General features: G+C 30.3%; 50 protein-coding genes. 19 read left to right on the forward strand and 31 right to left on the reverse strand.

Annotated elements, in window-relative coordinates:
• The 3 genes from CLRAG_RS20920 to CLRAG_RS19425 all read left to right on the forward strand — a co-directional run.
• Positions 1-425: hypothetical protein (locus tag CLRAG_RS20920; protein ID WP_065079918.1), on the forward strand; the 425-nt coding region annotated here is incomplete at its 5' end.
• Between the two features lie 201 nt (positions 426-626).
• The gene (locus CLRAG_RS19420) at positions 627-1,163 is read left to right on the forward strand and encodes a nitroreductase family protein (protein WP_065079919.1); all 537 of its coding nucleotides are present in this window, start codon (positions 627-629) and stop codon (positions 1,161-1,163) included.
• Positions 1,164-1,381: 218 nt separating this feature from the next.
• Positions 1,382-2,707: a hypothetical protein gene (locus CLRAG_RS19425; RefSeq protein ID WP_065079920.1), complete on the forward strand. Its 1,326-nt coding sequence runs from the start codon at positions 1,382-1,384 to the stop codon at positions 2,705-2,707.
• Between the two features lie 223 nt (positions 2,708-2,930).
• Here the strand turns inward: CLRAG_RS19425 and CLRAG_RS19430 are convergent, their stop codons facing one another.
• From CLRAG_RS19430 to CLRAG_RS19460, 7 genes are all read right to left on the reverse strand, one after another.
• A complete protein-coding gene (locus CLRAG_RS19430) occupies positions 2,931-4,121 on the reverse strand; it encodes an MFS transporter (protein ID WP_065079921.1) in 1,191 nt (396 codons plus the stop codon).
• An 80-nt stretch (positions 4,122-4,201) separates the two neighbouring features.
• Positions 4,202-5,620 carry a M20 family metallopeptidase gene (locus CLRAG_RS19435; protein WP_065079922.1) on the reverse strand — a complete coding sequence of 473 codons (1,419 nt, stop codon included), beginning with the start codon at positions 5,618-5,620 and terminating at the stop codon, positions 4,202-4,204.
• Positions 5,621-5,990: 370 nt separating this feature from the next.
• Positions 5,991-6,857: an SDR family oxidoreductase gene (locus CLRAG_RS19440; protein WP_065079923.1), complete on the reverse strand. Its 867-nt coding sequence runs from the start codon at positions 6,855-6,857 to the stop codon at positions 5,991-5,993.
• A 67-nt stretch (positions 6,858-6,924) separates the two neighbouring features.
• Complete coding sequence (locus CLRAG_RS19445; protein ID WP_065079924.1) at positions 6,925-7,809, reverse strand: ADP-ribosylglycohydrolase family protein; 885 nt, start codon at positions 7,807-7,809, stop codon at positions 6,925-6,927.
• A gap of 11 nt (positions 7,810-7,820) precedes the next feature.
• Positions 7,821-9,827 (reverse strand): methyl-accepting chemotaxis protein, encoded by a 2,007-nt coding sequence (locus tag CLRAG_RS19450; RefSeq protein ID WP_083985811.1) that lies wholly within the window; start codon positions 9,825-9,827, stop codon positions 7,821-7,823.
• Positions 9,828-10,094: 267 nt separating this feature from the next.
• Positions 10,095-10,754, reverse strand: a complete 660-nt coding sequence (locus tag CLRAG_RS19455) for a GTP pyrophosphokinase (RefSeq protein ID WP_065079926.1) — start codon at positions 10,752-10,754, stop codon at positions 10,095-10,097.
• A gap of 304 nt (positions 10,755-11,058) precedes the next feature.
• The gene (locus tag CLRAG_RS19460; protein WP_083985812.1) at positions 11,059-11,946 is read right to left on the reverse strand and encodes a DUF2225 domain-containing protein; all 888 of its coding nucleotides are present in this window, start codon (positions 11,944-11,946) and stop codon (positions 11,059-11,061) included.
• 225 nt (positions 11,947-12,171) lie between these two features.
• On the opposite strand from CLRAG_RS19460, the gene CLRAG_RS19465 reads away from it, so the two are divergent.
• Positions 12,172-12,750 (forward strand): TetR/AcrR family transcriptional regulator, encoded by a 579-nt coding sequence (locus CLRAG_RS19465; protein WP_065079927.1) that lies wholly within the window; start codon positions 12,172-12,174, stop codon positions 12,748-12,750.
• A gap of 255 nt (positions 12,751-13,005) precedes the next feature.
• Positions 13,006-14,448 carry an MDR family MFS transporter gene (locus CLRAG_RS19470; RefSeq protein WP_065079928.1) on the forward strand — a complete coding sequence of 481 codons (1,443 nt, stop codon included), beginning with the start codon at positions 13,006-13,008 and terminating at the stop codon, positions 14,446-14,448.
• A gap of 52 nt (positions 14,449-14,500) precedes the next feature.
• Here CLRAG_RS19470 and CLRAG_RS19475 read toward each other — a convergent pair whose 3' ends face one another.
• Genes CLRAG_RS19475 through CLRAG_RS19495 form a run of 5 tightly spaced genes read right to left on the reverse strand, consistent with a single transcriptional unit; the run spans position 14,501 to position 20,877 of the window.
• On the reverse strand, positions 14,501-15,520 hold the full coding sequence (locus CLRAG_RS19475) for a sensor histidine kinase (RefSeq protein WP_065079929.1): 1,020 nt from the start codon (positions 15,518-15,520) through the stop codon (positions 14,501-14,503).
• Complete coding sequence (locus CLRAG_RS19480; protein WP_065079930.1) at positions 15,517-16,191, reverse strand: response regulator transcription factor; 675 nt, start codon at positions 16,189-16,191, stop codon at positions 15,517-15,519. The genes CLRAG_RS19475 and CLRAG_RS19480 overlap by 4 nt, the downstream gene beginning before the upstream one ends.
• A 26-nt stretch (positions 16,192-16,217) precedes the next feature.
• Complete coding sequence (locus CLRAG_RS19485; protein ID WP_065079931.1) at positions 16,218-18,113, reverse strand: FtsX-like permease family protein; 1,896 nt, start codon at positions 18,111-18,113, stop codon at positions 16,218-16,220.
• Positions 18,100-18,867, reverse strand: coding sequence for an ABC transporter ATP-binding protein (locus CLRAG_RS19490; protein ID WP_065079932.1), 768 nt, complete (start codon positions 18,865-18,867; stop codon positions 18,100-18,102). The genes CLRAG_RS19485 and CLRAG_RS19490 overlap by 14 nt, the downstream gene beginning before the upstream one ends.
• Before the next feature lie 30 nt (positions 18,868-18,897).
• Positions 18,898-20,877, reverse strand: a complete 1,980-nt coding sequence (locus CLRAG_RS19495) for a serine hydrolase domain-containing protein (RefSeq protein WP_065079933.1) — start codon at positions 20,875-20,877, stop codon at positions 18,898-18,900.
• Positions 20,878-21,307: 430 nt separating this feature from the next.
• On the opposite strand from CLRAG_RS19495, the gene CLRAG_RS19500 reads away from it, so the two are divergent.
• Entirely contained in the window at positions 21,308-22,501 is a 1,194-nt protein-coding gene (locus CLRAG_RS19500) for an alpha/beta fold hydrolase (protein ID WP_065079934.1), read from the forward strand.
• Positions 22,502-22,604: 103 nt separating this feature from the next.
• Here CLRAG_RS19500 and CLRAG_RS19505 read toward each other — a convergent pair whose 3' ends face one another.
• From CLRAG_RS19505 to CLRAG_RS19515, 3 genes are all read right to left on the reverse strand, one after another.
• Complete coding sequence (locus CLRAG_RS19505; protein ID WP_065079935.1) at positions 22,605-23,399, reverse strand: TPM domain-containing protein; 795 nt, start codon at positions 23,397-23,399, stop codon at positions 22,605-22,607.
• Between the two features lie 84 nt (positions 23,400-23,483).
• A complete protein-coding gene (locus CLRAG_RS19510; RefSeq protein ID WP_065079936.1) occupies positions 23,484-24,053 on the reverse strand; it encodes a LemA family protein in 570 nt (189 codons plus the stop codon).
• Positions 24,054-24,264: 211 nt separating this feature from the next.
• Positions 24,265-24,912, reverse strand: coding sequence for a GntR family transcriptional regulator (locus tag CLRAG_RS19515; RefSeq protein WP_065079937.1), 648 nt, complete (start codon positions 24,910-24,912; stop codon positions 24,265-24,267).
• Between the two features lie 344 nt (positions 24,913-25,256).
• On the opposite strand from CLRAG_RS19515, the gene CLRAG_RS19520 reads away from it, so the two are divergent.
• Together CLRAG_RS19520 and CLRAG_RS19525 are read left to right on the forward strand one after the other, a co-directional pair.
• Positions 25,257-26,522 carry an L-cysteine desulfidase family protein gene (locus CLRAG_RS19520; RefSeq protein ID WP_065079938.1) on the forward strand — a complete coding sequence of 422 codons (1,266 nt, stop codon included), beginning with the start codon at positions 25,257-25,259 and terminating at the stop codon, positions 26,520-26,522.
• Positions 26,523-26,878: 356 nt separating this feature from the next.
• Positions 26,879-28,207, forward strand: a complete 1,329-nt coding sequence (locus CLRAG_RS19525) for a glycosyl hydrolase family 18 protein (protein ID WP_065079939.1) — start codon at positions 26,879-26,881, stop codon at positions 28,205-28,207.
• Positions 28,208-28,559: 352 nt separating this feature from the next.
• Here the strand turns inward: CLRAG_RS19525 and CLRAG_RS19530 are convergent, their stop codons facing one another.
• The 6 genes from CLRAG_RS19530 to CLRAG_RS19555 all read right to left on the reverse strand — a co-directional run bounded on the left by CLRAG_RS19530 (position 28,560) and on the right by CLRAG_RS19555 (position 33,628).
• Positions 28,560-29,027 carry a VOC family protein gene (locus CLRAG_RS19530; RefSeq protein WP_065079940.1) on the reverse strand — a complete coding sequence of 156 codons (468 nt, stop codon included), beginning with the start codon at positions 29,025-29,027 and terminating at the stop codon, positions 28,560-28,562.
• A 48-nt stretch (positions 29,028-29,075) separates the two neighbouring features.
• Positions 29,076-29,927, reverse strand: a complete 852-nt coding sequence (locus CLRAG_RS19535; RefSeq protein ID WP_065079941.1) for a helix-turn-helix domain-containing protein — start codon at positions 29,925-29,927, stop codon at positions 29,076-29,078.
• Between the two features lie 21 nt (positions 29,928-29,948).
• A complete protein-coding gene (locus CLRAG_RS19540) occupies positions 29,949-30,506 on the reverse strand; it encodes a prolyl-tRNA synthetase associated domain-containing protein (protein WP_065079942.1) in 558 nt (185 codons plus the stop codon).
• A 77-nt stretch (positions 30,507-30,583) separates the two neighbouring features.
• Complete coding sequence (locus CLRAG_RS19545; RefSeq protein ID WP_065079943.1) at positions 30,584-32,005, reverse strand: sensor histidine kinase; 1,422 nt, start codon at positions 32,003-32,005, stop codon at positions 30,584-30,586.
• Positions 32,006-32,659 carry a response regulator transcription factor gene (locus CLRAG_RS19550; protein ID WP_065079944.1) on the reverse strand — a complete coding sequence of 218 codons (654 nt, stop codon included), beginning with the start codon at positions 32,657-32,659 and terminating at the stop codon, positions 32,006-32,008.
• A 147-nt stretch (positions 32,660-32,806) separates the two neighbouring features.
• Positions 32,807-33,628, reverse strand: coding sequence for a hypothetical protein (locus tag CLRAG_RS19555; RefSeq protein WP_242872187.1), 822 nt, complete (start codon positions 33,626-33,628; stop codon positions 32,807-32,809).
• Between the two features lie 278 nt (positions 33,629-33,906).
• On the opposite strand from CLRAG_RS19555, the gene CLRAG_RS19560 reads away from it, so the two are divergent.
• The 5 genes from CLRAG_RS19560 (at position 33,907) to CLRAG_RS19580 (ending at position 38,153) form a co-directional block, all read left to right on the forward strand.
• A complete protein-coding gene (locus CLRAG_RS19560; RefSeq protein ID WP_065079946.1) occupies positions 33,907-34,602 on the forward strand; it encodes a response regulator transcription factor in 696 nt (231 codons plus the stop codon).
• Positions 34,603-34,605: 3 nt separating this feature from the next.
• Positions 34,606-35,538 carry a sensor histidine kinase gene (locus CLRAG_RS19565; protein ID WP_065079947.1) on the forward strand — a complete coding sequence of 311 codons (933 nt, stop codon included), beginning with the start codon at positions 34,606-34,608 and terminating at the stop codon, positions 35,536-35,538.
• Between the two features lie 128 nt (positions 35,539-35,666).
• Positions 35,667-36,590 (forward strand): ABC transporter ATP-binding protein, encoded by a 924-nt coding sequence (locus CLRAG_RS19570; RefSeq protein ID WP_065079948.1) that lies wholly within the window; start codon positions 35,667-35,669, stop codon positions 36,588-36,590.
• A complete protein-coding gene (locus tag CLRAG_RS19575; protein WP_476695876.1) occupies positions 36,574-37,365 on the forward strand; it encodes an ABC transporter permease in 792 nt (263 codons plus the stop codon). The genes CLRAG_RS19570 and CLRAG_RS19575 overlap by 17 nt, the downstream gene beginning before the upstream one ends.
• Before the next feature lie 5 nt (positions 37,366-37,370).
• Positions 37,371-38,153: an ABC transporter permease gene (locus tag CLRAG_RS19580; protein WP_065079950.1), complete on the forward strand. Its 783-nt coding sequence runs from the start codon at positions 37,371-37,373 to the stop codon at positions 38,151-38,153.
• Positions 38,154-38,220: 67 nt separating this feature from the next.
• Here CLRAG_RS19580 and CLRAG_RS19585 read toward each other — a convergent pair whose 3' ends face one another.
• Complete coding sequence (locus CLRAG_RS19585) at positions 38,221-39,096, reverse strand: LysR family transcriptional regulator (RefSeq protein WP_065079951.1); 876 nt, start codon at positions 39,094-39,096, stop codon at positions 38,221-38,223.
• 214 nt (positions 39,097-39,310) lie between these two features.
• Here CLRAG_RS19585 and CLRAG_RS19590 point away from each other — a divergent pair, with 214 nt between their 5' ends.
• Both CLRAG_RS19590 and CLRAG_RS19595 read left to right on the forward strand, forming a co-directional pair.
• Positions 39,311-39,979 carry an epoxyqueuosine reductase gene (locus CLRAG_RS19590; RefSeq protein WP_065079952.1) on the forward strand — a complete coding sequence of 223 codons (669 nt, stop codon included), beginning with the start codon at positions 39,311-39,313 and terminating at the stop codon, positions 39,977-39,979.
• Positions 39,980-40,064: 85 nt separating this feature from the next.
• Complete coding sequence (locus CLRAG_RS19595) at positions 40,065-41,309, forward strand: APC family permease (RefSeq protein ID WP_065079953.1); 1,245 nt, start codon at positions 40,065-40,067, stop codon at positions 41,307-41,309.
• A 317-nt stretch (positions 41,310-41,626) separates the two neighbouring features.
• On the opposite strand, the gene htpG is transcribed toward CLRAG_RS19595, so the two are convergent.
• The 4 genes from htpG to CLRAG_RS19615 all read right to left on the reverse strand — a co-directional run bounded on the left by htpG (position 41,627) and on the right by CLRAG_RS19615 (position 48,315).
• Positions 41,627-43,501, reverse strand: coding sequence for a molecular chaperone HtpG (htpG, locus tag CLRAG_RS19600; RefSeq protein ID WP_065079954.1), 1,875 nt, complete (start codon positions 43,499-43,501; stop codon positions 41,627-41,629).
• 288 nt (positions 43,502-43,789) lie between these two features.
• Positions 43,790-45,547 (reverse strand): ATP-binding protein, encoded by a 1,758-nt coding sequence (locus tag CLRAG_RS19605; protein WP_065080028.1) that lies wholly within the window; start codon positions 45,545-45,547, stop codon positions 43,790-43,792.
• Positions 45,548-45,619: 72 nt separating this feature from the next.
• The gene (locus CLRAG_RS19610; protein ID WP_065079955.1) at positions 45,620-46,966 is read right to left on the reverse strand and encodes an FIST signal transduction protein; all 1,347 of its coding nucleotides are present in this window, start codon (positions 46,964-46,966) and stop codon (positions 45,620-45,622) included.
• Between the two features lie 110 nt (positions 46,967-47,076).
• Complete coding sequence (locus CLRAG_RS19615; RefSeq protein WP_065079956.1) at positions 47,077-48,315, reverse strand: MFS transporter; 1,239 nt, start codon at positions 48,313-48,315, stop codon at positions 47,077-47,079.
• A gap of 389 nt (positions 48,316-48,704) precedes the next feature.
• Here CLRAG_RS19615 and CLRAG_RS19620 point away from each other — a divergent pair, with 389 nt between their 5' ends.
• From CLRAG_RS19620 to CLRAG_RS19630, 3 genes are all read left to right on the forward strand, one after another.
• Complete coding sequence (locus CLRAG_RS19620; protein WP_065079957.1) at positions 48,705-49,799, forward strand: DUF5667 domain-containing protein; 1,095 nt, start codon at positions 48,705-48,707, stop codon at positions 49,797-49,799.
• Between the two features lie 224 nt (positions 49,800-50,023).
• The gene (gene motA / locus CLRAG_RS19625) at positions 50,024-50,815 is read left to right on the forward strand and encodes a flagellar motor stator protein MotA (RefSeq protein ID WP_065079958.1); all 792 of its coding nucleotides are present in this window, start codon (positions 50,024-50,026) and stop codon (positions 50,813-50,815) included.
• A 2-nt stretch (positions 50,816-50,817) separates the two neighbouring features.
• Positions 50,818-51,567, forward strand: coding sequence for a flagellar motor protein MotB (locus CLRAG_RS19630; RefSeq protein WP_065079959.1), 750 nt, complete (start codon positions 50,818-50,820; stop codon positions 51,565-51,567).
• Positions 51,568-51,639: 72 nt separating this feature from the next.
• Here CLRAG_RS19630 and CLRAG_RS19635 read toward each other — a convergent pair whose 3' ends face one another.
• The gene (locus tag CLRAG_RS19635) at positions 51,640-52,164 is read right to left on the reverse strand and encodes a ferritin-like domain-containing protein (protein WP_065079960.1); all 525 of its coding nucleotides are present in this window, start codon (positions 52,162-52,164) and stop codon (positions 51,640-51,642) included.
• A gap of 161 nt (positions 52,165-52,325) precedes the next feature.
• Here CLRAG_RS19635 and CLRAG_RS19640 point away from each other — a divergent pair, with 161 nt between their 5' ends.
• Complete coding sequence (locus CLRAG_RS19640) at positions 52,326-53,498, forward strand: glycosyltransferase family 4 protein (protein WP_065079961.1); 1,173 nt, start codon at positions 52,326-52,328, stop codon at positions 53,496-53,498.
• Here CLRAG_RS19640 and CLRAG_RS19645 read toward each other — a convergent pair.
• The 4 genes from CLRAG_RS19645 to CLRAG_RS19660 all read right to left on the reverse strand — a co-directional run bounded on the left by CLRAG_RS19645 (position 53,485) and on the right by CLRAG_RS19660 (position 57,593).
• On the reverse strand, positions 53,485-54,510 hold the full coding sequence (locus CLRAG_RS19645; RefSeq protein ID WP_065079962.1) for a lysylphosphatidylglycerol synthase transmembrane domain-containing protein: 1,026 nt from the start codon (positions 54,508-54,510) through the stop codon (positions 53,485-53,487). The genes CLRAG_RS19640 and CLRAG_RS19645 overlap by 14 nt on opposite strands.
• Positions 54,500-55,564, reverse strand: a complete 1,065-nt coding sequence (locus tag CLRAG_RS19650) for a glycosyltransferase family 4 protein (protein WP_065079963.1) — start codon at positions 55,562-55,564, stop codon at positions 54,500-54,502. Before CLRAG_RS19650 ends, CLRAG_RS19645 begins: the two co-directional genes overlap by 11 nt.
• Positions 55,565-55,699: 135 nt before the next feature.
• Entirely contained in the window at positions 55,700-56,878 is a 1,179-nt protein-coding gene (locus tag CLRAG_RS19655) for an ABC transporter permease subunit (RefSeq protein ID WP_083985814.1), read from the reverse strand.
• Positions 56,859-57,593, reverse strand: a complete 735-nt coding sequence (locus tag CLRAG_RS19660) for an ABC transporter ATP-binding protein (protein WP_242872188.1) — start codon at positions 57,591-57,593, stop codon at positions 56,859-56,861. Before CLRAG_RS19660 ends, CLRAG_RS19655 begins: the two co-directional genes overlap by 20 nt.
• Positions 57,594-57,671: the final 78 nt, after the last annotated feature.

The following is a 57,671-nucleotide window of genomic DNA, read 5'->3' on the forward strand; positions in this document are numbered from 1 at the left end:
CAACTATTCAAGAGAAAAACGGAAAATGCATTCACGGAGGAGAAGGCTGCGGGGTATGTTCAAATTTGAAAGGAAATTTTGAGATAACGGAGGAATTAAATGCAGCTAATAATAAAGATACTTCTCTATTATTAGCTGCGGGAGCAGAAAAAGTTTACTGGTTAAAAACATTAAAAAATAATATGTCCGAAGGATTTAATGCGTTTATTACCCAAATACCTGAAAATTCTCTTATAGTATGTGAATCAAATAGCTTACGAAAAGTTGTTAATCCAGGTGTTTTCGTTATGATCAAAAATACCAAAGACAGTCAAATGAGAAAGTCAGCAAGTGAAGTTATAAATCAAGCTAACATAATTATAGAAAATAATTTTAATGATAATTTTGAAAAAGTAATAAAAGAAATAGCTAATATAATTAAATGATACTATAATTTTAAATTTACTAAAGCTGTAAACAATGCTTAAGATAAAGGAGTTTGTAATAAAAATTCTGTAAAATATAGCTTTCTATGATAAAATCAAAATATCATAGGAGGCTATTTTGTTATGTAAATATATCTTGACAAATGTAAACTATATTATTATAAAGGACTTAAATGAACAAATTACGAAAGGGATGTATTTATGACTGATTATTTTGATTTAATCAAGCAACGTGAAAGCTGCAGAAACTATAAAGAAAAAGAAGTAGAAAAGGAAAAGTTAGTTGCCTGTATAGAAGCAGCTAGAATTGCACCCTCAGCTTGCAATGGTCAACCCTGGAGATTTATTATTGTAAATAATAAAGACCTGTCACCTAAGGTTTCTAAATGTCTTCAAGATCTAGGAATGAATAAATTTACAGATAATTGTCCTTCATTTATTATTGTACTTCAGGAAAAAACAGATATTAAAGCTAGAATTGGTGGTAAAATTAAAGATCAGGATTATGCCCCCATAGATATAGGAATTGCAACTGCTCACATATGTCTAGCAGCTACGCAGCAAGGACTATCTACCTGTATAATGGGCTGGTTTAATGAAAAAAAGCTTAAGGATTTACTCAACATACCAAATTCTAAAAGAATTAGACTTGTCATAAGTGTAGGATATTCTGCAGATACAACTCTCCGCAATAAGGTACGTAAAAGCCTAGATGAAATTGCTCAATTTATAGACTAAGCCTTATATGAAATTCTATATTGAAGGTTGGCTTAAGTCAACCTCTGAATATCTCACTCAGCTGCAAACTTATATTACTTACCACCTTTAAAATGGTAACAAATAATTTTAAATTGTTTATTTTATAAGATATAATAGTAAATATAAAAACTTGTATAATTAACTTATACATCTAATTACATAGGCTGTGTACATGCTTAGAATAGAGAGGTGCTTTCATGTCTGTATCCATTGGAATTTTAGCTTCTGTACCATTAATAAGTAGAATAAAAACTTATCAGCATATATTAAAAAATGAGAATAACATAGTACTAATACCTTACGAAAATTTAAACGATGTTGAAAATTTATTTATAAAAAACATGCCACTAGTAGATGCATTTTTATTAGGTGGAGAACTTATTTTTTCAAAAATAAGTGATGATTTAAAATCTACAGTACCCTGTTTTTATTTAACTGTATCAAATGAAGATTTATATAAGCTATTCCTAAAATTAATTATAGAAAATAATAAATTTGACTTTTCAAGAACTTATATTGATTTCTTAAATGAAACAAATGATTATATGGGAATTAAAGAAATTTTACCTAAAGATAATTTCCCATATACATATTATTTTAAAAATGATAATACAATTTATGAAAAAGTATTGGATAAACATATAGAATTGTGGAAAAATGGATTAATAGATATATCTATTACGCGAGTTGGAAATCTTGAAAAACCACTGAAAGATATGGGAATAAAAACTTTTTATATTTCCCCATCCTCTAAAAATGTAATGAATGCTTTAGCTAAAGCTGTGAATTATGTAAAAATAAAAAATTTTGAAGATAGCCAGATTACTATAGGACATATCTCTATTTGCGATATTAAACCACACAATACTACCTTTAATTATGAAGAAGAAGTACGCCTACTAGCATTAAATAAATCTTTAATTGACTTTCAGCATGAACACAATCTGCCAAATTCTATAGTAAGAAATGATATTAACTTTGAAATTATAATTTCAAAGAAAATTCTTAAAGAATTAACTGGTAATTATAAATATTGCTCGCTTCTTAATTATATAAAAACTTCAAATACATTCAATTTAAATATAGGTTGGGGTATTGGCAGTACAATTATGGAAGCAAGAAAAAGATCAATAAGTGCAAATATCGAAGCTAATAGATATGATAAAAATTGCAGCTTTATTCTAAATGAACAAGACCAAATTATTGGACCATTATCAGAAAATATTTGTATCCATTTTATAGAACATAACAATTCAGATATAGAACTAATTAGCAGTAAAACAAAACTATCTTCCGTTACAATACTAAAATTAATTGGAATCACTAAGAAGTTAAATACTAATGAAGTTTCATCAGACGATTTATCCTTTTATATGGGTATCACAATTCGAAGTGCCAATAGAATACTGAATAAACTGTGCAAAAGCGGTTTTGCAAAATCTATAAATAAAAAATCAGATAAGTTAGTAGGACGTCCAAAGAAAATTTATTTGCTTTATTTCGATTATAATTCCAAATTTTAATGGTCTGTAAATAATTTTTTCTAAATGCTTTTTATTTTTCATGAATGTCCATGTTATATCTTTGTAATTTATCAACAAAATAAAGTACTTACAAAAGCTGCCATATTAAAGATGTAACTTTATAGTGCAGAGATCACAGGATAAAAATTATCCATGCGATCCTGCACAGATCATTGGGCCATCATTCTTTTTATTAAAATATCAAGCATAATTTGTAAAAACTTTATTCACTTTCTGAAACATTACCAATTTTCAGCTTTGTAAAAGCTATCACTAGTGACATAACTACACAGGCGCTTAAAAGACATACTGAAGCTACAACCCAATCAGCTTTTGGACCCTTAAGAGCAAATATACTAGTTATTGATCCTAAAATAATAGGAGATACAAATTGTCCCAATCCCTGTAAGGCAACAGATACTGAAAAAGTACGTGCAGAAATAGATTTATCAGAAGAAACTACTAACTTAGCTGCATAGTCTGGATTATATGTACCAAATCCTAATCCAAAAATAATTCCTGCTAACAAATACATTGAATATGTATTTACATTGAGTAAAATCAAGAATGAAATTCCAAGCAGCCCAACAGAAATTGCTATGGTAAACCTTTTAAATATATTAAATATCCTTCCGTATAAAAGACCTGCAGCAAATGCACCTCCGGTAAATGCAGTGAGCACCATGCCAGCTTTAGCTGCATTTCCCACTTTTCCTGCAGCCATTACTATTGCGATATTTGTCATAAATGTAAATTGAAGAATGTTTAGTAATAAATTTAAAATTGAAAGAATATAAGTTTTCGAAGTCAATTTACTCTTTGAAGTATCATTTTTATCTCCAGAAACTTTTTTATCTCCGATGTCAGGTAATTTTAATATGATCAATAAACAAATTGGTATCATAAGAAGGAATCCTAAAAATGAGTATCTCCAGTTTATCGCTGCTAAAAATCCTCCTAGCATCTGAAATACTACTCCGGCAATAGCCCCTATTGAAGCTTTATAGCCTAGTAGTCTTTTAAACTCATCTCCCTGGAACATATCTGCAAGAAGTGGGGTAGAAAGTGGAAACAGCAGTCCATAACCTACTCCGAAAATTACCCTTGTAACCAAAATGAAAGTAATGCTATTTGCAAATATAGGCAGCATGCCTCCAACAAATTGAAATAACATGGCAATACATAATATTTTTTTCTTACTCATGAAACGCTCAAGTTGACCTGCTACTAATGAAAATGCTACCATCATCAAAGATGGCAAAGAAGCGATTTGTTTTACCAATTCAGAACTGGCATTAGGAAATGCTTTGGATATTTCTCCAAGTGCAGGTGTAGTCATACTTGTCGTATACATTAATAATGCTACCGATAATACTGCTACTTTTTCTATAAAACCATACTTCTTTTCTATCATATTTTTCCTCCATATTTAAATTTTATATCAGATAAATTCAATATTTACCCTTGATATTTTTCTTATTTAAGCCTCAAATTTTAAGCTTTTTTAGGCGTAGGTGCTTTTATGTCCCTTGGTATAGGGCAAATATAACTTTCTCCACCTAAGCGTTCTTTTAGTTCGGCTTTTGCATTTTGAATTAATTCAGGATTTTTCAAAAGTTCTACTGCAGTTGAAGCAATCAGCTTTCCTGCATGTAACATTCCTGTATGAGCAATGGATGTATTTCCCTGTGAAACAAATGCCCATGAATGTATCGGAGTTCCTAAAGCTGCACAAGCTACATTAAATATTCCCGTTGGTACAATCCAGCTCACATCACCTACATCAGTAGACACAGGTACTGTTTTTTCTTGTTTTATAAAAGGATTAATGACATCTGAAATATCTTTGCCTTTCAGTTCCCCAACTGTTAATACATTTATATCGTTTCTCTTATTATCCTCTGGCAGCACATCTCTAATTTTTTTAGCAAATTGTCTATCATTTTCATTATATTTAGGTATTCCTAACTTTTTTAAATTTTCATATAGCATTGTTTCTAGTATTTTATTTGGGATAAAATTTGAAAGAGCAGATTGTATAGATCCTTCAACCTTAGTACCGGTCATCAATGCCGCCCCCTTAGCAATATTACAAATTCTTTCATAAATGTCTTTTACTTGAGATACTTTTGGTGCCCGGATAGAAAAGTTATCCTCAGCCTGTGCTTGTACAACATTTGGAGATTGTCCTCCAGCATCCGTTATAGCATAATGAATCCTTGCCTCTTGAATGACGTGTTCTCTTAAATAATTTACACCTACATTCATAAGTTCTACTGCATCCAATGCACTCCTGCCTAAATGTGGTGCCATAGCTGCATGAGCACTTTTTCCTTTAAACTTGAAACATGCATCATAAACCGCAAGAGTAGAATTTAAACCAACCCCATTGCCTGTATCAGGATGCCATGTTAAAGCACAGTCCACGTCGTTGAATACTCCTTCTCTGCTCATAAATACTTTACCTGCCCCACCTTCTTCAGCAGGACATCCATAATATCTGATTGTTCCCGGTAAATTATTCTCTTCCATATAATAACGAATAGCTATAGCTCCAGCAAAAGCACCTGTGCCAAGAAGATTATGTCCACATCCATGACCGCTTCCACCAGGTATAATTGGCTTTTGCTCCGCAATTCCACCCTCCTGGCTTAACCCATGAAGTGCATCATATTCCCCAAGAACGGCAATTATCGGTTCTCCCTTACCATAACTTCCAATAAAAGCAGTTTTGATTCCGGCTGCTCCCCTTTTAACTGTAAATCCCTCTTCTTCTAAAGCTTTACATAATATTTCTGCAGATCTAAATTCTTCAAATTTAGTTTCTGCACATTTCCATATTTCATCACTAACTTTAACTAATAAATCTTTCTTTAACTCAACAATTTCTGAAACTCTTTGAAAACACTCCATACTTTGCTTTCCTTTCTACTTTTACTTCTCTGCTATTTTTTAATTTCAATACGAACTAAAATCTCACTATTTTAACTTCCATTTCATTGCCACCACCAGTGACACAAATAGTTGTAAAAAAATAGTTGTAATTTTACCACACTATTAATAATATGATTAATACACATTTAATTTTAGTCGTATTAAAGACATGTCTTTAATTTAAGAATACTACTTTGCTTTTATAGTGTCAATAAAATTGTCAGATTATTTTCAATAATATTAATTTCATGTAAAAAATCAGAGCTGTAGTTTTGCTCTCAGCTCTGATTTTGTTTAATATTTAATCAATCTAATTTTTGACTTAAATTAAATTTTGTTAAAGTTCTATTCAACCGTTCACTACTTCTCCTCCATTTACACGGATAGTCTGACCCGTAATATAAGAGGCGTTTTCAGAAGCTAAAAATACATAAGTTCCTGCACATTCCACAGGCTGCCCTGCTCTTGCCATTGGAGTATCCCCTCCAAACTGGGAAGTTTTTGTTTCATCAAAACAAGATGGTATAAGAGGTGTCCAAATTGGCCCTGGTGCAACTGCATTTACCCTTATTCCAGTCTTCCCTTTTGCAAGTGCAGTAGATAATGATCTAGTAAAAGCTACTATTGCACCTTTTGTCATGGAATAATCTATGAGCGTAGCACTTCCTTTAAAAGCTACTATAGAAGCTGTATTTATTATGCATGCTCCTGATTTTAAGTGATTCATTGCTGCCCTTGTCATATAGAAAGTTCCGTATGCATTGGTTTTAAAAGTTCTGTCAAATTGTTCATCTGATAACTGCTTTATATCAGTACATTCATATTGGACAGCAGCATTATTAACTAGTATGTCTATTTTTCCATATTCGCTTATAGTTTTTTCTACAACGCTATTGCAAAAATTTACATCACTAATATTCCCTGCTATAAGTGTGCACTTTGTTCCCTTACTTTCTACAAGTCTTTTAGCTTCCTCAGCATCTTTTTGTTCATTTAAGTATACAATTACTACATCTGCACCTTGGTTCGCATAAGCTATAGAAACAGCTCTACCTATACCGCTGTCACCACCTGTAATTATGGCAGTTTTTCCTTTTAAAAGGTCTCCTTTTCTATTATACACAGCATCATCACATATAGGCATAGGATTCATTTCATACTGAAATCCCGGATGATGATTCTGATGCTGCTTTGGAAAAGATGTTGGAAAATTCATATTTGCTCCTCCTTCGATTTACTATTTATATAAACTAGTATTTTCAATTGAGGAGAAAATATTTATATCAATTATGTGTGCTATTTATTTTTTCTCCAATGCTCATTAATTTATCTTTTACCTCTATCTTATTTTTCCATCTTTCAGGAATACTGTCATATCCATAATAGGTACCTGCAAGTCCCCCTGCAACTGCAGCCACAGTATCAGCATCTCCACACAAATTTGCAGCCTCACATACTGTATCTCCTAAATTTGAATTATTCATAAAACACCAGAGTGCACACCTTAAAGTGTCAACTACATATCCTGAAGGTATAAGTTCTTCTTTTTTCATATTCATTACATCTTTATAGTCTTCACTACTGTAAATTGTCTCTGTAATAGCCCTTTCCTTAGTTTCTCCATTTAAATATTTATAAATAACGGTATTATATATTACACAGGCGTCTGCTGCTTTTTCATCATAATGTGTCATTTTAGATTGCAGCCTGGTTATATCTATCATTTTGCTGTAATCTCTATAATATAATGCAACTGGTATACATCTCATAATGGTCCCATTTCCAGCCGTCCTGCCATTAGATATATGATGGACATAAAATGAAGCCTCTTTCCAATTGCCAGTTTCAATGTACTTTTTTATAGCTAGCTCACAAGTCATTCCAATATCCTTAGGATCACTATTGTACCATTTCACAAATCTATTACCTATAGATTCAATAGGGCATTCAGGATTCTCAAGTATTCCTCCTGCTACACATAAAGTCATCATGGTATCATCTGTAACCTGTCCAGGCTTCAACTTCCAATGACCTCTGCCTATAATATCTTTTAGATACCCATAAGTTTTACGTCCTTCTTCTTGAGATAAGAATTCCAAAGTTGCCCCTAATGCATCTCCACAGGCTACTCCAAATAATCCTCCCAAAAGTTTATTTAATCTTTTCATAATCAACACCTCTATACTTTAAATCTTGAAACTATGCCCACTAATGAGTCAGATTTTTCTTTTGCTTTTTCAGTTAATTCTACAACATGTCCTGCCATTTTAGTTATGTAAGAGGTTTCACCTGCAATATTTTGAGCACCACTTGCCTGTTCATTTCCACTGTCTGATATCTCTTGCATTAGTTTTGATACATTTTGAACTGATACAAGAAGTTCATGAGAAGTAGTACTAAACTCTGTTACTATATTATTTACGTCTAAGAAATTCTTACTAGATTCTTCATGAGATTCTACAATTTCATTGTAATCAGGTAAAATCTTTTTATCTATAAATTCCAATATTTCATAAGCACTAGATGATAAATTATCTACCACTTCTAAGATAGTTTTTGTAACCTGCTGTATTCTATTAACAGTATCTTTAGAATCATCAGAAAGAGTTCTTATTTCATTTGCTACAACTGCAAAACCCCTACCTGCTTCTCCTGCTCTAGCAGCTTCAATAGATGCATTTAGCGCTAATAAATTAGTATCTTCCATAATATCAAGAATTGCTGAGGACAGTTCATTAATCTTAGAAACCTCTTCTGATTTCTCAATGGCATCTTCCAAACTTTCTTTTGTGTTTTTGTATATGCTCATTATGCTTTCTCTGGATTTCATTGCTTTTTGTTTCATTTTCTGTGATGTACTGCTTGCATTTGAAACACTTTCAGAACTATATTGCGCCTTTTTCGATATAGATTCTGCATCCTTTTCAATTTCCCTTGATATTGCACTTATTTCTTCAGTAGATGCTGCAGTTTCCTCAGTAGTATCTGACAACTGTTCTGTAGTTGCAGATATCTCCTCTATGCTTTTATTAAGATTCTCCATTTCCACATTAATTTGTTTCATATTTTCAGTTACATTAGAAGATTCTTCTATTATATTCTTAATTATATTTCCCTGACTTTCCTGCATATTCTTTACCGCAACCGCAAGCATACCTGATTCATCTTTCATTTTTAACAACTTTTCAGGTATTGGCATTGTAAAATCACCAGATGCCACTATTTTTAAATGCTTTGTAATTACATTTATAGGTTTTGATATAAGTGAAGTAATGAAAAATGCTATTAATACACCTATTAATACAAAAATAATAGTTGTAATTACCTGAAAGATTTCATTTTTTGTGAGGCTTTCCATAACTTCAGATTTGGGTACAGATATTCCCAAGGACCAGTTAGTACCTTTTACAGGTGCATATCCTATATATTTTTTTGTTCCATCTCTGTAAGTATACCCATCTGCGCCACTCTTTCCCTCCATCATATAAGTTTCAAATTTCATTAGTTCCTGCAAGCTTGGATCTTTTTTACTTTTCTCAATTACATTTTCCATTTTACGTACAAGGGATGTATCTTTATTTGCTACTGTATGTCCAGTTTTACTTATCATAAAAGTTGTTCCAGTTTTACCATACTTGATATTATTAGTTATTTTACTCAATTCACTTCCATCACGTGTGGCAATTAAAACTCCCTTAACTTTACTACCGTCTTTAATAGGAACAGCATAAGACATAACAAGCCTATTATCTGCCTTTCCTAAAATTGGATCTGAAACTGAACTTTTTCCTTGAAGTGCTTCTTTATAATTCTCTCTATCATATAAATTTGCCTTTACTCCATCTGTAAATGTAACATTACCATTAGCATCTCCTATACCCATACTTATATGTCCACTTCTTTGTACCTCATCTTTTAAAATATTTAATTTTTGATCTGTAGATAATACATCACTTTTTATATAATAGTTTCCTGCAAGCCCTTTCATTACATCTAATTGTCCTTCAATTTTAGTTTGAACAAATTTTGCAGATTGCTGAGCCATTTGAAGCAAGGATTCAGTAGCATTTGAAGCTAACGTATCATAAGATTCTATAAAAGATACTGTACCAAGTCCTATGCACATAATTAGAATCAAAATTCCAAAGGATATAGCCATTTTTGTCTTAATACTCTTAAAGTACAAATTAATTCCTCCCATTCCTAGTAAAGTAATTTTGCTTAAATTGTATATTAATTAATAATTATTGTTACTTACATTGTACTACAAATTAATAATTTTTCAACAATATATTTAAAATGGGTAGGAATTCACCTTTACAAAAAGTCTTAAATCTATCTTCTGGTAGTTAGTAACCTTTATTATGCTTATATTTAAGTAATAAATAATATAGTGTTAATCAACATAAGATGGAGCTTAAACCCCCATCTTATGCTAAGATTCTATTTAAAATTAATTTAATCTCTCCAATTCCTGTTGTATATTCTGCATCTTAATATCTGTTCTTGATATAACATCTGCACATTCCTTTAAATCACTCTTTATATGTACTGGAGCCTTCCCTGCTGTTTTATAATATAATTTATGTTCCAAGCTTGCCCAAAAATCCATAGCAATAGTCCTTATCTGTACTTCTATTCTCACTGGTTCTACATGGTTTGAAAAGAATATAGGAATTTCCAGAACCATATGAAAACTTCTATATCCATTTGGTTTTGGATTTTTAATATAATCTTTTTCTTTAATCAAAGTTATATCATCCTGTCTTTTGAGCATATCTGCAATTTCATATATATCACTTACAAATGAGCAAATAACTCTTATGCCTGCTATATCATTCAAATTTTTCTTTGCCGATTCAAGTGTTAGTTCTAAACCTTTTCGCTTAAGTTTTCCTATTATGCTTCTAGGTTCCTTAACCCTAGATTTAATATATTCTATGGGATTTCTTTTCCTCTTTACTTTAAATTCTTTATCTAATATTTCAAGTTTAGTCCTAACTTCTTTTATAGCAGAACTATAACTCATCATAAAAGATTGAAATTTTTCTATTCCCTCATCAATATCCACCGATACGTCCAAAGGTAGTTCGATAATTTCTGTGGATTCCATTATAAATATTTCCCCTTTCAAAAACTCACTTTAAGTTCAATTCATTCACATAATACTACAGTTTATGAAATCATAAAAGTATTTTAGTCATTTTTCACTTTATGTTAATATTTATCCGATGACTACCTGCTCTAATACCCCCCTTCTTCAAGGGGAGTAAAGAGCAGCTACGTCCCTGGATAACGATTTCTAAGCATCAGGTGGAGTCAAAACTCCACCTGATACCAAGAACTCTGTTTATATATCTAATAGGTGGACTAATTTACAAATTTATGAGTTAAACGGATGGTTTAGTACCATCCGTTTAACTAAAAAATCTTGAAAAAAATCCCTTTTTAGGTTTTTGATCTTCTTTTGAAATAACCTCATCGTTATTTAATTCATCAACACCTTTTTCCAATTGTTCAGCTTCTTTTATTAAATCTCTTTGCTCTCTAGTTCGATCCTTAAGCTTTGAAGGAACTCCATGGGTTGTTATTATCTGGCTAAACCATTTTAAACTTTCATCATTATTTCCCAATCTTCTATTCAATTCACCAATAATATACATAGAAGTGAACTTATCCATGTTATATAAGGGAAACGCTTCATTAAAATAAGCATAGTTAAACCCTTCTAAAGCCTGTCTTAAAAATACAGCTTCATTTTCAGAGTCCTCTAATATTCGATACATCCAGGCTAATTTTAAACAATTCATTGCCTTTTTACTAGCTTTTGCACCTATCACATAATAATTTAATAAAGAAAGTTTAAACCTTTCTATAGCTACATTTACGTCATATACCTCCGGGTAAGATCTAGGCTGCCATTTTGGTCTGATTTTTTCTTTTACTAGATCAATTTCAGAATCTCTAATTTTATTAAAGTCCCTTTTCATTGCGGCATATCCACATTTATCACAAACCCATACATCATAAAAATAAGGATTTATAACATCAAATATAATAAATGAATCAGAATCTCTTTTTAAAATTCTTGCAGCTGAAGTTTTAACTGCTCTAGCTTTAAAATCATTATCACAAACCGGACATGTAATTTCACAATCATATAATAATTTTTTTTGTTTTTCTTCATCCGTTAATTGAATCGATTCCTCTTTTTCTATTTTTTCTTTTTTGCTATGGTACAAATCTATTTCATCTATATCATCAAACCCTAAATCTTCTAAACCAGAAAATATATTTTTTGGCACTAGAACATCACCTTCATCATCTAAAAATTTTTATATAAGTATTATATCAAAAAAAGCAATTAAATTAAATTATATCAACCTGTGCTATAAAGATTAATGTCAAGGAGTTTTATAAATAATGGTAACCAATTCAAAAAGCTGAAAAATTACCTTGACATCCTTAAAATTGTATCTATAATGTATATGTAGACCAGTCGTTATATTATAAGAAAGGACATTACTTTAATGAAAAATAAAACTTACTCAAGAGAAAAAATACTTACAGCAGCATCAATGCTTTTTCAAGTTAAGGGATATAACGCTGCAGGATTAAATGAAATTTTAAAGGAAAGTGGTTCACCTAAAGGTTCTCTATATTACTATTTTCCAGGTGGAAAAGAAGAATTAGCTTTAGAATCTATAAAACTTGCCAATGAAGCTATTCAAAATAAATTGCAAACTACATTAAATGAACACTCAAATCCAATTGAAGCTATTCAATCCGTAATTAAAAACATAATAGAAGATTTAAAAAGGGATGGAAAACTAAAAGATATTTCTTTAAGTCTTATAGCTCTAGAAACTTATTTATCAATTGAACCTTTAAGAAAAGCCTGTGAGTTAGCTTTTCTAGATATACAAAACACATATACTAAAAAGTTAATTGAAGGTGGGTTTTCTAAAGAAACTGCACAGGAATTAGGCATTTTTATTCAAGTTATAGTTGAAGGAGCCATTACAGCCTCAGTTACTGAAAAAAACCCTATTGCTCTTTTAACGGTTAGTAAACAAATCGGTATTTTATTGAATTCATACATAAATTAAAAATATTGCGAAGCAAAGCTTTTGAAAATAACAAAGTTCAAATAACAAAGAACAGATAAAGATGATTTCCATCGTACCTCAGGAAATCTATAATTTTAATATTTTCTGACGTTAGGAAGAAATTTATCCTTATTTGATATTTGAACTTTGAACTTTGTTCTTTAAAAATATTACTTTGCAATATTTTCAAAGTGTTCGTTTACGCCCTTAATATATAGACCGGTCTACAAAATAAATTTAAGGAGATTATAATTTATGGAAGCAAAAAAAATTTATACAGAAAAAAGACCTAAGTACAATGCAAAAGCAATTATGTTTGTATTATTACTTGGAAGTTTCATAGCACTATTTAATGAAACCATATTGAATGTAGCATTTCCTAAATTAATGGTAGAAATGCACATTACAGCTACTACAGCACAGTGGCTTACTACTGGTTATGTACTAGTAGTTGGAATTCTTGTGCCAGTTACAGCTTTTCTTATTCACACTTTTACTACAAAGCAACTATTTTTAAGTGCAATGGTATTATTTCTAATTGGGACTCTATGTGCTGTATTTTCTAGCACTTTTACAGCACTATTAATTTCAAGAATAATTCAAGCATTAGGCACTGGTATGCTCATACCTATTATGATGAATTCAGCTTTAGTAGTAACACCACCAGAAAAACGTGGTTCAATAATGGGGTTATGTGTTTGTATAATCACATTAGGACCTGCACTTGGTCCAGCGGTTTCTGGTTTACTTCTGCAGCATTTTAGCTGGCATTCATTATTCGTGCTCTTAATTCCAATTTTATTGATTTGTATTATTGGAGGTTATTTTTATTTAGAAAATATCTCTGTGATAACAAAACCTAAAATTGATTACTTATCCATACTGCTGTCAACTATAGGATTTGCAGGTATTATATATTCAGTAAGTTCAGCTGGTAATTCAAGTTTATTATCTACTGCTGTTGTTTTTGTAATTGGATTTATAGCATTAATTTTCTTTTGTAAACGCCAGTTATCTTTAAAACAGCCAATACTTGAAATACGATCATTTAGGCACCCTATATTTGCAATAGGTGTACTATTAATTATATTAATGCAAATGTTTAACTTTTCAATAAATGTCATATTACCTTTGCTGCTTCAAAATGGCTTAAAAACATCTTCTTTTACGTCAGCAATGGCTATATTACCACCAATTCTTGTGGGATGTGTATTAACTCCATTTGTTGGTAAGATTTATGATAAAATAGGCGGAAGTATACTGATTCCATTAGGTTTTCTAGTAGCATGTATTTTTACTTTTATGCTATCACGTATTTCACCGTCAACTCCTATAAGGACAATTACTCTTATCTATTGTGCTATAATGGTGGGAACATCTATGTCTATGTCAACTACCCAAACAACTTCACTTAGTGAATTATCAGGTAAAAACCAAGCAGATGGTGTTGCTATAGTAAATACTGGAATGCAAATAGCTGGTGCTTTAGGTTCAGCTCTATTTGTGGGTGTTATGACAGCTTATCAAAATATCTACTTAAAAAATATGAATAGTGGGGCAGATCCAAGCAGTCAAGTAAAAGCAATATACATCGGCTTTAGTCGTTCTGTAACAGTTGCTGCTGTGCTAATTGGAATAGGTTTTATATTATCTCTAATTCTTAGTAAAAAAAGTAGAACTAAGGATAGTGTAAAATAGTTACATTTTTACCTGACAAGAAAATTACAAATAAAACCTGTAATTTTCTTGCCTATGAAATATATTTATTTAACTTTGGAAAATGAATTGAAACTTCAGTGCCTTTTCCATATTCAGATTCTATAGCTATATAATGCCCTAACTTTCCTGCAAGTTTTTGGCTTATATAAAGCCCCATTCCAGTTGAATGCTGCTTTACCCTCCCATTATAACCTGTAAAACTTTTTTCAAAGACTCTTCTAATATCTTCTTTCTTTATACCTATTCCATTGTCTTTTATATATAAAACTTTTTCCTTTTCTTGTGCTTTTGTATATATATTTATAACCCCATCTTTAGAAGTATATTTTATGGCATTATCTAAAATTTGTTTTATTATAAATTGAAGCCATTTATAATCTGTATCAACCTCTACATCTAGATCTTCTATCTTCAATTTTATGTTCTTATTTATAAACCAGGATGCCTCACTTTTTATACTTTCCTTTACTGCAGTTTCAATTTTAACATTATCTATTCTGTAATCTTTAGAAAAATCATTTATTCTGGAATAAAACAAAGCTTTTTGAACATAATCTTCTACTTTTTCTATCTCCATCTCTATTCCATATAATGTCTTTTCATTTTCTCTACTTAAATTATTTTCAATAATTAGTTTAGATGCAGCAATAGGCGTTTTTATTTCATGAACCCAGGTAGTTAAAAATTCAACACTTTCATTGTTATTATTATTAAGACTTTCTATTTGTATATTAGCATTTTCATACAGATTATTAATTACATCAAGATAAAATTTTTGTTCATAATTCCTTGGACAAGGTAAACTGTGAATCCACTCCAGCCCTTCTTTAGGCAATTTTTTAATTTTATTCATATTGAATTTAATTAAGCTATAATCAGCTCCAAGATATATTATAAAAAGCAAAATGGAAACTGTAACTACATATTCCGCATTGGATTTTAACATTCTTATAGAACTATCAAATAAAATCATTCCACTTATAAATATCATAAGTATAATAAAAAAAATAACTAAATTTCTTCTGTCTTTTAAATATTCTCTTAAGCTCATACTATATACCCCATACTTTTTTGGGTCTCAATGTAATTAGGAAGGCCAATATTCTTAATTTTTTTTCTAAGTCTTGCAATATTTACAGTTAAAGTATTGTCATCAACAAAACTCTCATCCTGCCATAACTCTCTTATAATCCTATCACGACTTACTATAGTACCTTTATTTTTCATAAGTATGTGTAGAATTTTAAATTCATTTCTAGTAAGCTGAATATTGTTACCATCATACATAACTGTATCATCTTTTAAATTTAATATTAATCCTTTATGAGTAATTACATCTGATTCTAAATCATTGAAATAGGAATAGGTTCTTCTGAGTAATGCATTTACCTTAGTTAGTAATATGTTTATTGAAAATGGTTTTGTAACATAATCGTCTCCTCCCATATTTGTTGCTATTATTATGTCCATTTCTTCGGTCCTGGAAGATATAAAAATTATAGGAACTTTTGAAAGCATTCTTATTTTTCCGCACCAATAAAAGCCATCATAAGCTGGCAGGTTTATATCTAAAAGCACCAGATCTGGTTTATATTTAACAAATTCTTCTATGACCTTATTAAAATCTTCAATTCTTTTTCCCTCATATCCATGCTTTCTCACAGCATTAAGTATTTCTTCTCCTATAACTTCATCATCTTCAATTACAAGTATTTTAAACATAGCACACCCCAGTCTTTAAATATCCCTTATTCTTTTTTACAAACAATATTTGTATAGGAATTTACAGTTACTATATAATATAGAAAATACATAAGTATATATCCTAGCATTATTATTACACAGTAGTTCATTATTCCCTCATTCATCAATCTTTGAAATACTATTAAAGCTGCTGTGCTGTGACAAATAGCAACTACTAAAGGCATTCCAAATGTTACTGATAATTGTTTCGCTATGGACTTCTTTATTTCCTGCCTGTTCATGCCTATTTTTCTTAAAGTTGAATACCTTCTTTCATCATCAGATGCCTCCATCAATTGTTTAAAAGATATTATACTACCTGTTGCTAAGAAGAATAATATTCCTAAGAACATTCCAATAAAAATTAAAACAGCTCCACCTTTATAAAATCCCTGATAAGAGTCATAATAAGAATCTACATATATGTCTTTAGATACTTCTTCATTCAACTTTTTTGTAAGTTCCTTTGATTTTTCTGGATTTTGTACTATATATCCATTCATATTAGTAATTTTATTTTGAGAACTTATACCTTTAAAGGCTTTGTCTGAAACAACAATTGTGCTTGCTGCTACAGCAGGACTTACTACTTGTACATCTGTAGATTTTATAATTGTAAAATTCATTATTGAATTTTCTAGCTTAACTAAAACCGGATTACGTAAATAGGTATACTTTTTACTGCTTCCCTTACTTGTTTGAATAAATAAGCATTCATTGCCTTTTAAGTTCACCTTGTTTCCCCTATTTTTTATTGTAATCACACTGTTATAATCACTTTGTGATATTATTTTTCCCTCAAAATCATCTTTATTCAAAATAGGTAGATTTACTTTTGCACTTATGAGTTTTAAATTATTTCGTGAGATCAGTTTATTATCATATTTATTTATCGTATCTTCAATTTTTTTATTTAAAGAGCTATCTGCATTAACAAATTCATAAGAAAAGACCATATCCTTTCCCATATCTTTTTCTGTAGTTTTATAAAATGAATACGATGCTGCAACAGAAGTTAAGGTTACTGCACTTAAGAGTGCAATAACAGAAAGAGTTTTTGCATTACTTTTTATCCTATAGAGTATTTGTGATACAGATATCATATTTTCTCCCCTATAGTAAACACTTCTATTTCTCTTAATAGTTCTTATAAAGATTATAATGAAGCTGCTAAAAAGAAAATAAGTTCCTATAGACACTAAAATAACTATTGGTATTCCAATCTTCACTAACTGCATTGTAGTTTTATCATATGTCATAATATATCCTGCTGCAATAAATACCAAAGATAATATTGATGTAATTAATGAAGTATTAGGCTGCTTTTCTCCTTCTTTTTGTGCTGACAAAAGTTCTATTAGCTTGTATCTATATATTATGCTGTAACTATGAAAGGAATTTAATAGGAAAAGTATGCAAAATACTACAATAGTTATTTCAAAAGCTTTAAGTGAAATGATAAATTTTATATTCAAGGTTTCCTTCATAAGATAAATTAGCATAAGTGAGAAGTATTTAGAAAACATTGTGCCTAGTACTATTCCACATAGTATCGCTAGAACTCCTATAATTAAGTTTTCATAAAATAACATTTTTGCAATCTGCTTTTTCTCCATACCAACCATAGAATAAATTGCTATTTCCTTTTTTCTTGTTTTCAAGAAAAAACTATTTGAATACCATATAAATACAAAAGAAAATAATGCAACTATACCCGCTGAAGCTTTGAATATAGCTTTAACTATAGGCTTATTATCTGCTAGTTTCATAATCACCTCATTAAAGGCTATAGAAGAAAATATATAAAATATCATAACAGAAAACACAGCACTTATTAAATACATAACATAATTATTAAAGTTTTTCTTAACATTATTTACAGCTAGACTAATGAAGGTCATTTACTCCACCTCCAAGTACTGCTAAAACTTTTAAAATTCTGTCAAAGAATTCCTTTCTATCTCCACTACTTCTTATTTCAGTAAACAATTCTCCATCTTTTATAAATATAATTCTTCTGCAGAAACTGGCTGCAAAAGCATCATGAGTTACCATCAAAATTGTAGCACTTTGCTCCTTATTTAATTCACTCATACATCCAAGTAGCTCCCTTGATGACTTAGAATCAAGAGCACCCGTTGGTTCATCTGCCAGTATGAGCTCTGGATTGGTTATTATAGCTCTAGCTGCAGCAGTTCTCTGTCTTTGTCCCCCTGACACTTCATATGGATATTTATTAAGTATCTTACTTATACCTAAGGTAGAAGCTATTCTTTCTGCCCTTTCATCTATTTCATTAACCTTTACTTTAGAAAGTGCTAAAGGCAATATTACATTTTCCTTCAAAGTTAAAGTATCAAGTAAATTATAATCTTGAAAAATAAATCCCAATTTTTTTCTTCTAAATCTTGAAAGTTTAGGTTCTTTTAAATTAACTATATCCTGGTTACCTATTTTTATGCTTCCTGAAGTCGGTGTGTCTATAGTTGCTATAACATTTAGTAATGTGGATTTTCCTGCTCCTGAAGGTCCCATAATGCCGACAAACTCTCCTTTTTCCACATCAAAACTAACTCCATTTAATGCACTTGAAACATTTCCTCCATGTCTTTCTCCATATACTTTTTTTATATTTTCAACTGTCAATACTTTCATCATAATCCTCCCGGTTTGCACTTATATTTTCTAATATTTAAATCCTAAAAAGTTCCAATAATTCAAAAACCATATATACAACATTCCTGTAAAAACTAAAACCAAGTAATATATCCTATAACATAATTTACTGTTTTTCTTCATCCGATCAATTGCTGCATAAACTAAAAACAATAAATTTAAAATTAAACTCAATATTGGTACACATAACAACAACTTAGCTTCTATGCTTATGCCATACCTAGTTGGTTCTCCCAGCACAAATAACGCTGCTATAAAGAAAAACACATTTAAAAAACTAACTAGAAACGACATACCAAAAAGAGATTTCCCTAGCTTGTTTAATTTATTACCTTTTCTTTTTATCACAATATAAGCTGCTCTTACAATAGAAAATATAATTGATGCTAAAAATACTATTGAGCAAAATACAAATATAGAAATTTGGACAATTGAAAACTCATACCATTTGAGTTTTTCATAAGTCCCGTGCCAGCTGTCCTGCTGCTGTGCTAGGTAATAAATTTGTCCATTCCTATTTTTCTTAAATACTACATACTCTCCTGTATCAGCTCTTTTAAATACCAATGGTTCTATTTCTTCCAGAGTTGTGCTATATTTATTTCCAACGAAAACATCTTTACCTGTTAATGTTAAGGCTTTTCCATCTTTTAAGCTTACAGTGACATCCTCTCCTTCTGGAAAAGCATCTGCTTTATGAAAGGTACTTTTTGGATTTTCACTAAATCTATAAGTTCCTACAAAATCCTTTAGATTGCTTTTTGATGTATAATAAGGCTTTTTATTCTTTGCTTCTTCTTTCTTTGGGAAATATTTTGCAACCATTTCTGACACAATTTCATCTGGTAGATTATTCATTCCTTGATTTATAGATATAAAAACTCCTAAATTTTCATCTGGAAATAAAGTCATATCACTGTATATATTATCTGGTGAATATCCTGGATGCTCAATTGCCCTATACCCTTTTATATATTTTTCATTAAACCCATAAGCCATTCCAGGCAATCTCTTATCAAAAGTTGCATGCTGACTGTGTATATCAATAGCTGTGCTTTCTTGTAAAATTCTTTTATCCCTATATGCTCCATTATTAAGCTGAGCTATCATAAATTTAGCCATATCTTCAGAAGTTGATATTATACCACCAACAGCATAATTATTAAAATATCCTTTCAATAGTTCAGCTTTAACTATCTTGTCATTCTCATAATTGTAACCACATTCCAAGCCTTTTGGATTCATATCTCTATTTAATGTTGAATTGCTCATTTTAAGTGGTTTAAATATATTATCTTCAATAAAATTATTAAGGGGTTTTCCAGAAACTTGCTCAACAATCCCACCCGCTAACGCTGCATCATAGCTGCTGTAATTAATGACAGTTCCAGGCTCTCTTACTACTTTAGGTAGATGTTTTTTTAAAAAATCATTCATAGGAAGTAAATCTCTTTTATCTTTTGACAAATCTGCTATTCTATTATCATCTATACCAGATGTATGTGTAAGAAGTTCTTCCACTGTTACTGGATTTGAATATTTATTTTTTAAGGTATGTCCTTTTAAATATTTATTTACATCAGCCTTCAAATCTACCTTACCTTGTTCAGAAAGCTGCATCATTGCCGTATAAGTAAAAAGCTTTGATACCGATGCTATTCTTACTAAAGTTTTATCAGGTGTCATAGGTACTTTATTTTCTAAATCAGCATATCCGTATCCTTTGCTAAAAATAACTTTTCCATCCTTAACCACAGTAATAACTGCTCCTGGAACATGTTCTTCCTTCATCTTTTTCTGAAAAGTATTATCCATAAATACTTTCAAATCATCTTTATTACTTAACAAGTTATCACTTGAATTAGATTTTGCAAAAACTGTAACGTTGCTTCCAAAACATATTATAAACATTGATATAATTGCAAACATCCGTTTTATTAACTTATTTTTCAAGAAATTTATATTTTTTTTAAATCTTTCATAACACATGCTCATGTTCCTCCATAGCTTTAACATATTAAGAAATTAACTAGTATTTTTCTTAATATTACTTATTTAAAGTTTCAAGTTTAGAACTGTACATATTCTTTAACTTCAACCTTTAAATAAATTATAAAAAACATCTATAATACCAGCCATTCATTTACCTTACAATATTTATTAAGCATCATTACATTATTGTAAGGTTAGGAAGATAATTAAAAAAAGCCATCCAATCAAAGCTCACATTTTATAAACAGATTTCTAAGCAGTTTCCTCTGGCTTATCGCACTGTGGAACAACTTTTCATCAACACCTTGTTTAATAATAGTCGAAAAGATGATAACATAAATATATAAATTCGACCATTAGTCAAATCTATTATTAAGAAAATTTATTATGTAATTAGTTTAATTCATATTTTTGAGGAGTAACTTTTATGATACAGATAATTATTTTTTCAATACTTCTTATTTCAATTATGGGAACCTTTATAACAGAGCTTATTATTGGGATGTTGTGGATACTAAAGATAAGAAAAAAAGCTCCCTTGAATAACATAATCTTAAAATTAAAAAGAAATACCATAATTTTAGGAAGTTTATTTATATTGATACTTATATTAATAATATTTAGTTATTTTTCAGCTAACACTCCCAGAATTGTGGATAAGAACGGAAATCCCCTGCCAAAAAGCATTGCTGAATTAAGAAAAGTACAATTAAATGGTAGACAAGAGTGGATTATCATAAGGGGAGAAAACAAAAATAATCCAGTACTATTATTTTTAGCAGGAGGCCCTGGTGGGACTCAAATGGCTACGGTACGCTATAATCTTCAAAAACTTGAGAAGAATTTTGTTGTTGTGAATTGGGACCAGCCTGGTTCTGGCAAATCCTATTATGCTGCAAATGTCAAAAATTTAAATGTAAATACCTATGTTCAAGATGGATATGCATTAACTAAATATCTATGTAAAACATTTAAAAAGGATAAAATCTATTTAGTTGGCGAGTCATGTGGAAGTGCCCTTGGTATCTTTTTATCTGAAAAATACCCAGAAAAGTATTACAGTTTTGTTGGGACAGGACAAATGGTTGATTTCTCTAAAACAGAAGAATTAGATTACGAGAACGCCATTAAAATAGCTCATATTAAAAATAATACTAATAAGATTGCAAAACTAAGATCAAATGGTCATCCACCATATTATGGAACTGACGTTACCTGGAAAAGTGCAGAGTATTTAAATTACTTAAGCTCTTATATGCAAAAAGACCCGGGAATATATAATTCTCATTTTAATACATGGAGAGATATTTCTTCATCGGAATATAGCCTTATAGATAAGATCAACTTTTTGTGGGGTCTTACTAATACCTTTAATCATGTTTACCCTCAGCTTTATAGTATCGATTTAAGAAAAGATTATGCCAAAGTAAAAATACCAATCTATTTTTTTGTAGGAAGGCGCGACATTAATGCTCCAATTTCATTAGTTGAAGACTATTATAACGTTTTACGTGCACCCCATAAGGAAATTATTTGGTTTGAACACTCTGGTCATAGTCCTTGGATTAATGAAAGTGATAAATTTGTCAATCAACTGAATAAAATTTTAATTGACAAATAACCAATGTGAAGATTATATAAAAATTAACTTATGCTTTTCAAAGTGTCTTAATAAAAGACTTTGAAATAGGCATAAGTTAATAATCTAATTTTCATTTACAATTTTACCAACCTCCTGAAGAACCACCTCCACTAGAGCTGCCTCCTCCAAATCCGCCCTGGTTACTTCCACCAAGACCTCCATCGCCTCCTCTTGGGCCTCCCCAAAAAGAATTCCAAAACAGCAAATAGAATAAAAACTTAGTTATCCTTGCTTTATTAAGTAAAATATCCAATAGGAAAGCACCCAGAATATAATATATTATTACAGGATTTATAGAAACTGATTTTTGCTTCTGTGCAGTTTTCTTACTTTCTTGCAAACTAACATTATATTCTTTCGCTATATCTCTTGCAAAAACTGAATAAGCATTCTTTAAACCTTCACCATATCTTTTTTCTTTAAAAAGCGGAACCGCTTCACTATTCATAACTCTAGAAGAATATATATCTGTAATTACGCCTTCCAACTCTCTTCCTACTTCCACTCTCCACTTTTTATCATTTATTGACAATAATATTAAAAGCCCATTGTCCCTACCTTTTTGTCCAATTCCCCAGCTTCTAAAAAGCTCATTGGAATAAGATTCTATATCTTTTCCTTCAAGTGAACTAATTATAACTACTGCTGCTTGTGATCCAGTTTTATTTTCTAATTCACTTCCAAGTGATACAATATAGTTTTTAGAATCTTCATCAACAATTCCTACATAATCATTTATATACTTTAATTTAGTTGGTACAGGTATATTTGCAGCTCCTTTTACAAAATAAGGCAAAATCAAAATTGAAATTACTACAGAAAGTATTATACCTAAAGATGATAAAATCACCTTTAACTTAGTATTTATTTTATTCATTTAAATTTTCCATCTTAGATTATCTAAAATAGCTTTCTTACAACCTAATTTTATGAATATATAACTTGTAGGTTGTAAACTAAACTATCTTGTAAAATCCACCTTTGGAACTTCCTGTGCTCCCTGACTAGCCTTATAATATGTTTTTTGAGAAAAACCAAATATACCTGAAATTATTGAATTTGGAAATCTTTTTATAGATGTATTATAGTTATTCACAGCGGTATTATAATCTTGTCTTGCTATTCCTATTCTATTTTCTGTACCCTCTAAAGCAACAGATAAATCTCTAAAATTTTGATTGGATTTTAAATCCGGATATCTTTCAACAATTACTAAAAGTCTTGAAAGTGCTGAGGAAAGTGCTGCATCTGCATTTGCTCTATCAGTAATTGTTTGAGCTCCAGCAAGCTTAGCTCTTGCATTTGCCACATCTGTAAATATTGTTTTTTCTTGAGCTGCATAACCTTTTACCGTTTGAACTAAGTTTGGTATTAAATCTGATCTTCTCTGCAGTTGAGTATCAATATTAGACTCTGATGCATTAACTTTTTGATCTAATCCTACAATAGAATTATAACTACCTATTAAAGGTAAAAATATAACTAATAATATTCCTATAACAATTAAAGATGTTTTTAATCCTTTACTCATTCGATACACCACCATTTTTTATAATAGTATATTTATTTTAAGGAATTTTTTTAATAAATATACTAGGCATTAAATTTCTATTTTGTAATATAAATTCATATTTAACGCTAAAATTTTAAAAATTAAATCTCAAAAAATAATAAAGCCAAGAATTTTTGAGATTTTAATCATAACCTTTCAAAAATTCCTGACCTTTTATCAATGTATACTATCATTTTTTATCCTTATTAGTTGGAATAGCAGCAATGTCTGAAATCATAAGATTCTCAATATCTGCTTTTAAAATATTTACAGCCATTTCAATTTCGTTTCTTTCCAAATAATCAATTAAAACCCTATGCAAACTCGTCCTGCTATAATGTTTTCTTTGTATAAAAAAAATAGTCTGTATATTCATAGCATCTTCCAAAAGCTTATATGCATACTGATTCCCATAAATAGAGAATAGTTTAAGGTGAAACTCGCAATTATAATTCCAGCGAACCATAAAATCATTGTCAGGACAATTAGCATGACTCATACAAATGTTTTTAAGCTTCTCGATAAAAGCTTCATCTATATACATATAATAATTTTCCAAAAAAGAACTCTCTAGAATAGAACGAAATTTTACAATTTCCAATAATTGCTGTTTACTTGGCTGAATAATTTTATATCCCTGCCTTGGAATACTTGACAGTATATGAGTTCCAATAAGCTGTGTAAGTGCTTCACGTATTGGTGCACGACTAACGCCGTATTTCTCCATCAAAAACTTTTCAGTTAGAATGGTATCTGGAGAATATACACCATTAATAATATCAGAAAACAAAGCATTATAAATTTGATTTTTTAATGTATTATCGTTTTTTTCACCCATAGAACTACCCCTTTTATTCCAATATTATTGTCAAATCATTATACATTCTAAAAAAAAAGAAGTCAATATAAAAGAACCTGATTTTTGAATAACATATAGATCATCGTTTGTAATCATATCACAAGATAATATATATTATTATCTTTTCCATTAAATTTTAAATTTTTCATAATATATTTGATGTAATCAAACATATTATATACATATAGTATATAATATTGATTATTGAAGCTTACCGTGATATGATTAGTAGAAATACTAAAATATCAATGAATCTTACTTATGTTAGGAATGTATTACATATTCTTATAATCATATTAGTTAGTAACAAAGGGGGCTTTTTAATGGATAAAATCCAATATGACAATTACGTTAAAATATTAAAAGAAGAGTTAATTCCAGCTATGGGATGCACAGAACCAATTGCCATTGCATTTACAGCTGCAAAAGCAAGAGAAGTTCTTGGACAAATGCCAGAGAAAATAGTTATTTGCTGCAGTGGCAATATTATTAAAAATGTAAAGGGAGTTATCGTACCTAATTCCGGTGGAGAAAAAGGTGTGGAAGCTGCAGCTATTTTAGGTGTCGTAGCTGGAAAAGCAAATTTGGAACTCCAAGTTATCAGTGAAGTGAAGCAAGAAGACATCGATAAAGCTAAGGCATTACGCAAAAAGGGGATCTGCAGCTGTAAACTAGAAGAAGGAGAAGAAAATCTTTTTATCCGTGCAGAATTAACGGCTGGACATAATATGTCAGCTGTAGAAGTCAGAACAAAACATAACCACATTGCCAAAATTGAAAAAAATGGTGAAGTAATATTTGAACAGCCTGACGTAGTAACTAAACAATCTGGAGATAAATCAAAGCTCAATATCAAAGACATACTTCAGTTTGCCAATGAAGTAAACTTGAATGATGTACGAGATATTATTAGCAGACAAATTAAATATAATTCTGCCATATCAAAAGAAGGCTTGACTCATAATTGGGGCGCTCAAGTTGGACGAACTCTTATAAAATTTGGTAGTAATGATATACGTACCAAGGCAAAAGCAGCTGCCGCAGCAGGTTCTGATGCAAGAATGAATGGATGTGCCCTTCCCGTAGTCATCAACTCAGGAAGTGGTAACCAGGGAATCACCTGTACCATGCCAGTTTTAGTTTATGCTAAAGAGATGGGAGCGGATGAAGATACACTTTATAGAGCTCTTGTTTTAACTAACCTTATATCACTACATCAAAAACGTTATATAGGAAATTTATCTGCTTACTGTGGAGCTGTATCAGCAGGGACAGCTGCAGCTTGTGGTATTGCTTATTTAAATGGTGGTGATTATGATACAATTGGAAAGACCATAATCAATTCTATCGGCACTGTTGGTGGTATTGTATGTGATGGAGCCAAAGCTTCCTGTGCAGCAAAAATTTCTAGTTCAGTCGATGCTGGTATAATGGGATATGAAATGGCAAAACATGGTTTAGTATTTCCATTTGGTGAAGGACTTGTAGAAAAGGATTATGAAAAAACAATTCAGAATATCGGTCGTGTGGGACATCAAGGTATGAAATCAACTGACGTAGAAATTCTTAATATTATGATAGGTAAATAACCTCTTTTTTATAATTTTTGAGAATGAATTACTATACTCAATTAAACCATAAATATTACCTATAACAACCATCGGATAAAAATATTATTTTTAACTCAACTTTCGCACATAAGAAATTAATTTTATCCGATGGTTATCTATTATAGTACCCGTCACTTTGTTAAAAACTCCTTCTACCCTCTGGCTTTCTAAAAATTTTTTAAAATATTGTAAGATTTTATGACTTTAGTCCCTATATCAATGTGACTATAGAAATCTATTAATATACAAAAAAAGGCTTTATAATTAGATCATCAAAGGAGAGAAATATTAGATTTGCCAACCTAATTCAATAATAAATTTAAGGAGGGGTACAGATGACAGTTAAAAAAAGCTTTTTGATATTCATTACAACAATTATTTTTCTAATTTCCAACATACAATTTGCTGCAGCAAAAAAAAATAATTCTCCACCACCAACTCCAACAGGATTAACTATTTCTAATATTAGTACAAGTTCTCTTACATTGAGTTGGTCTTCAGCATCTGGTGCATCGGGATACTATGTTTATATGGCTTCACCAAATGATGCTAACTATACCAAAATTGCTACTGTTACTAGTACAAATTTAATAAAGTCCGGACTAACTTCTAATACTAATTATTGGTTTTATGTCACAGCTTATAATCGCTACGGTACCTCAACAAGTTCAATCCATGTAACTGCTGCTACCCTACAGGCTTCTATAATACCAACCACATCTAAAAAGCAAATTTTAGGTTTTACAACCTATTATTATTCGGGAGATTCGTCCTCTTACAATTCAATGGCAGCTAATACTTCAACTATTGATGAAATAGCTACGCAAACCTATACTACAGACAGTCTTGGCAATATTTCAGGATTAGTTCCAACTAACCAAATTAGCTATGCAAACAGTAATGGAATTAAAACCTATGCAATGCTTCAAAATAATTTTGATGGCAATATTGCAAAATCAGTACTAGAAAATCAAACAAATAGACAAAAATTAGAAAATAATCTTTTAAACGCAATAAAGGTAAATGGCTACAAAGGCGTAAATGTAGATCTTGAAGGAGTTTTCTATTATGATAGAAACTACTACACAACTTTTGTACAAGAACTTTACAATTTGTTAACTCCACAAGGTTTTTCAGTAACCCTTTCAGTACCAGCTAAAACAAGTGATAGTACAACAAATTCTTGGAGCGGAGCATACGATTATGCTGCATTAGCAAAGTATTGTGATCAAATAGCTATAATGACCTATGATGAGCACTATCCTGGTGGGACGGCAGGTCCAATTGCATCTATATCTTGGGTTGAAAATGTAATTAAATATGCAGTTACGGTAATTCCAAGAGAAAAAATTATGTTAGGTGTTGCAGCTTATGGTTACGATTGGTCATCAAATGGTACAAAAGCTTATGGAATAAATGGTATGTACAATATTGCAGCTGCAAACAATGCGTCTATACTGTGGGATAATATATCAAAATCACCATATTTCAATTACACAGATACTTCTGGTATAGCTCACTCAAATTGGTTTGAAAATGGCCAAAGTTTAGGATATAAATTAGATTTAGTTAATTCCTATAATTTAAATGGTATTGCCATTTGGAGATTGGGGCTTGAAAATGCAGACTATTGGACAAGCATAAAAACAAAATTTAATAGATAAAATATCGGTATAATGACAAATTTAATTACCATAAATTATTTGCTCAACTTTTACAGATGACATTTGACAGAAGACAGAGGACAAAGAAGGTAAGTTTTCCTCCTTACGTCAGAAACCTAATTTATTTTTAAGCTTGTTTTGCTAACGCAAAACAAGCTTAAAATTTATATAAGTCAGCAATATTTCGCTTTAGCGAAATGAGACATTAAAAATTTAATTAAAGATTTTCCGTAGTGTAACGAAGAAAAATTCTCCTTCCACTGTCCTCTGTCAATTGTCCTCTGTCCTCTTAAAAATATTGTTTCGCATTATTTTTACATTAAGTAAAATCTTCATATGTGCGAAAATTAAATTATTTACATTCTTCTAATTGCCTTATATAATCAATAGGAAACTGAGTACGCTTAGCTGTTTCTTCAGGTGTCAAACCTTCATTTAAAAATCGCTTTATAACACTTACCATGCTTTCTCCAACCTCAATAATATGTTTATCGGGATCATAAAACCTGATGACTCTCTGCCCCCATGGATGTTCTTTAACATCATGAACATATTCTATTTTATCAAAATTCTTTAACCTATCTACAAATCCATTTAAGTCCTCTTCTTCAAAATAGAGTTCAAAATTATTTGACTTATTGGTAACTTCATTTTTATTTATATCAATAAGTTCTGCAAAACCTTTCTGTATTGCAAAGCTGTTTTCAAAAGTAACATTTTCTCCAAAATCCATGGTTACCTTCTGATTAAGCACTTTTTTATAAAAATTTTTTGAAATCTCAATATCACTAACGGCTATAAGTGGACATACAAATTTCATTTCAAACATCTCCTATATATATACTTTTCTAACATTATTCATTATATATCAATATTTAAAAAGTTCATTGTAAAAATCAGACGTGTTCTTGAAAAATTCTTTAGGAGAAACTCCACATATTCGCTTAAAATCATGAATAAAATGTGATTGATCAAAATAACCCAAGATTTGAGATGCATTTATGTAACTTTTATTCTCAGCTTTTTTTAACATATTTATTGAATAATTTACCCTAGAAATTCTTAAAAGCATTTTTGGATTTATCCCAATATACTCATTAAACAATCTATTTAAATGACGCTGGCTTACATATTCACTTGATGATAATTCTTTTACTGTTATCACTCCATTTGCAGCTTTAATTTTCTCTAAGCTAGATCTCATAACTGCATGCTGCTTATTATTTTTCTCTACTGCTTTCAAAAAAATCCTGTTCACCATTGAAATCATATCATCTGCATTATTTGCAATCTCGGCAGCATGATTTAATGAATCATACAAACACTTGTCAACTTCATCTACTTGTGTTTGAATATCACATAATTCTGATTGTTTTATACCAGTAATAGCATGCAGGCCACCAGGTACAAACTCAATAAAAAATCTTATTTTTTTAGAGTTCACATCATTTTTTACTATAACCGTCTTCGTTGTTGCTCCCCAAAGGCTTAATAAAAAATTATTATTTTCATAAGTATATATAATACAACCACTGCAGTCAGGTATTAAAGTTAAATCACCAATATTATCACTGCACCTTCCCATTTCTTTTGGATTAGGAAATAATATAGTATAATGTGCAATATATTTTCTAAGCAGAGGATGAGGCTCTATGTATATGTAATTAGGTGTCTCTTTTATTTTTAAATGTTTCTTTACTGAAATATCATTAAAGAACAAATCTACTCCTCCTATGTAAAACTATTTTCCTGTTAATTTCACATATGTTGGAAGATGTTCTGTATGTGGAAGAAACTTATCTATAATATATTTGGTCTTAATCTTAAGACTTGAAGTATTAATACAAGGATGACATCCCACATATTCCTCTTTTATTACATCCTCGTCTATCAAAAGTTTTACGTTATGATCTGCATCATTCATAAGTCCCATAACACTCACAGATCCTGGTGTAATATTAAGATATTTTTCCATATACTCCGCTGGTGCAAATGACAAACGAGAAGATTGAATCTGAGCAGACAATTCTTTTGTCTTGAACTTTTTATCGCCAGGCATCATAAGCAAATAAAAGTCAGTTTTCTGGCTGTTACACAAAAACAAATTTTTACAAATAGTAATCCTCAAAAGCCTTTCTACATTATGACAATCCTCAATGCTTGCCGTTACATCGTGATCTATACGACTATAAGGGATGTCAAGCTCCTCCAGCAAATCATAAACTGCCATCTCCTTAGATAATCTAGAATCTGCTGGTTTTGTAGTATAAATAGTTGAATCAATATGTATCTTTGTCACTAATTTAATTACCTCTCTTTCTTAAACATGGTATTATAAGTATCAAAAGCTCTTGTAAAAATAGAACATTTTGTCTCTTAAAAAATTACCTTTATTGCGGTACCCTCTCCAACCTTACTTTCTATATCAATCCTAGCATTATGAATTTTAGCGATTTCCACACACAAAGAGAGTCCAAGCCCTACACCATTACTAGCCCTTGCCCTGGATTTGTCCACCATAAAAAATGGTTCCATTACCTTTGATATGTCCTCTTCTGGAATACCAATTCCGCTGTCCTTAACTTCCAATATTATATTAGAAGCATCATATTTATATACCTTTAGGTATATTTTATCACCAATTTGAGATGCTTTAACGGCATTATCAACAAAATTAGTTATCATCACCGTCATTAACTCTTTATCCATTGATAAATTTAAATCTTCAGCTGAAATTTCTAAATGAATATTTTTCTTCTCCAATTTTGGCTGCATGGAATCTTTAATTTCAACTAGAAGCTTAAGAACATTTTCACTTTTCATTTTAAAATCTTTTTTTCTCAAAATAATTAAATCCATTAATTTGAAGGCTAATTTTTCTAATCTCTTGCCTTCGCTGTATATATAACTTAAGGAGTTTATAAAGGTTTCCTCATCATACTTAGTAGTTCTAAGAAAATCAGCATAACCTATTATAGAAGTTAATGGCGTTCTAAGCTCATGAGCAAGATTATCAATAAATCTCTGCTTATCCTCTGAAGCCATCTTTAGTTCATTTATTTTATCCTCCACAACATCTGCCATATCATTAAAGTTTTTTGATAATAATCCAATCTCATCATCCGATATTACCTTTATTCTTTCACTAAAGTTTCCAGCAGCTATTTTTTGAGTGGTTCTAATTAATTTATTTATAGGATTTACTATAAGCTTACTTAATGCTACAGTTACTATAATTAAAATTATACAAACAAATATATTTAATTTTAAAAGAAGATTCAACAAATATTTCTTATTGTCATAAATACTTGAAACATCCTTAACATAAGAAATTTTATAGTAATTATTGTCTAAATTTATTTTTTTCGTTATAAATAAATAGTTTTTTTCATCAATATCACGTATTATATACTTCACTTTATTAAGCTGAACATTAAGTTCCTCTCTTCTATCTGATATATTCATGCTTAAATTAGTAAAAATAACTTTATTTCTATTATCTATTACCTCAATATATATATCCTGTTTTCCAAAATTATTTAAATATGTACTAATCATTGAATCTATACTTTGTTTATCAAGCTCAGTCTTGTAAGAATTAGACTCTTTTTGAATTTTAAACAAAAATAAATTTGATTCTACAAAAGAGCAAAATCTTTGCTGTTCATTTATTCCAGAATTAATTTCTGTATTAAGATTCAGTTTAAAATTACTGTTAATTAAATATATTGACGAAGGAACAAAAAATATTTCAAATATAACCAAGGTACATAAAAATATCTTCTCCCAGAACTTCATTTAACCCTCCAGCCTATACCCTAATTTAAATACAGTTTTAATTTTATCTTTCCACTGAAGCTTTTTTCTCAATTTTTGTATATGGTTATCTATTGTTCTAGTTTCTCCAACATAGTCATATCCCCAAATTTTTTCTATTAACTTTTCTCTGGTTAATACAACATTTTTATTTTGTACTAAAAACACTAATAATTCAAATTCCTTTAAAGTAAGCTCTACAGCTTCACCTGCTTTCCTAGTTGTCATTTCTTCTAAATTTATCTCTACATCTTCAAAATTTATTACATTAGTATTTTTATTATAATGTCTAAGCACATTATCAATTCTAGCCAATAATTCAATACCTTCAAAAGGTTTGGTTATATAATCATCTGCTCCAGATCTAAGACCATATACCTTATCTGTAACAGAAGTTTTAGCAGTTAAAAATATAACTGGAATTTCTAGAGGCTTTATCTTTTCAAGTAGTGTAAATCCATCTATTTTAGGAAGCATAACATCTAAAAGTATTAAGTCAAAGCTGTCATTTTCAATTTTCTTTAAGGCTTCTTCCCCATTGAAAGCTGTTTTACACTCATAATTTGCCATATTTAAATTCAACTTTATTAAGTTCGATATTGGAAGCTCATCCTCAACAACTAATATTTTTATCATGATTTGCTTGTCCCCCTATTCATATCTGTAATTTCACTTTTTTAAGCTTTTTATTTCTTAGTTTTATACTAATCCACCATTTAACTTAAGTGGAAATAATCAAATTAAATATATAGTCTCTGATTATTTCCACTTTAAACTTATTTACTAATTAATTTTAATTTGTCTAATTTGGTTATTAAGGTCCTTTTTCATAGAAGGCAAAAGCTTAATACTCTGTAGTTGATAATATACTACAGAATAATCTTTAAGATTTATTTCAAATTCGGCATCTCTTCCGTCATCTAGCTCACATCTTACTAATAGCCTGCCAAAGTTAATATTTTTATCAACTTTTATAGTATTACCTTTAATTTTCTTTCCTATTTTTTTGCAGAAGCTTAAAGTCGCATCTTTAATTCTATTATCAACAATTGCAGGCTTAAAATCCTTGTCCGAGTCATTTTCAGCTCTTACACCTACTATTTCACCTGTTTTCTCATCTATAGAAACAGAATAGTTACACATCTTATTTTCATCATAATTTTTAGGAGTGAAAAGAATATATATCATTCTCTGATCTTTTGCTTTAGCCATATTTTCTGCCTCTACTTTTGCATCTTCTGGATGTTCTTTTGAGTATTTTTCCCTTATTTCTTCAAATTTTTTTTCACCCTCTGAACTTTCTTTTTCGTCTTTCTTATTTAATTGTTGTGTTTCCTTCGCAATATCAGCTGATCTGTCTACTTTAATTTGTGAAAAATAGTTTGAATCTTTTCCCATGTAATTTTTCATTGCTTCTGTAGCTATTTTAATTGCTTCTTCATCATTCATAGTTCCCTGCTTTAAAGCATTACTATTACTCCTATTTTCTGCTGCTGCAACTACATTTTTAGTAGTATCCATTTTTTCACTTGCATAGGTAATTCCTGAAGCACCTCCTACTACTAATAATGTTAAAGCCCAAACTAATATTTTTTTTCTATTCATAATAAATACCTCCAAAATTGTATTTAGCTGTTTAGCATGCCAAAACATCTTTACTACAATATAAAGTATATATTAGAGATATGTAAAAACCATCCTTCACTTGTCACCAAGTTGTAAAATCTATGAACAATTTACCATATAATAATATCTATTATATATACATTATAATATAATATTTAAATGTCTACAAAATCAGTTTAAAAAATTGATGTTAAATTTATAAAATCGTATAATTATTAAAAAAGAATGACAAAACAAAATTTAAGGAGAATACAACTATGAATAACAAAATTCTAATTATAGATGACGATAAAGAACTTTGCTCACTACTTCAAAAAAGCGTTAGCACAGAAAACATAGAAGCAGACTGCTGCCATTTTGGAACTGCTGGTTTGTCTGCCCTTAAAAATAGTGAATACCAACTAGTTGTTCTTGATGTTATGATGCCTGGAATAGACGGCTTTGAAACACTAGAAAGAATTCGTAAAAAAAGCAGTGTTCCTATTCTTATGTTGACTTCCAAAAATGACAACAGCTGCAAGGTGAGAGGACTGAGAGCTGGAGCTGACGACTACCTTACAAAGCCTTTTAATATAGACGAATTTATTGCTCGTGTTATTTCGCTAATTCGCCGCTATACTCGTTTCAATCCTTCTGATGTACAAGCTTCTCAACTTGTTTATAAAGGACTAACAATAGATTTAGACAGCAGGACGGTTACTGTTCACAATGGCACAGTAGAACTACCACCAAAAGAATTTGATATTCTTTTATACTGTGCAAAAAATCAAGGAAAAATTTTAACAAAAAAACAGATTTATGAAGAAGTTTGGGGTGAACCCTATGCATACGATGACAGCAATATTATGTCCCTTATAAGTAGGATACGTAAAAAAATCGAGAAAAATCCAAGCAAACCTACCTTCATTCAGACAGTAAAGGGAATTGGATATCGATTTAATAAGGAGGTATAGCAAATGGATTCATCTACTTTGTTAATGCTTGCTGCTGTTATTACAATTGCCTCACTTATACTAGCTTTTAGTTTCTTAATCAGGTTACTTCAAGCAAAAAGTAAATTAAAAAACATTTTAGAGATCTTAAACGATATTCAAGCAGGTAATGGAAACCATAAAATTTTAGCAAGTCCCAATGATATAACTGCTGTTATTTGTTACAAAATCAATGACATTGTTTATAATTATGAAGAACAGCTTGCTTCTCTTCGGAAGGCTACTGAAACTAATAAACAGCTTATGACAAGCCTTTCCCATGATGTACGTACGCCTTTGACTACTTTAATTGGCTATTTAGATGCAACACATAAAGGAATCGTCCAGGGAAAAGAACGAGAAACTTATATAGAAACAGCCAGGCACAAGGCACATGATTTAAAAGATTACATTGATGTTCTTTTCGATTGGTTCAAATTAAATTCTAATGAAGAAACTTTTTCTATTCAGCCTTTTGAAATTTCAGAGTTGACAAGGGATATATTAAAAGACTGGATACCTATTTTCGAGGAAAAAACATTGGATTATGATATAGATATTCCTGAACGCCCCATAATAGTAAAAGTGGATTCAGAAGGATATACTCGTGTTATCAATAATCTGATACAAAATGTTCTGACACACAGCAATGCAAGTCATATTAAAGTTTCCGTTTCAAACAGATCTAATCAAGTTGAAATATGTATTACTGATAATGGAAAAGGAATATCTAAAGAAGATATTAAACATATTTTTGAACGACTGTATAAATGCGATAAAGGTCGATCTGAAAAAGGAAGTGGCTTAGGTCTTTCCATTGTACAACAAATTGTGAAAAACATGAGTGGTACAATTTCCGCATGTAGTGAACCATATAAGTATACATCATTTACTATAAAGTTTCCTTTAAAGAAATAATTAAATCTCTACTTTAACTATACTTTTTATCTTTTTTTAAAAGCAAGGTTAATACAAGACTAATGCAAGGTTAATGCAAGGTTCACATGTTATACTTTTTCTTGTAACTACAAAGGAGGTTTGAATAAATGAATGATTATGTTATAGAAACTAAAAATTTAACTAAACAATATGGCACTCAAAAGAGTGTTGCTGATCTAAATATTCATGTAAAAAAGGGACGTATTTATGGACTTCTAGGAAGAAACGGTGCTGGAAAAACAACTACCATGAAAATGCTTTTAAACCTTACCCAGCCAACTTCCGGAGAAGTTTTCATTTTTGGCAAAAATATTAGGAAAAATGAAAAAAGAATTCTCCCACGTGTTGGTTCTCTAATTGAAGCACCAGGCTTTTATCCCAATCTCACTGGTACAGAAAATTTACGTATCTTTGCAGAATTACGTGGTATTCCTAAGCTTGATGCAATTAAAAATTCGCTAAAATTAGTTGGTTTGCCTTATAGGGATAAAAAACTATTTTCAGAGTATTCTCTTGGTATGAAGCAACGTTTGTCAATTGCTCTTGCTGTAATGCATGATCCAGAGTTATTGATCTTAGATGAACCAATTAACGGACTTGATCCTATTGGTATTGCAGAAGTACGTACCTTTATCCGTGATTTATGTGACGTAAGAGGAAAAACAATCCTCATTTCAAGCCACATTCTTTCAGAAATTTCCCTTTTGGCAGATGACATTGGTATTATTGATCATGGCGTACTACTAGAAGAAGAAAGTCTCCAAGAATTAGAAAATAAAAATAGTAAGTATATTCACTTTGATCTTTCAGATACCTCACAGGCAGCACGCATATTAGAATCTGTATTTAAGAGTAAAAATTTTAGAGTAGTTGATGATCATAATATTTTGCTATATGATACCAACTTACCACAATCAGCAATTAATAGATCCTTTATGCAAAATGGATTGGAGGTTTCTGAATCTCATCTTTGTGAAGATACTTTAGAGGACTACTTCAAGAAAGTAACTGGGGGTGCCGGAATTGCTTAAACTAATAAAATGCGAATTTTGGAAACTTAAGCGAAAAAAATTTATTCAACTGGTAATTGCTGCAGCTTTTATGTTTCCTATTCCCTTGACATATTATGCTCTCAAACCATCAGTTATGCAGAGATACAATGGTCCTGCAGATGCCTTTAATGGATTATTTAACGATGTACTTGGTTTCGGAATGCAGTTTCTTTTACCTTCTGTAATTGGTATAATTGCAGCTATACTTTTCTTTATGGAACGTGACAGTAATACATTCAAAAGTTTGAAGACAATCCCAGTTACTATCGAACAGATGATTTTTGCTAAAATTTCAGTATTGTTTATATTTAGCATTATCTTTTGTGTAACCTCTACAATAGCCACGGCATTATGCGGCATGATGGTATTTAAGGTAAATGGAATGTTACTAAAACTACTTATGTCTGTTGAAATAGGAATCTTTATAGCAGCAGGAACATTGCCTCTAATTGTACTGGTGGTCTTCTTCAGCAGAACATACATTTTCTCTATCTTGCTGTGTGTGTTTTACAGTATATTAAGTTTGAGCGCTACATCCCTTTATAACACACTTCCCAAATCAATATTATGGCTTATTCCCATGTCGCTTACTGAATTTTGGAGTGCAGGTTTTATGGCACGTCATACCAAAATGAATTTATCTGAGCTATCAGGACTTATTCCATCAACACTTTGTGTCGTCACTATTTTGTTCATTATGGCTGTAGTCTCTATATATTTGGCAATTAGGTTATACAAAAAATGGGAGGAGTAATAAAAATGTGGAGAATTGTTAAAACAGAACTTTGGAAACTAAAACGTTATAACATTATTTGGGCTGGAATTACACTTATGCTCCTTTCGATATTGTTAACTTTATTCACTTCTATGGCAAAGGATGGTTCTGTATGGGATTTTAGATATCTAATAGAACAAGTGATTAAAAATAATATGTCTACCATTTTTCCAATGTGTATTACTTTGATTGCTGGATATATTATCACCCGTGAACAAAAAGATGACACTTTGAAAAATATTTTGACAATTCCTATTTCCTTCAAGCAGCTTCTTATAAGTAAATTGATTGTATGCGGAATGTTGTCTTTATTTCTTGGTATTGTGTGCACTGTTTTTACAATTATAGCAGAAATCTTTGCTGGCTTTCCAAATTTTTCTTTAGGATTGACAATACAAGCTCTGTGGCAAATTACATTAGTTAATCTTTTTCTCTATCTTGCTGTGATACCAATCATCATCATAACAAGCCATTTAACAAATGGTTTTCTAGCTGGTGTTATTGTTGCTTTTGTATATGGTTATGTTGGTATGCTGTCATCAGACAATATGCTGCTTGCAAATCTGTGTCCAATTACTGCAGGTCTTGGCATAATTCAATATAGAAGCTACGATTCTTCTATTCATTGGAATGTACTATTGAATCTTTTAAGTATAGGAATTTCACTGTTTTTTTCCATCCTTTTGATTCATTTCACTGGAAATTCTATTAAACTAAAAAAAGCTTCTAAAAAAGCTGCAAAACATACACCAAAAAAAGGATGGTAATAAATACAGTGAATTTAAATATTGAATAGCTAAAAGTTAAACAACAAAATCTACTATCTTTTGTTGTTTAACTTTTAGCTTCTGATATAAATGCCCTCATTGCAGCTGTTACCCATTTATTCTTATGATATAGTATTTGTGTTGTCATATTAAATTTACACCCATCCAAATCAAATCCAACAAGCTCACCATTTTCAAGCTCCTTTTCTACCGTCATAACAGGAAGCAGGGTTATTCCAAGATTGCTTATGGTAAAGCTCTTAATTGCCTCAATACTTCCAACTTCCAAGGCTATATTAGGTTTTAAACCTGATTTTTGAAACATTTTCTCAAAAATATTTCTATAGCTGCACCCTTTTTCCGTTACAATTAAAGGCTCATCTTTAATGTCTTCCATTGTAACTTGTCTTTTACCAGCAAGCCTATTTACTGGAGACGTTAAAAATATCATTGGTTCATTATAAGATACACAGGATATCAAATCTGGGTCAACAATTGGTTTATCCAAAATAAATGCCAAATCAACTATATTGTTTTTAAGCATACTTCGCAAATCTGAACAAACACCTACTTTAATTATCACTTCCACTTCAGAATATTTCATATGATATTTTTTAAGCAGTTCTGGGAGTCTCATAGTGCATAGGGATTCTACAATCCCTATTTTTAGAATTCCACAGGGAAGATCTATTTCACTTACTGCCTCTTTAGCTTCCTCTGTAAGGCTTATTATATTTTCTGCATATTTAAGAAGCACTTCACCCTTTGAAGTAAGGTGTATTTTCCTTCCAACTCTTTCAAAAAGTTTTACACCAAGTTCTTCCTCTAAAAGTTGAATTTGGGTCGTAATAGTAGACTGGGCATATCCCAATTCCTCTGCTGCCTTAGTATAACTTTTTAAATGTGCAATTTCAGAAAATGTTCTTAGGTTTCTAAATTCCATATCATACCTCCACTTACTTCAATAAAACTGAACTGTACTTTCAAATAATTCAATTTTATTAATAGTTAATCTTATGCTACTATAAATCTATTGGAAATTCAATGAATTTTTTAAGGTAAGCTTTTGCAAAAGTATACTGGTTTTAATTGTTCAATTATGGCGCGTTTTTGAATCTATTATTAAAAATAATATTATACTATTAGGGAGGAAATTTATGGATAGTAATTTTATTAAAGAAATGGCATATTCATTTGGTGCCGACGTATGTGGAATTTCAAATATAGAAAGATTTGATGATGCTCCAAAAGGCTTTCATCCCTTAGATGTCTATGCTAAAACAAAATCTATCATAGTATTTGGTAAACAATTTTCAACAAGTTTGTTTGAAACAAACACTAACGTTCCCTATACATTTGTTAAAAATAAGTCTGTTGAACTACTAGATAACATCTCTATTCAACTTACTATTAGTATTGAATCAAAAGGCTACAAGGCAATCCCTATTCCATCAGATGAACCTTATGAATATTGGGATTCACAAAATAGGCATGGACGAGGAATATTATCATTAAAACATCTTGCTCAAGCATCTGGAATAGGATGTATTGGTAAAAATACTTTACTGATAAATAAAAAATATGGTAATAGGCTCTACCTTGGAGCAGTGCTTACTGATACAGAATTAGAAGCAGATAATTTATTAGACACGCTATGTCCTGATAATTGCACTATTTGTCTAAAAGCTTGTCCTCAATCTGCACTAGATGGAACTACAGTAAATCAAAAAAAATGTAGAGAGAAATGTGCTTCAGTAACTGAAGGCGGAGGATTTGTATATTCATGCAATATTTGTAGGAAAGTATGCCCATTTTCAAAAATATAACTAGCTATAATAAAATTAAAGAAAGGAAGTAAATTTTAGTGAAAGTTTGGTTCTTATTAATACATTCCATCACTAAATATAAAATATGAATAAGAGTAAAAATATTGGAACAATAACACTTTGTGGTCTTATAGTAGGCCCGGTGCTAGGATCAGGAATAGTTCTGTTACCACCTCTTGCCTACAAACTGATTGGAAAATGGGCAATACCAGCCTGGATTATAATAATGCTGCTTGGCATTATATTTGCCTATGTTTTTGTATTTCTAAGCTTGAAAAGTCCTGGAAATGAAGGCGTTGCAATCGCTATTGGAAATGTATTTGGGAATTTTTTTCGAGAACTGACTTCAAACTTTCTTACAGCTGCAGTTTGTTTTGGCCCCACAGCAGTTTTAATTACAGCTGCAAACTTTTTAAAAAGTTTTAGCATATTTTCAAATATTAAAGTTGAAATGATTGCATTTGGAATGGAAATTATATGTGCCCTAATTCTTATATGTGGTGTAAAAACTCTGGCAAAATTTACTTTAATTTTAACAGGACTCACAGCTGCACTATTATTTTGCGGAAGCATATATACCTTGATTTTTGCTTCAAATGTACATGCACCTGAAACATCATTTTCTTTTTCTAAGTTTGGATATACCCTTTTACTTTTATTTTGGGCAATCATAGGATGGGAAATCATAGGAAACTATATAGAAGACATAAAAAATCCAAAAATGACACTTATAAAAGCAATGACAATAAGCCTTATAGTTATTATAAGCTTATATATTACTGTTGCACTTTCCGTACAAAATGTATCTTCAAGCAATCATGATATACTGGCAATCATGACCCCATTATTTGGTTCATTTTCTCTGCCTATAATTGCTGTTGCTGCATCGGGGCTGTGTATGTGTACTTATCTTATGATAGTTGGAGGAGTTTCAAGAATGAGTGCAAAGCGTGCTGCAAACAATAAACTGCCCTTTTATCTCTCATATATAAACAAAAATGGAAGTCCCATCAATGCCATAATAACACTGGTATGTATACATCTTGTAGTTTTATCTCTAGCAGCTGCAAATTTTTTAAGTCTGGACAAGATTGTAACCTGTGCTAACGTATTTTTTCTATCCAATGCAATAGTTTGTTTAGCTGCGGGATTTAAACTACTCCACAACATTAAACTCAAAATTGCAGTTTCAATACTCATTGTATCATTTACACTATTGTTGTTTAAAGCAGCTTTATGGAGCATTTCACTTTTAATTATAGTTATACTTTTATCTTTATATAGCAACAAAAGACTTAACAAGGAGAAAGTCCCTAGTTCCTGCGGTTAAAATACAAATAACTCAACTTTCGCATATATAAAATTTTTAATTAATAGTTAATAATGAAGAATTAATAGTTAATGTGGATTTTTTTCCGTTACAATACAAAAAATCTTTGATTAAGCTTTTCATCACTCGTTCCGCTAAAGCGAAACATTGCTGATTTATATAAATTTAAAGATTTTTTGCGATAGCTAAAAATCATCCTTCACTATTAATTTTTCATTATTAATTCTTAACTTGCGAAGCTTTGCTTCGCATTATTTTTAAACTGCGAAAGTTGATTAATTAAAAATTGCCAATTTGATTTGTTAGCATATTCCTCTTTACTTAATCAAACTGCAAACATCATTTGCAAATTCCACAGGATCATCTACAGGCAGTCCTTCAATCATAAGTGCCTGGTTATACAATACATTTGAAAGCATTTTAAGTTTATCTTTGTCATTTTCAAATGCATCTTTTATTGATTTAAACATTTGGTGATTTGTATTTATCTCTAAAATTTTATCTGCTTTTACATTTTGATTGTTTGGCATTGTATTAAGCACCTTTTCCATATCAATTGACAATTCACCACCATTTGCAAGGCAAACAGGATGGGTCTTTAATCTGTTTGATGCCCTAACTTCTTTAACTTTTCCATTTAATGTTTCCTTCATGAAATCAAACAGTTCTTTATTTTCCTTTGTTTCCTTTTCACTTTCCTTGTCATCAGATTCAAATCCTAAATCTTTGCTTGAAACAGATTTAAATTCCTTTTCCTTGTATTTCATAAGCATCTTAATTGCAAACTCGTCAACCTCATCTGTAAAGTACAATATTTCATATCCTTTATCCTTAACAACTTCAGTTTGTGGTAATTTTTCAATTTTATCTATGTTTTCACCAGTTGCATAGTATATAAACTTCTGGTCTTCCTTCATACGGGAAACATATTCGTCAAGGCTTACAAGCTTTTTCTCTGTAGAAGAATAGAACATGAGTAAATCTTGAAGTACCTCTTTATTACTTCCAAAATCAGCATAAACACCATATTTAAGCTGTTTTCCAAAGTTTTTATAAAACTCATCATACTTTTCTCTATCATTTTTCTGCATTAATAAAAGTTCACTTTTAATTTTTTCCTTTATCTTTTTTGCAATAAATTTAAGCTGTCTATCATGCTGCAAAAGTTCTCTTGAAATATTAAGTGAAAGATCTGCTGAATCAACTAATCCCTGTACAAAGCTAAAGTAATCTGGTAAAAGATCCCCACACTTCTCCATTATGAGAACGCCATTTGAATAAAGTTCCAATCCCTTTTCAAATTCCTTAGTATAGAAATCAAAAGGTGCTCTAGCTGGAATAAAAAGTAAAGTATTATAACTTACAACACCTTCAACACTCGAATGGATTACCTTAAGCGGTTTTTCATATCCAAAATGTTTATCCATATAGAACTGATTATAATCTTCAGGCTTCAGTTCATTTTTATTTTTTCTCCAAATTGGAACCATACTATTTAAAGTTTCATCTTCAAAATACTCTTCATGTTCATCCTTACTGCCTTCTTTTAGTTTGCTTTTCTTTACCATCATTTTAATTGGATATTTTATAAAGTCAGAGTATTTTTTAATTAATGATCTTATTTTATATTCATCTAAAAATTCATCATACTTTTCATCATCAGTACTTTCTTTAATTTTTAATGTAATTTCAGTTCCTACTTCATTTTTTTCACAAGGTTCAATTGTATACCCTTCTACACCCTTTGATTCCCATTTGTATGCTTCATCTGAATTCAAGGCACGGCTTTTTACAGTAACTAAATCTGACACCATAAAAGCAGAGTAAAATCCAACTCCAAACTGACCTATGATATCTACTCCTTCTTTTGCTTCATTTTCATTTTTAAATGTAAAGGAACCACTTTTTGCAATAGTACCTAGATTATTTTCAAGTTCATCTTTTGTCATACCTATACCAGTATCAGTAATAGTAAGGGTTTTGTTTTCTTTATCTGCTGCAATTCTAATATAAAAGTCTTCTTTATTAAAACTAACATTTTCGTCAACTAATGAACGATAATAACTTTTATCAATTGCATCACTGGCATTTGATATAAGTTCCCTCAAAAATATTTCCTTATTTGTGTAAATAGAATTAATCATTAAATTAAGTAATCTTTTAGATTCAGCCTTAAATTGTTTTGTAGCCATTTTATCATTTCCTTTCATCTAAATAAAAACGTTTTGTTATATTTAATAAAATCAATTTAAGAAAGCCTCGCTTATAAACGTAAGTTAGCGCGGCTATTTAACAGTAATCAAGCCGTCCTTACTACTTCCTTCTGTTTCGAATAAATAAGTATTAATCGGAACATAAAAACGCCTCTTTAAATTATTTTTATTAGCACTCATAATAACTGAGTGCTAATTTTATTTTAGCAATTATTTCATCTTTGTCAATATGTTTTTTATAAGTTTTGCGAAAAACAATCCTTTAAATTAATTATATATATCAGAAAACTCTAAATTGATTTTCTCAATGTAATTTTTTTCTATACCATATTCGTTCTTACTAGAAGTTTTGCCATCTACTAATTTACATGGAATATGAATGATAAATTCGCTGCCATAACCTTCCCTACTTTTTACTGATATAGTTCCACCGTGCAATTCTACTAAAGCTTTTACTAGTGAAAGCCCTATTCCACTTCCTTCATTCTCTCTTGCAAGAGATTTATCAACTTGTACAAAACGTTCAAATATAGAATTTAACTTTTCTTTAGGAATACCCTTGCCTGTATCTTTTACCTTTATAGAAATACTTTTCTTGCCATCTTCTATACTAACCATAATCTTCCCGCCGCGGGGAGTAAACTTTATAGCATTTGATAACAAATTCAACATAATTCTCTCTATTTCTTCCGGATCACAGGCTATAACTTTTTCTTCTACATCAGTATCAAATACTACAGCTAATCCTTTGCTTTTTATATAGTCAGCTATAGAAAGAGTCGTATCTTCTACAAGGCTTACTATATTATAATTAACTTCATCTATACTAAAGTATCCCGAGTCTATCTTTGTTATATCAATTAAATTGTTTACCAACCTTAAAAGGCGATAGCAATTTTGTTCCATTATTTTTATATATTTGTATCTATCTGAACATGGATTCTCGCAGATACATTCCTTTAACTTAAGTTTGTACACCTGTATAGCTGAAAAAATAAGATTAATAGGGGTCCTGAGTTCATGAGAAATGTTGGCAAAAAAGTCTGTTTTCATTCTATCATACTTTTTGATCTCACTTAGCCTAATTCTCTCTTTTTCTATGTTTTTTTGCAATTGTTCCATACATCTTTTTTCGGTTATATCTACAGCCACTGCTATTAACATATTTCGTTTATCAGTCAATTTTCCAATACAGGCTAAGTAAAAATCCCATATTCGTATATTACCATGTTTTGTCTTTACAGAATACTCGCCACTGCTTTGTTTTTCACTAAAGTTTGATAACTTGTGCATATCTTCTTTAAATACATCCGATATTTCTGCCAATTTAGATATTGTAGGAATATCTGCAATGGTATATCCTGTAATGTCACTCCATGTTCTATTGATCTTTAATACTTCACCATCTTGCGTATACAGCATTACAGGAACTGGAGCTTCTTCTATGGAATAACGAAATTTTCTCTCACTTTCTCTTAAAGCTTCTTCAGTTTTTGTGCGTTCAGTAATTTCTTCTTCCAGCGTAATATTAAATTCTTTAAGTTCTTCAGTTATATCCTCTAACTGACGCTTTCCTTCATACACTTGTTTTTTCAAATCATCATTGTTTTCTTTCATTTCAAGCTGTATCGCCCTAATCTTTAGCTGATTATCAACTCGTGTAGTAACCTCTTTATAATTAAATGGTACAGTTATATAATCAGCAGATCCTGCAGTAAATACCCTATCTTTATCAATAGGTTTACTTTCATCAATGATAAAAATAACAGGAATTTTCTGAAGTTTATAACTAGCCTTTAACCTTTCACATATTTCATATCCATATATATTTCCTATATTAACTTTAAGTAAAATTATGTCCGGTATATTTTCTCTTACAGATTTAAGCCCTAATTCATAACTATAAGCATTCCTAACACAGTATTCTTTCTGTTCAAACATTGCTGTAAGTATTTTAACATTGTAATAGGAATCATCAATAATAAGTACATTAGAATTATTTAAAAGAATTTGCATATTATCCATATCCATGATTTGCTGCCCCATTTCATAAAATTTAATCTGTATATTCTCCTAATTATATAAATAATAATTCTTTTATATATTTGTTTTTGACTTAAAAACTAGCATAGTAGCTGTTTGATTCATGTGCCCTATAAATTCTTCACCATAACAAGAAAATCCAATTGTAGGAATATCTTTAAATATATCTCCGTACTGTTTTTCAAAACCTTTTTCTTCAAGTTCACGGGTTCTCTGAACACAGTTAAAATTTATAATTCCATCAATTTTCCCAAATTCATTAATCTTATTTTCAATAGCCCTCTTCGTATCTTCAATAATATTTGTAGACTGAAGTAGTCTAACTTCTGTGCCTTCCAGTATATTACAATAAAACAGCATACTTGTACCTTTTACTTGCTGAGGACTTCTAACAAACACATCATTTTTACCTATTACTAATCCAACAGGATTTATCGTAAAATAATTTTGTGCATCTTCAATTGAATGTGCCCCTACAGCATTTGAATAAGCCACAATAGCCGGCTTATTGTTAAATTCAATGACTTCCCTGTTGCTTTCATCCACTTTATTTGCAGTTAATACAGTATCTAAACACTTAAAACTTTCCGTTTTAATAATGCCAAACTCAGCATTATCACTTATTTTAAGCATTATAATCACTGCTGAATCTGTATATGCCTTTCCATTTGCTAGTACATAGGTTTTTTTAAAATTATAATCATCTCCAGCAGATCCACCAATAAAAAAAACATTGGTTCTATTGCCTATCAAATCCATAATATTTTCTTCTTTCTTACTCACACCATCTATTAAAACTATACCAACAAATTTTTTCGTATTCATTGTATATGCACTTTCATTAAAATACTCTTCTAAAGATGTAAAAGCCCTCTCCATATCTAAGCCTTGTTTCATATTTTCAATTACTTCAACTTTAGCATCGGAAACAATATTTGAATTAAAAGCCATTGCCACTACAGAATTCTTTAATAACTTTCCACTAACTATTTCACCTGAAGTAGAACATCCTGCTACTAGACAATCTTTAAATCCTTCCTTCATTAAATTACTTAACTTATATTGGTCAAATTTAGAAGAAGCAAAAAATATTATAAGTTTGGCATTACATGGAGATAGTTTATTTTTAATATCTTCTACCACTTCTTTTTCTAAGGATTTAGTTGAAAAAACTGATTTTATATTTATCCCCTTATATACTGAGTTTTTTACATTCATCTGTTCAACAATTTTAATAAGTTTTTCTATGATAATTGGATCATCATAGGAATTGCCATCAAATTTATTTGGATTGATTCCTTTTAAAATAAATTTGGTTTTAGTCATTTCTGCAATAGCAGGATTTCCTTTAGAACGCTGTTTAATCACATTGTCAATAATTTCTTTTATCTTACCAGCCAAGAACAATTCCCCCTTTTATGCTTAGTTAATTCTTCGCTAATATCAGATTTTTATGTGGAAATACAAAACTATTATATACTATACAGTTAAGTATAATTTTATATAGTATATTAAAACTTAAACATATTTTTTAAATTCAAACTCGAATGGAAATTATGTCTTGCATTGTGAACTATTATACTTAAAACAACTAAGGCTGAAATAAGTAGAAATATAGGTATGAATATGAGGATTGCATTAGTTGAATATTTTATTGAAATCACCCCTCCTAATAAAGGTGCTACTGCAAATCCAGCATTGCCTACCGTTCCCTGGATACCAAACAATAAACCTCTTTTGTCCACAGGAGTATCTTCTGTAGTAATGGACATTATCATAGGTTCCACTCCACCTGTAATAAAGAAGACAATACCTAAAATAAATGTAAATAACCATAATTTATTTATATAAACAAGTGGTATTGCAAATACCATACCTAATGTTAGGTATATCATTAATAATTTCATTTTGTCATACTTGTCACCTAGTTTACTTAAAATCAATCCAGACATAGCTGTCATTAAAGCCAAAATCCCATTTATTATACCTGTAATGCCTGATGCTCCTTTTGTTGTAGCTGTAACTTCTTGTACATATATTGGAATATATGGGTTAAACACAGTACGTCCTATCCTTATAAATAAAATAACTAATAACATTGAGACAGCTGTAACAGTAAAAATAGAAAGTATAGATGTCTTTTCTTTTTTTTCAGTGGAATTAATGTTTTCCTTTGCTACATGCTTTTCTTCTTTTACAACAAATAAAACTAATAGGAAATCAAAAAACATAAGGATACCACCTATTATAAAACTTACACGATATCCAACAAACTCTGCCACTATACCTCCAATTACTGGTCCAATGGATTGTCCAATAAATGTTGATGAAGATAAAAAACCTAATGCATAAGAAATTCTATTTTTAGGTGTATTAGCCGCTACTAAAATTTGAGCTGCAGTAACAGTTCCCGTAAACACACCTTGTAAAAGTCTTAATATTATAAGTTGATTTACATTGGTAACCATACCTGTAGCCCCAATTATAAATGATGCAAAAAGCATAGCCCTTATGAGCATAAGCTTTCTACCATATTTGTCTGAAATAATCCCCCAAATAGGACACATAATTGCCATGGTGACAGCTGGTGCTGCATTTAAAATACCAGAATAAAACTTAATATCATTTGGAGCTGTAATGCCAAGCTGCTGTATATAAAATGGCAAAAAAGGCATACCAAAATTAAAACTCATTATGGACAATATCTGGGAAAACCAAACAGTATAAAGATTTACTTTCCAATGTTTCATTATTATTTATTTCCTGACTTTAAAAAATACAACAAATAGTATAATGTATTAATCTAAAAATTATAATGCTTTTTCTATTCGTCAAATATTATCAGGTTTTCACACTTCCCTTCTTTTATAAGCATAATTTTACAAGCATATATTGCTTATTATAGCATCAATTATATAGATTTGAAAGTTATGGAATTTAAATTAGTTATTTTTGGATTTGTAATATATTTATGCATCATATGTAGACTACCGCAATAAATGATCCATAACTATTAACTTTTAATTTTTAATTGAAGCCCCCCTAAAATACATTTATCAGCCGTATATTTTAGTGAATAGTTAAATGACATTCATAAAAAATATAATTTACATTTATATATTTAAGGAGGATTATTAAAATGAAAAAAATAATGGTTTTAGTAACAAGTATAGTGGTAACAATGAGCTTAGGCAGCAGCGTATTTGCTTCTGATGCAACAACTTTAACAGATCAAGCAGGTATAACACCAGATAGTATCTTATATTCAGCGGATAAAGCTGTAGACAATTTAAAAGTTACACTATCTTCTTCAGAAGAAGATAAAGCTAATACATTATTAGAGATAGCTGAGGAAAGATTAGGTGAGAGTGAGGTAATGGCAAGTGAAGATAAACAAGATCTTGCAAATACAGCCCTTACTGACTATGAAAATAACATGAATGAAGCTCAAACTAAAATTGAAGATGCAATAGACAAAGCTCAAACTTCAGGTGATGAAGATAAACTTAAAGATGTTGAAAACATAGAAAACAAAATTATTGATAAGCAGAAAAACTCTTTAGATGTATTAACCAAACTTCAAGATAAACTTCCAAATAAAGCAAAAGCTACAGTAGCAAAAGTTATAGAAATGCAGACAGCAAAAAGAAATGCCTTAATAGCTGTAAAAAAAGAACGCCAAATTTATAATGATGCTAAAAAACAATATAACGAAGCCAAAGCAGCTCTTGAGACAGCAAAACAATCAGGAGACGAAGCTGCAATTAAAGCTGCAGAAGATTTGCTGCAACAGAAAAAACTAGCATTAGATACAGAAAAGCAAAATCTTGCAAAAGCTGTTGAAGCTAAAAAAGAAGCTTCTAAAATAAGTGTGGGTAAAACAACAAAAGAAAATAAAGGCCAGACAAAGAAGGATTCAAAAAATAATGAAACTACATCGGAAAGTAAAAAACAAACTTCACCAGCACCAACTACCCCTACTACGACAAATACTACTACAAACACTACAGAAGCTAGCTTAACTTCCACTGATTCAGCTTCAACTCCAGCAAAGTCAGCTTCACCTAAATCAACTTCTGTAAATAGTGAAAATACAAAAAAACAAACCTCACCAACACCAACTTTAAAAAACAAACCTAAAACGGAAGTAACTAACAGTAATAAAGAAGATAAAAAAGATGAAGCAAAGTCAAACAATGGCAATGGTGAAAAAAAGGAAAAATCACAACACTAATTTGTTATGAGATTATATAACATGTCAAAAATACCTTAAAGATATTTTTGACATGTTATTTTTATACATTTTAAAAAATTGATACCATATATTCCTTTCAAATAATTATTGGAATATTCTAAAAGCACTTGTTCATAATATAAAAAGTGTGATATGCTATCGCTATAAAATCGTCGAAAAATCACCAATTGATAAATATTCAATATTTCATGGGGGGCACAAGAATGGATATTTTTCTAGTTATAGGTATTATAACAGGCATCCTTGCTGTTGTTGTAGGAATGATTGTAAAAGGTGCAAATGTAGCTGTACTATTAAATCCTGCTGCAGCAATTATAATTTTGGTTGGTACTACAGCAGCAGTAATGAACTCTTTTCCCAAGGAAGAGTTTATTAATATTCCTAAAATATTAAAAGTTCTTTTTAAAAATAAAAAGACTGATGATCCCGCTGCAATTATAAATCAACTTGTGGACATGTCTCACCAAACTAGGAAAAATGGATTGTTATCTCTTGAAAATACTTTACAATCTTTGAATAATGAATTTATGAAAAAAGGTCTTGAAATGGTTGTAGATGGAGTAGAACCTCAATATATAATTGAAGTGTTAGAGCTTGAAATTGAAAATAGAGAAGAAAGACACCGTGCAGGCGCTTCAGTAATGACAACAGCGGGTGGTTCAGCTCCAACACTTGGAGTTCTAGGAGCTGTTATTGGACTAATTGGAGCTCTTGGTAATCTTAATGATACTGAAAAATTAGGACACATGATAGCAGCAGCCTTTGTTGCAACTCTATATGGAATTTTTTTGGGATATGTGATTTGTCACCCCTTTGCTTCCAGACTGAAAAGAAAATCACAAGAAGAAATACGCACTATGTACATAATAATGAGCGGTGTCCTAGCCATACAATCTGGAAATAACCCAAAGAGTATTGAACAAAAATTAGTGAGTATGCTACCTCCTAAGCTAAGAAAAAACATGGAAAAAGGCAGTGAAAGTAAAGGAGATTAATTATGGGTAAAAAGAGACAACACCATGAAGAACATGTAGACGAAACGTGGCTCATTCCATATGCAGATATGCTTACTCTCCTATTGGCTCTTTTCATAGTTATGTTTGCCATAAGTAAAATTGATCAAGAAAAACTTGCTAAAATAAGTCAGCAATTCAATGTCATTTTTTCAGGAGAAAAAAGCATACAAAATACTGGTGGCAGCAGTACCAATCAATTTATTGAAACAGGACAATCCACTGATAAGCCCGATGAAAGTGCTGGCAAAACCGAACAATATACTATGAATGAAATTAAGAAAACTCTAGATGCAAAAATCAAACAAGATGGATATGATGGTAAAGTTAAAGTTGAAATTAGCAAAGACGGTCTGGGTATTTCAATACAGGAAGCAGTTTTATTTAATTCTGGAGATGCAGAAGTTCTGACTCATATACATCCACTTCTCATATCCATTTCAGAAATGATTGAAAATTTAGATAATAATATTAGAATTGCAGGACACACAGATAATGTGCCCATACATAATTCAAAATTTCGGTCTAATTGGGATTTAAGTGCTATGAGAGCTATAAACGTAATGAATTTTATGGTAAAAAGTGGTGGAATTAATATAACAAAAGTTTCAATACAAGCTTATTCTGAATATCAGCCAAAGTCTACTAATCTTACTAAAGAAGGTAGAGATCAAAATAGAAGAGTAGAAATATTTATAGTACGTAAATATCCATTGTCCACAAACATCAAGTGATTCTTAGGTTCAGATGGAGTTTGCTTTATAAGGATGGACTTTCTCCATCTGATGCCAAGAACTCTGTTTATTTTAAGAGCTGTACTTTTCATATAATTCTGTAAACAACTTTAGATGTAACTCTTCATCCATAATTATTCTTTTAATAAGTTCTACTATATATCTATCCTTAATTATTGATGTTTGATACTTATAATTTTTAATAGCCTTTTTTTCTGATTTAATATCCTCTAAAAGCATATCTTTAATGAACGTGATAAAGTTAACGTAAGCAGGTGTCCATAACTGTCCAGGAGGACATGCAGAATTAATATAAATTGGCTTTATACCAAGAAGTTTAATTGTTTTTCCTATAAGCTCTAGATGTTTCATTTCAGCCATAGATATGCCCCCAACAATTTTGGCATAATCTTCAAATCTCCCTTCACTTACCATATGTTGATACACATAAAGGGAAACTGCAGTAAATTCACTTACTTCTCCTGCATAATCTTTAAGAAGAACATTTGCATATCCTATACTTGTTCTTTCCACTCTTGGCTTAGGATAAGGTAAATTAACAATATATTTTGTATGTTTTGATATATCGCCTGGCATACTTGCCTCCTAAAAAATATCATTATAGTTAATTTTATTATAAATTTAAAATTATATTACATTTTATTATTTTTTTATGTATTATTGGAAACACTAATTAGGAATAGAAAGTTTATAGTTTACATTATATAAAATTCTAATTAGATTAGGAGAAACAGAAAATGAAAATCTTAATTACTACCGACACATATTTCCCTATGATAAACGGTGTTGTCACTTCAATATACAATTTATATAAAGAATTAAAGAATAATAATTACGATGTTAAAATTCTAACCCTATCTCCTACAGGAAATGAGAAAATCATAGGAGATATATGTTATTTAAAGTCCATTGGCGTTGGAATTTACCCTAATGCCAGAATTAAAGTTCCCTTTCGTAATAGAATCATAAATAGACTTATAGATTGGAAACCCGATATGATCCATTCCCAAACAGAATTTTCTACCTTATTTGCAGCCAAGTACATCGCCAGTAAAATAAATGCCCCCCAAATCCACACCTATCATACAATGTATGAGGAATATTTGGACTATTTATTGGGCGGAAAACTTATAAAAAAAAGTGCCGTTGGGAAAATAGCACGTCTACTTTTAAATAGCCTTGACGGCGTAGTTGTTCCAACAGAAAAAACAAAGAAGATGCTTCTTCATTATGGAGTAAATAAACCTATTAATGTGATACCAACGGGAATTGATTTAAATAGATTTTGTAGACCTTTGCTTACAAATGAAAAAAATGAAATTCTTTCAACACTAGGAATTAGAAATACAGATAAGATTATAGCTTATATTGGAAGAATCGGAAAGGAAAAAAATATAAGTGAAATCATAGAACTCTTTAATACTGTAGTTAATAAAGTTGAAAATGTTAAACTTTTAATTGTAGGAGATGGTCCCTATTTACAAAACCTGAAGGATCAGGTACACACTGAAAGTCTTGAAGATAGTATTGTTTTTACAGGGATGATAGATCCAAAAGAAATTTATAAATATTATAAAATAGCAGATATATTTGTCACTGCTTCTACCAGTGAAACTCAAGGACTAACCTATATAGAAGCTTTAAGCAGTGGGTGTCCTGTAGTTTGTAAATACGATCCATGTATAGACGGAATTATTATCCAAGGCAAAAATGGATTTTCTTATAGGGAGTCCTGGGAATTTAGCTATTACATAGATAAAATCTTAAAAGATGAAAATTTAAAAAACAAATTGAGTGAAGAGGCAGTTCATACTTCAAAGAAATATTCCAGCTGCATTTTCACCCATAGGGTAATTGAAACTTATAGTAAAATTTTAAATACAAAATGTCAAAACATTACTGTTCAATAATATCATTTTTTAAACGTACATTTGGAAATGCTAAAATAAACATGCTTGACACTATAATAGACAGGTAATAAGTAATCATCCTCCACACAAAAAGGGCTATGACGGTTTTAGCTTTAAAAAACAAATTAAAAATTACATAAAATCCCCCTTCTGCCCCTCCTTCTGCTCCTGGAAGAGGAATTGCAGTCATAAATACTGTTAAAAACACTTGTGCAGACATAATTGTGCATAAATCTATAGAATTAAATCCAAAACTTCTGTATATAAAATAGGGAATACTGAAATAAGTAGTCCATTGAAGAAGTGAATACACTATAGCATGAGCACACATGCCTATATGTTTTCCTATCAAAATTGCATTCTTATGAAAACTTTCTATTTCATTTTCAATTTTCTCTTGCTTTGATTTTATATCTTTCATAATATGAATCTTTCCTAGCAATTTTACAATAAAGTTTATTATACTTTTCGCTAATTTTTTATTTATTATAATGGATATCGCCAGCAGCATCACCCCTATATTAATTACAATTCCCAAAATTGAAAAGTAAAAGAAATATTTAATCTTTAAATTGAAATAGTTAAACTTAAATAGTAGTGCTACTACTAAGAAAAACATACTTACTATTTCATGTATCATAAACTTTATTATTAATATAGACCCAGAAAGTCCTGCAGGCATTCCTGTTTCTGTCATTGCATATAATTGAGAAGGGTGACTTCCTGCTCCTAAAGGTGTAATTGCGCCAAAAAATTGACCAACCATTTGAAATTTTATTGACTTGGAAAACAAACGTTCCCTAGGATAAAGATTTTTCATTATAGTATATAAAATCATTGTTTCAAATGTCCAAAATAGAATAACAGCTATTACAGCTAAAAATATCCAGTAAATATCCAGTGATTTTAACTCTTTAATCATAGAATGAATGCCTTTTGTAAAAATGAAAAATGAGAAAAAAATACAGGTGGAAATAAGTACAACAATTATATTAAACATTTTATTTTTCATTTAAGTTTTCCTTAAGCTTTCTTCTTTTATTCTTCTCATAATATATATTATCATAAAATTGCTTCCACGTGTTTAAGATGTATTCCTTGGAATAAAACTTGTGACATTTCCATGACCTTTCACACCAAGTTCTATAACTTTCACCTTTATCCTGTAGTCTTTCTATACATTTTACAAATTCATCTATATTTTTTCCTTTTAAATAGTCATCAAATAGAATGTTATGGTATATATCTAGATCTCTCAATAATACGGGAATTTCAAGTGCCATGGCTTCCAAAACAGACATTGGAAATAACTCATTATAGGAAGGCAAAAACATTATATCTGCAATATTATAAATATCATTCATACTTTTTCTATCAATGATGCCTAAAAACCTTACATTTTCAGGTGGATTTTCTACAACCTTTTTTAATTCCTTATACCCATCTGTTATCACACCAAAGGAAAAACCACCTGCCCATATAAATTGAATTTGTGGAAGTTTTTTGGCAACTTCAATAAAGTCTAGTATACCCTTTCTGTGCTGCACCTGACCTACTCCCAGTACCACAAATTTTTTAAGTGGAATATTTAACTCCTGCTCTATTTTTTTTACTTTTTCCTTTTCATATTTAAAAAAGTTATCTTCAGATACAAAATTAGGTATGTAAACTATTTTTTCCTCTTCTATATTGTATTTTTTCAAAATATCAATAAAATATGGATTCACAACTACCAAATAATCTGCACTTTTGTAGAACAAAATTATGTACTTGTAAAATATCTTTTTTATAATATAAGGTAGTTTCAAGCTATTATCTATAGTTTCTGGGACAAAATGTACGTAAGCAACACTTGTACCCAATAATTTTGCAAATGGTATACTTAAAAAGAACTTAAAATCAATAGTATGGTAATGCATAATATCACATAATTTAAAAGCATTTACTTTTACTTCATAATTGTCTTGAAGTCCGTCTCTAACTAAATTAACTTGTTCAACATAAGCAGACAACACCCCCTGCCCTTTTACTTGTTCTGCAGAAGAGAGCATATTAATAACAGGCATATTAAATTTCCCCTTTCAAATAGCTTTGTCTATGCTCTTGTAGTTTCTGCAAATTATTATAAATATATTCTTTAAATAGACGCAATATGATAAAAAATAGACTAGCATACTTACTTGTTATTTCTTTGAAAATGCCTAGATATACTCTTCTCTTTTTTCTGCTATAATTGTACTTAATCCTAAAAATAATACGGACCATCCAATCATTATCAAGCTTGCAGATAAATTATTTATATAGTATGCCCCTGTATCTTGTACAATTCGTCTTGTTATTATACTTACAGAGCTTCCAAGGGCTATAAAAAATGCTGGCATAATGTCTGACTTATCAGACAATGCAGGAATTTTTGATAGTATCATGTAAGCTACTCCAAATAGTATGGCTATTGATGCCGCTGCTGCATTATTTTTAATTAAAGTAGATATTAGAATACAAAAACTTGTAGCTGCAATTATAAAAATTATCTGTAAGATCATAAATTCAATTAAAAATTTATAAAGAGGCATAATACTTGACGTTCCTGGAATGACAGATATAAATTTATGCAAGTCCATATTTTGTATGCTGCTGTGTTTAAATGCAGGTTCTATAGAAACTGGATATTTGAAGCTGTCAAAACCATATACAATTTCTCCAAACAAAAAAAATATCAAATTGAAAATCACTACAAGTGCAGAGCTTGAAATGGCACAAGCTAAAAATTTGCCAAGTAGAAGTTTTGTCTTTGTAACAGGTCTTAAAAGCAAAAGCTTTAATGTAGGAGGTGCATATTCACTTGAAACACTGTCTACTGTCATAAACACTGCTACTAAAAATATCACTATCATGCCATAATCCAAAATAAGGCTGTAATCATTAAACAATACGTATCCTGTAGCTTTAATACTGCTAACTGGCTTTATGTTATTCTCTAATAAATACTTCTTATAAGTAATTTCACTTTTTCTTTGTTCTTTTTTAGCATCATCCAATTTACTGTCATCAACACTTTCCATAAGCTTTACATCCTTTTTTAAAGTATCTTTCCAGGCTAGTGGATGTGTTTTTTGAAATTCATAATCCTTTACCATTTTATCAATGTTATCGATATGTGTTTGGATTTCAGCAATTTTTGCTTTATCCTTTACTAATTTTTTTTGATCTTTATAGTATTGTTCTATACTTTTGTCTTTTTGCAGTCCCCTCTCTCCATTTTCACTATTCACAGCTAATACTGAAAATACAGCTACAAGCAGTAATATAATAGAACATATTAAAAATTTCTTTCTATAAAATATCTTAATGATTTCGTTTTTAATTATTGGAAAAATCATCTTCTTCTCCTCCTACAATTTCCAAATATCTTTTTTCAAGATTTCCCTTCATGGTATTTACATCCTCTATTCCCTTAATTTCACCTTCATTTAAAAATGCAACTCTATCACACATGGATTCCATTTCACCAAGTATATGAGACGATATAAATATAGTAACTTTCTTTTCTCTAGAATATTTTTTAAACAAATTTCTAAAATGAATCATTCCGCTTGGATCTAGTCCATTAGTTGGTTCATCTAATATCCATATCTTTTTGTTTCCCATGAGAACCTGTGCAATTCCAAGCCTCTGTTTCATTCCAAGGGAATACTTTTTAAATTTATCATTTATCCTGTCACTTAATCCAGCTAATTTTACAGCTTCATCTATTTGACTTTGACTAATATCTCCATCAAGCCTTGCCAGCTGCCTTAAATTCTGAGCTCCAGTTAAATATGGATACATATCCGGTGCTTCAACCATAGCTGCCATATTACTTATAAAGCTTATCCTATTATTTTTAGTGTCCTTTCCATTTATGTAAATTTTACCGTCAGTAGGTTTTAAAAATCCAACAATCATCTTTATAGTTGTAGTCTTTCCTGCACCATTAGGCCCTAAAAATCCAAAAATTTCACCTTCCTTTACACTCAAATTTAAATTTTTCACAATTTCTCTCTTTCCTATAGTCTTTGATAGACTTTCCAATCTCAATGCTTCCAAAAAATTCACATCCTTTTCTATATGATGACTTCATTATAGTGTGCTCATATTACAAACCTGGTATATTTTGTATTACAAAATTGATAC

Origin of the sequence: Clostridium ragsdalei P11 (assembly GCF_001675165.1) — a bacterium.
Lineage (GTDB): Bacteria > Bacillota > Clostridia > Clostridiales > Clostridiaceae > Clostridium_B > Clostridium_B ragsdalei.

What these genes read in the sequence shown, in the direction of transcription:
- CLRAG_RS19510 (WP_065079936.1), bottom strand. Translation starts at nt 24,053, where the DNA reads ATGAGTAAAGGATTAAAAACATCTTTAATTGTTATAGGAATATTATTA.
- CLRAG_RS19545 (WP_065079943.1), bottom strand. Translation starts at nt 32,005, where the DNA reads ATGAAGTTCTGGGAGAAGATATTTTTATGTACCTTGGTTATATTTGAA.
- CLRAG_RS19590 (WP_065079952.1), top strand. Translation starts at nt 39,311, where the DNA reads ATGGATAGTAATTTTATTAAAGAAATGGCATATTCATTTGGTGCCGAC.
- CLRAG_RS19565 (WP_065079947.1), top strand. Translation starts at nt 34,606, where the DNA reads ATGGATTCATCTACTTTGTTAATGCTTGCTGCTGTTATTACAATTGCC.
- CLRAG_RS19420 (WP_065079919.1), top strand. Translation starts at nt 627, where the DNA reads ATGACTGATTATTTTGATTTAATCAAGCAACGTGAAAGCTGCAGAAAC.
- CLRAG_RS19515 (WP_065079937.1), bottom strand. Translation starts at nt 24,912, where the DNA reads ATGGGTGAAAAAAACGATAATACATTAAAAAATCAAATTTATAATGCT.
- CLRAG_RS19555 (WP_242872187.1), bottom strand. Translation starts at nt 33,628, where the DNA reads ATGAATAGAAAAAAAATATTAGTTTGGGCTTTAACATTATTAGTAGTA.
- CLRAG_RS19585 (WP_065079951.1), bottom strand. Translation starts at nt 39,096, where the DNA reads ATGGAATTTAGAAACCTAAGAACATTTTCTGAAATTGCACATTTAAAA.
- CLRAG_RS19615 (WP_065079956.1), bottom strand. Translation starts at nt 48,315, where the DNA reads ATGAAACATTGGAAAGTAAATCTTTATACTGTTTGGTTTTCCCAGATA.
- CLRAG_RS19500 (WP_065079934.1), top strand. Translation starts at nt 21,308, where the DNA reads ATGATACAGATAATTATTTTTTCAATACTTCTTATTTCAATTATGGGA.
- CLRAG_RS19550 (WP_065079944.1), bottom strand. Translation starts at nt 32,659, where the DNA reads ATGATAAAAATATTAGTTGTTGAGGATGAGCTTCCAATATCGAACTTA.
- CLRAG_RS19480 (WP_065079930.1), bottom strand. Translation starts at nt 16,191, where the DNA reads ATGTTTAAAATACTTGTAATTGAAGATGATGAAGTTATAGGAGAAGAA.
- CLRAG_RS19525 (WP_065079939.1), top strand. Translation starts at nt 26,879, where the DNA reads ATGACAGTTAAAAAAAGCTTTTTGATATTCATTACAACAATTATTTTT.
- CLRAG_RS19595 (WP_065079953.1), top strand. Translation starts at nt 40,065, where the DNA reads ATGAATAAGAGTAAAAATATTGGAACAATAACACTTTGTGGTCTTATA.
- CLRAG_RS19655 (WP_083985814.1), bottom strand. Translation starts at nt 56,878, where the DNA reads ATGATTTTTCCAATAATTAAAAACGAAATCATTAAGATATTTTATAGA.
- CLRAG_RS19475 (WP_065079929.1), bottom strand. Translation starts at nt 15,520, where the DNA reads ATGAGCTTAAGAGAATATTTAAAAGACAGAAGAAATTTAGTTATTTTT.
- CLRAG_RS19440 (WP_065079923.1), bottom strand. Translation starts at nt 6,857, where the DNA reads ATGAATTTTCCAACATCTTTTCCAAAGCAGCATCAGAATCATCATCCG.
- CLRAG_RS19620 (WP_065079957.1), top strand. Translation starts at nt 48,705, where the DNA reads ATGAAAAAAATAATGGTTTTAGTAACAAGTATAGTGGTAACAATGAGC.
- CLRAG_RS19580 (WP_065079950.1), top strand. Translation starts at nt 37,371, where the DNA reads ATGTGGAGAATTGTTAAAACAGAACTTTGGAAACTAAAACGTTATAAC.
- CLRAG_RS19630 (WP_065079959.1), top strand. Translation starts at nt 50,818, where the DNA reads ATGGGTAAAAAGAGACAACACCATGAAGAACATGTAGACGAAACGTGG.
- motA (WP_065079958.1), top strand. Translation starts at nt 50,024, where the DNA reads ATGGATATTTTTCTAGTTATAGGTATTATAACAGGCATCCTTGCTGTT.
- CLRAG_RS19470 (WP_065079928.1), top strand. Translation starts at nt 13,006, where the DNA reads ATGGAAGCAAAAAAAATTTATACAGAAAAAAGACCTAAGTACAATGCA.
- CLRAG_RS19455 (WP_065079926.1), bottom strand. Translation starts at nt 10,754, where the DNA reads ATGGAATCCACAGAAATTATCGAACTACCTTTGGACGTATCGGTGGAT.
- CLRAG_RS19645 (WP_065079962.1), bottom strand. Translation starts at nt 54,510, where the DNA reads ATGAAAAATAAAATGTTTAATATAATTGTTGTACTTATTTCCACCTGT.
- CLRAG_RS19445 (WP_065079924.1), bottom strand. Translation starts at nt 7,809, where the DNA reads ATGAAAAGATTAAATAAACTTTTGGGAGGATTATTTGGAGTAGCCTGT.
- CLRAG_RS19640 (WP_065079961.1), top strand. Translation starts at nt 52,326, where the DNA reads ATGAAAATCTTAATTACTACCGACACATATTTCCCTATGATAAACGGT.
- CLRAG_RS19505 (WP_065079935.1), bottom strand. Translation starts at nt 23,399, where the DNA reads ATGAATAAAATAAATACTAAGTTAAAGGTGATTTTATCATCTTTAGGT.
- CLRAG_RS19490 (WP_065079932.1), bottom strand. Translation starts at nt 18,867, where the DNA reads ATGAAAGTATTGACAGTTGAAAATATAAAAAAAGTATATGGAGAAAGA.
- CLRAG_RS19650 (WP_065079963.1), bottom strand. Translation starts at nt 55,564, where the DNA reads ATGCCTGTTATTAATATGCTCTCTTCTGCAGAACAAGTAAAAGGGCAG.
- CLRAG_RS19430 (WP_065079921.1), bottom strand. Translation starts at nt 4,121, where the DNA reads ATGATAGAAAAGAAGTATGGTTTTATAGAAAAAGTAGCAGTATTATCG.
- CLRAG_RS19635 (WP_065079960.1), bottom strand. Translation starts at nt 52,164, where the DNA reads ATGCCAGGCGATATATCAAAACATACAAAATATATTGTTAATTTACCT.
- CLRAG_RS19520 (WP_065079938.1), top strand. Translation starts at nt 25,257, where the DNA reads ATGGATAAAATCCAATATGACAATTACGTTAAAATATTAAAAGAAGAG.
- CLRAG_RS19530 (WP_065079940.1), bottom strand. Translation starts at nt 29,027, where the DNA reads ATGAAATTTGTATGTCCACTTATAGCCGTTAGTGATATTGAGATTTCA.
- CLRAG_RS19560 (WP_065079946.1), top strand. Translation starts at nt 33,907, where the DNA reads ATGAATAACAAAATTCTAATTATAGATGACGATAAAGAACTTTGCTCA.
- CLRAG_RS19435 (WP_065079922.1), bottom strand. Translation starts at nt 5,620, where the DNA reads ATGGAGTGTTTTCAAAGAGTTTCAGAAATTGTTGAGTTAAAGAAAGAT.
- CLRAG_RS19495 (WP_065079933.1), bottom strand. Translation starts at nt 20,877, where the DNA reads ATGTGTTATGAAAGATTTAAAAAAAATATAAATTTCTTGAAAAATAAG.
- CLRAG_RS19465 (WP_065079927.1), top strand. Translation starts at nt 12,172, where the DNA reads ATGAAAAATAAAACTTACTCAAGAGAAAAAATACTTACAGCAGCATCA.
- CLRAG_RS19605 (WP_065080028.1), bottom strand. Translation starts at nt 45,547, where the DNA reads ATGGATAATATGCAAATTCTTTTAAATAATTCTAATGTACTTATTATT.
- CLRAG_RS19425 (WP_065079920.1), top strand. Translation starts at nt 1,382, where the DNA reads ATGTCTGTATCCATTGGAATTTTAGCTTCTGTACCATTAATAAGTAGA.
- CLRAG_RS19485 (WP_065079931.1), bottom strand. Translation starts at nt 18,113, where the DNA reads ATGACCTTCATTAGTCTAGCTGTAAATAATGTTAAGAAAAACTTTAAT.
- CLRAG_RS19570 (WP_065079948.1), top strand. Translation starts at nt 35,667, where the DNA reads ATGAATGATTATGTTATAGAAACTAAAAATTTAACTAAACAATATGGC.
- htpG (WP_065079954.1), bottom strand. Translation starts at nt 43,501, where the DNA reads ATGGCTACAAAACAATTTAAGGCTGAATCTAAAAGATTACTTAATTTA.